Source organism: Rhodospirillales bacterium, assembly GCA_014323865.1.
Taxonomy (GTDB): domain Bacteria; phylum Pseudomonadota; class Alphaproteobacteria; order SP197; family SP197; genus SP197.
The window spans coordinates 132,448-189,513 of record JACONG010000006.1 but is presented as its reverse complement, the minus strand read 5'-3'; the positions used below and the strand labels follow the sequence as shown (position 1 = coordinate 189,513).

57 protein-coding genes and 4 tRNA genes (2 of these 61 cut by a window edge) are annotated in these 57,066 nt (G+C 62.3%); 60 read left to right on the top strand and 1 reads right to left on the bottom strand.

Annotated features, from left to right (window positions below):
* From ribD to GDA49_03510, 9 genes are all read left to right on the top strand, one after another.
* Positions 1-897: the 3' portion of a bifunctional diaminohydroxyphosphoribosylaminopyrimidine deaminase/5-amino-6-(5-phosphoribosylamino)uracil reductase RibD gene (ribD, locus tag GDA49_03550; protein MBC6439487.1), read on the top strand. The gene continues 318 nt to the left of window position 1, outside the view; the window shows 897 of its 1,215 coding nt (coding positions 319-1,215); its start codon lies beyond the left edge, outside the window; the stop codon is at positions 895-897.
* An 11-nt stretch (positions 898-908) separates the two neighbouring features.
* On the top strand, positions 909-1,520 hold the full coding sequence (locus tag GDA49_03545; GenBank protein ID MBC6439486.1) for a riboflavin synthase: 612 nt from the start codon (positions 909-911) through the stop codon (positions 1,518-1,520).
* 7 nt (positions 1,521-1,527) lie between these two features.
* Positions 1,528-1,860: a VOC family protein gene (locus tag GDA49_03540; GenBank protein ID MBC6439485.1), complete on the top strand. Its 333-nt coding sequence runs from the start codon at positions 1,528-1,530 to the stop codon at positions 1,858-1,860.
* 18 nt (positions 1,861-1,878) lie between these two features.
* Positions 1,879-2,319, top strand: coding sequence for a 6,7-dimethyl-8-ribityllumazine synthase (ribH, locus tag GDA49_03535; protein ID MBC6439484.1), 441 nt, complete (start codon positions 1,879-1,881; stop codon positions 2,317-2,319).
* On the top strand, positions 2,316-2,804 hold the full coding sequence (nusB, locus tag GDA49_03530; GenBank protein ID MBC6439483.1) for a transcription antitermination factor NusB: 489 nt from the start codon (positions 2,316-2,318) through the stop codon (positions 2,802-2,804). The genes ribH and nusB overlap by 4 nt, the downstream gene beginning before the upstream one ends.
* Positions 2,737-3,771: a thiamine-phosphate kinase gene (gene thiL / locus GDA49_03525; protein ID MBC6439482.1), complete on the top strand. Its 1,035-nt coding sequence runs from the start codon at positions 2,737-2,739 to the stop codon at positions 3,769-3,771. Before nusB ends, thiL begins: the two co-directional genes overlap by 68 nt.
* 158 nt (positions 3,772-3,929) lie before the next feature.
* Positions 3,930-6,011, top strand: a complete 2,082-nt coding sequence (locus tag GDA49_03520) for a sodium-translocating pyrophosphatase (GenBank protein MBC6439481.1) — start codon at positions 3,930-3,932, stop codon at positions 6,009-6,011.
* An 880-nt stretch (positions 6,012-6,891) separates the two neighbouring features.
* Entirely contained in the window at positions 6,892-7,497 is a 606-nt protein-coding gene (locus GDA49_03515; GenBank protein MBC6439480.1) for a hypothetical protein, read from the top strand.
* Between the two features lie 72 nt (positions 7,498-7,569).
* Positions 7,570-8,322 carry a hypothetical protein gene (locus tag GDA49_03510; protein ID MBC6439479.1) on the top strand — a complete coding sequence of 251 codons (753 nt, stop codon included), beginning with the start codon at positions 7,570-7,572 and terminating at the stop codon, positions 8,320-8,322.
* A 436-nt stretch (positions 8,323-8,758) separates the two neighbouring features.
* Here GDA49_03510 and GDA49_03505 read toward each other — a convergent pair whose 3' ends face one another.
* Positions 8,759-9,256, bottom strand: a complete 498-nt coding sequence (locus GDA49_03505) for an outer membrane protein assembly factor BamE (protein ID MBC6439478.1) — start codon at positions 9,254-9,256, stop codon at positions 8,759-8,761.
* 108 nt (positions 9,257-9,364) lie between these two features.
* Here GDA49_03505 and GDA49_03500 point away from each other — a divergent pair, with 108 nt between their 5' ends.
* The 51 genes from GDA49_03500 to uppS all read left to right on the top strand — a co-directional run.
* The gene (locus GDA49_03500; GenBank protein MBC6439477.1) at positions 9,365-9,913 is read left to right on the top strand and encodes a ubiquinol-cytochrome C chaperone family protein; all 549 of its coding nucleotides are present in this window, start codon (positions 9,365-9,367) and stop codon (positions 9,911-9,913) included.
* A 49-nt stretch (positions 9,914-9,962) separates the two neighbouring features.
* The gene (locus GDA49_03495; GenBank protein MBC6439476.1) at positions 9,963-10,493 is read left to right on the top strand and encodes a DUF177 domain-containing protein; all 531 of its coding nucleotides are present in this window, start codon (positions 9,963-9,965) and stop codon (positions 10,491-10,493) included.
* Between the two features lie 69 nt (positions 10,494-10,562).
* Entirely contained in the window at positions 10,563-10,748 is a 186-nt protein-coding gene (gene rpmF / locus GDA49_03490; GenBank protein MBC6439475.1) for a 50S ribosomal protein L32, read from the top strand.
* 37 nt (positions 10,749-10,785) lie between these two features.
* Positions 10,786-11,835, top strand: a complete 1,050-nt coding sequence (gene plsX, locus GDA49_03485; protein ID MBC6439474.1) for a phosphate acyltransferase PlsX — start codon at positions 10,786-10,788, stop codon at positions 11,833-11,835.
* 5 nt (positions 11,836-11,840) lie between these two features.
* A complete protein-coding gene (locus GDA49_03480; GenBank protein MBC6439473.1) occupies positions 11,841-12,809 on the top strand; it encodes a ketoacyl-ACP synthase III in 969 nt (322 codons plus the stop codon).
* 148 nt (positions 12,810-12,957) lie between these two features.
* Complete coding sequence (locus tag GDA49_03475) at positions 12,958-13,272, top strand: integration host factor subunit alpha (GenBank protein ID MBC6439472.1); 315 nt, start codon at positions 12,958-12,960, stop codon at positions 13,270-13,272.
* Between the two features lie 8 nt (positions 13,273-13,280).
* Positions 13,281-13,724 carry a MerR family transcriptional regulator gene (locus tag GDA49_03470; GenBank protein MBC6439471.1) on the top strand — a complete coding sequence of 148 codons (444 nt, stop codon included), beginning with the start codon at positions 13,281-13,283 and terminating at the stop codon, positions 13,722-13,724.
* Positions 13,725-13,775: 51 nt separating this feature from the next.
* A tRNA-Pro gene (locus GDA49_03465) sits at positions 13,776-13,852 on the top strand.
* Between the two features lie 257 nt (positions 13,853-14,109).
* On the top strand, positions 14,110-15,528 hold the full coding sequence (locus GDA49_03460; protein ID MBC6439470.1) for a deoxyribodipyrimidine photo-lyase: 1,419 nt from the start codon (positions 14,110-14,112) through the stop codon (positions 15,526-15,528).
* A gap of 9 nt (positions 15,529-15,537) precedes the next feature.
* Positions 15,538-16,245, top strand: a complete 708-nt coding sequence (locus GDA49_03455) for a class I SAM-dependent methyltransferase (protein ID MBC6439469.1) — start codon at positions 15,538-15,540, stop codon at positions 16,243-16,245.
* Positions 16,246-16,295: 50 nt separating this feature from the next.
* A complete protein-coding gene (locus GDA49_03450) occupies positions 16,296-17,723 on the top strand; it encodes an NAD(P)H-hydrate dehydratase (protein ID MBC6439468.1) in 1,428 nt (475 codons plus the stop codon).
* Positions 17,720-19,120 (top strand): malonyl-CoA decarboxylase, encoded by a 1,401-nt coding sequence (locus GDA49_03445; protein MBC6439467.1) that lies wholly within the window; start codon positions 17,720-17,722, stop codon positions 19,118-19,120. The genes GDA49_03450 and GDA49_03445 overlap by 4 nt, the downstream gene beginning before the upstream one ends.
* A gap of 78 nt (positions 19,121-19,198) precedes the next feature.
* Positions 19,199-19,283, top strand: a tRNA-Leu gene (locus tag GDA49_03440).
* Between the two features lie 73 nt (positions 19,284-19,356).
* On the top strand, positions 19,357-20,832 hold the full coding sequence (locus GDA49_03435) for a trigger factor (GenBank protein MBC6439466.1): 1,476 nt from the start codon (positions 19,357-19,359) through the stop codon (positions 20,830-20,832).
* Positions 20,833-20,905: 73 nt separating this feature from the next.
* Positions 20,906-21,511, top strand: coding sequence for an ATP-dependent Clp endopeptidase proteolytic subunit ClpP (gene clpP, locus GDA49_03430; GenBank protein MBC6439465.1), 606 nt, complete (start codon positions 20,906-20,908; stop codon positions 21,509-21,511).
* 126 nt (positions 21,512-21,637) lie between these two features.
* The gene (clpX, locus tag GDA49_03425; GenBank protein ID MBC6439464.1) at positions 21,638-22,897 is read left to right on the top strand and encodes an ATP-dependent Clp protease ATP-binding subunit ClpX; all 1,260 of its coding nucleotides are present in this window, start codon (positions 21,638-21,640) and stop codon (positions 22,895-22,897) included.
* A gap of 82 nt (positions 22,898-22,979) precedes the next feature.
* Entirely contained in the window at positions 22,980-25,484 is a 2,505-nt protein-coding gene (gene lon, locus GDA49_03420) for an endopeptidase La (GenBank protein MBC6439463.1), read from the top strand.
* Between the two features lie 203 nt (positions 25,485-25,687).
* Complete coding sequence (locus GDA49_03415; protein ID MBC6439462.1) at positions 25,688-25,960, top strand: HU family DNA-binding protein; 273 nt, start codon at positions 25,688-25,690, stop codon at positions 25,958-25,960.
* Between the two features lie 93 nt (positions 25,961-26,053).
* Positions 26,054-26,126: transfer RNA gene (locus tag GDA49_03410), tRNA-Val, on the top strand.
* A 198-nt stretch (positions 26,127-26,324) separates the two neighbouring features.
* Positions 26,325-26,582 carry a GIY-YIG nuclease family protein gene (locus tag GDA49_03405; protein ID MBC6439461.1) on the top strand — a complete coding sequence of 86 codons (258 nt, stop codon included), beginning with the start codon at positions 26,325-26,327 and terminating at the stop codon, positions 26,580-26,582.
* Positions 26,583-26,643: 61 nt separating this feature from the next.
* Positions 26,644-26,720 (top strand) — tRNA-Asp (locus tag GDA49_03400).
* 148 nt (positions 26,721-26,868) lie between these two features.
* The gene (locus tag GDA49_03395) at positions 26,869-27,234 is read left to right on the top strand and encodes an NADH-quinone oxidoreductase subunit A (protein MBC6439460.1); all 366 of its coding nucleotides are present in this window, start codon (positions 26,869-26,871) and stop codon (positions 27,232-27,234) included.
* Positions 27,225-27,764 (top strand): NADH-quinone oxidoreductase subunit B, encoded by a 540-nt coding sequence (locus GDA49_03390; protein ID MBC6439459.1) that lies wholly within the window; start codon positions 27,225-27,227, stop codon positions 27,762-27,764. Before GDA49_03395 ends, GDA49_03390 begins: the two co-directional genes overlap by 10 nt.
* Before the next feature lie 22 nt (positions 27,765-27,786).
* Entirely contained in the window at positions 27,787-28,416 is a 630-nt protein-coding gene (locus GDA49_03385; protein ID MBC6439458.1) for an NADH-quinone oxidoreductase subunit C, read from the top strand.
* Complete coding sequence (locus GDA49_03380) at positions 28,409-29,587, top strand: NADH-quinone oxidoreductase subunit D (protein MBC6439457.1); 1,179 nt, start codon at positions 28,409-28,411, stop codon at positions 29,585-29,587. The genes GDA49_03385 and GDA49_03380 overlap by 8 nt, the downstream gene beginning before the upstream one ends.
* Positions 29,584-30,195, top strand: coding sequence for an NADH-quinone oxidoreductase subunit NuoE (gene nuoE / locus GDA49_03375; GenBank protein MBC6439456.1), 612 nt, complete (start codon positions 29,584-29,586; stop codon positions 30,193-30,195). Before GDA49_03380 ends, nuoE begins: the two co-directional genes overlap by 4 nt.
* 3 nt (positions 30,196-30,198) lie before the next feature.
* Complete coding sequence (gene nuoF, locus GDA49_03370) at positions 30,199-31,491, top strand: NADH-quinone oxidoreductase subunit NuoF (protein ID MBC6439455.1); 1,293 nt, start codon at positions 30,199-30,201, stop codon at positions 31,489-31,491.
* Between the two features lie 10 nt (positions 31,492-31,501).
* Entirely contained in the window at positions 31,502-33,571 is a 2,070-nt protein-coding gene (locus tag GDA49_03365; GenBank protein ID MBC6439454.1) for an NADH-quinone oxidoreductase subunit G, read from the top strand.
* Between the two features lie 7 nt (positions 33,572-33,578).
* Positions 33,579-34,607: an NADH-quinone oxidoreductase subunit NuoH gene (gene nuoH, locus GDA49_03360; protein MBC6439453.1), complete on the top strand. Its 1,029-nt coding sequence runs from the start codon at positions 33,579-33,581 to the stop codon at positions 34,605-34,607.
* 46 nt (positions 34,608-34,653) lie between these two features.
* On the top strand, positions 34,654-35,142 hold the full coding sequence (gene nuoI / locus GDA49_03355) for an NADH-quinone oxidoreductase subunit NuoI (GenBank protein MBC6439452.1): 489 nt from the start codon (positions 34,654-34,656) through the stop codon (positions 35,140-35,142).
* 19 nt (positions 35,143-35,161) lie between these two features.
* Complete coding sequence (locus tag GDA49_03350) at positions 35,162-35,773, top strand: NADH-quinone oxidoreductase subunit J (protein ID MBC6439451.1); 612 nt, start codon at positions 35,162-35,164, stop codon at positions 35,771-35,773.
* Positions 35,774-36,082 (top strand): NADH-quinone oxidoreductase subunit NuoK, encoded by a 309-nt coding sequence (gene nuoK / locus GDA49_03345; GenBank protein MBC6439450.1) that lies wholly within the window; start codon positions 35,774-35,776, stop codon positions 36,080-36,082. It abuts the gene before it with no gap.
* A 7-nt stretch (positions 36,083-36,089) separates the two neighbouring features.
* Positions 36,090-38,162, top strand: a complete 2,073-nt coding sequence (nuoL, locus tag GDA49_03340) for an NADH-quinone oxidoreductase subunit L (GenBank protein MBC6439449.1) — start codon at positions 36,090-36,092, stop codon at positions 38,160-38,162.
* 12 nt (positions 38,163-38,174) lie between these two features.
* Positions 38,175-39,677 (top strand): NADH-quinone oxidoreductase subunit M, encoded by a 1,503-nt coding sequence (locus tag GDA49_03335; GenBank protein MBC6439448.1) that lies wholly within the window; start codon positions 38,175-38,177, stop codon positions 39,675-39,677.
* 9 nt (positions 39,678-39,686) lie between these two features.
* A complete protein-coding gene (nuoN, locus tag GDA49_03330) occupies positions 39,687-41,165 on the top strand; it encodes an NADH-quinone oxidoreductase subunit NuoN (GenBank protein MBC6439447.1) in 1,479 nt (492 codons plus the stop codon).
* Complete coding sequence (locus GDA49_03325) at positions 41,162-41,914, top strand: biotin--[acetyl-CoA-carboxylase] ligase (protein MBC6439446.1); 753 nt, start codon at positions 41,162-41,164, stop codon at positions 41,912-41,914. The genes nuoN and GDA49_03325 overlap by 4 nt, the downstream gene beginning before the upstream one ends.
* Positions 41,911-42,699, top strand: a complete 789-nt coding sequence (locus GDA49_03320) for a type III pantothenate kinase (protein MBC6439445.1) — start codon at positions 41,911-41,913, stop codon at positions 42,697-42,699. Before GDA49_03325 ends, GDA49_03320 begins: the two co-directional genes overlap by 4 nt.
* A 59-nt stretch (positions 42,700-42,758) precedes the next feature.
* On the top strand, positions 42,759-44,357 hold the full coding sequence (locus GDA49_03315; protein MBC6439444.1) for a ribonuclease J: 1,599 nt from the start codon (positions 42,759-42,761) through the stop codon (positions 44,355-44,357).
* 426 nt (positions 44,358-44,783) lie between these two features.
* Positions 44,784-45,104 (top strand): FkbM family methyltransferase, encoded by a 321-nt coding sequence (locus tag GDA49_03310; GenBank protein ID MBC6439443.1) that lies wholly within the window; start codon positions 44,784-44,786, stop codon positions 45,102-45,104.
* A 160-nt stretch (positions 45,105-45,264) separates the two neighbouring features.
* Entirely contained in the window at positions 45,265-45,669 is a 405-nt protein-coding gene (gene mce / locus GDA49_03305; GenBank protein MBC6439442.1) for a methylmalonyl-CoA epimerase, read from the top strand.
* Positions 45,599-45,946, top strand: coding sequence for a DUF1467 family protein (locus GDA49_03300; protein MBC6439441.1), 348 nt, complete (start codon positions 45,599-45,601; stop codon positions 45,944-45,946). The genes mce and GDA49_03300 overlap by 71 nt, the downstream gene beginning before the upstream one ends.
* A complete protein-coding gene (locus tag GDA49_03295; GenBank protein MBC6439440.1) occupies positions 45,943-46,506 on the top strand; it encodes a DNA-3-methyladenine glycosylase I in 564 nt (187 codons plus the stop codon). Before GDA49_03300 ends, GDA49_03295 begins: the two co-directional genes overlap by 4 nt.
* 124 nt (positions 46,507-46,630) lie before the next feature.
* Positions 46,631-47,953, top strand: a complete 1,323-nt coding sequence (locus GDA49_03290) for a proline--tRNA ligase (GenBank protein MBC6439439.1) — start codon at positions 46,631-46,633, stop codon at positions 47,951-47,953.
* A complete protein-coding gene (locus GDA49_03285) occupies positions 47,950-49,206 on the top strand; it encodes a lipoprotein-releasing ABC transporter permease subunit (GenBank protein ID MBC6439438.1) in 1,257 nt (418 codons plus the stop codon). The genes GDA49_03290 and GDA49_03285 overlap by 4 nt, the downstream gene beginning before the upstream one ends.
* The gene (locus GDA49_03280; protein ID MBC6439437.1) at positions 49,199-49,879 is read left to right on the top strand and encodes an ABC transporter ATP-binding protein; all 681 of its coding nucleotides are present in this window, start codon (positions 49,199-49,201) and stop codon (positions 49,877-49,879) included. Before GDA49_03285 ends, GDA49_03280 begins: the two co-directional genes overlap by 8 nt.
* Before the next feature lie 75 nt (positions 49,880-49,954).
* Positions 49,955-53,455: a DNA polymerase III subunit alpha gene (gene dnaE / locus GDA49_03275; GenBank protein MBC6439436.1), complete on the top strand. Its 3,501-nt coding sequence runs from the start codon at positions 49,955-49,957 to the stop codon at positions 53,453-53,455.
* A gap of 150 nt (positions 53,456-53,605) precedes the next feature.
* Entirely contained in the window at positions 53,606-54,391 is a 786-nt protein-coding gene (gene rpsB / locus GDA49_03270) for a 30S ribosomal protein S2 (protein MBC6439435.1), read from the top strand.
* A 60-nt stretch (positions 54,392-54,451) separates the two neighbouring features.
* Complete coding sequence (locus GDA49_03265; protein MBC6439434.1) at positions 54,452-55,387, top strand: elongation factor Ts; 936 nt, start codon at positions 54,452-54,454, stop codon at positions 55,385-55,387.
* A 113-nt stretch (positions 55,388-55,500) separates the two neighbouring features.
* The gene (locus GDA49_03260; GenBank protein ID MBC6439433.1) at positions 55,501-56,232 is read left to right on the top strand and encodes a UMP kinase; all 732 of its coding nucleotides are present in this window, start codon (positions 55,501-55,503) and stop codon (positions 56,230-56,232) included.
* On the top strand, positions 56,225-56,782 hold the full coding sequence (gene frr / locus GDA49_03255) for a ribosome recycling factor (GenBank protein ID MBC6439432.1): 558 nt from the start codon (positions 56,225-56,227) through the stop codon (positions 56,780-56,782). The genes GDA49_03260 and frr overlap by 8 nt, the downstream gene beginning before the upstream one ends.
* A gap of 9 nt (positions 56,783-56,791) precedes the next feature.
* Positions 56,792-57,066: the beginning of a di-trans,poly-cis-decaprenylcistransferase gene (gene uppS, locus GDA49_03250; GenBank protein ID MBC6439431.1), read on the top strand. The gene runs 463 nt beyond the window's last position; the window shows 275 of its 738 coding nt (coding positions 1-275); it begins with the start codon at positions 56,792-56,794; the stop codon falls past the right edge of the window.

The following is a 57,066-nucleotide window of genomic DNA, read 5'->3' as shown; positions in this document are numbered from 1 at the left end:
TATGTCTCGCTCGAACCCTGCGCCCATCAGGGGCAGACCGGTCCGTGCTGCGATGCGTTGATCGCGGCGGGCATCGCCCGTGTCGTCGTTCCGATGCGTGATCCCGATCCGCGTACAGCGGGCGAGGGTCTTGCCCGGCTGATCGAGGCCGGCGTGGTTGTCGACGAGGGATCCCTGGCCGCCGAGGCCGCCGACATCCATGCCGGCTTCGCGTCCCGCATCGTCCGCGAACGACCGCTTGTCACGGCAAAGATTGCCGCTACGCTCGACGGCCGGGTCGCGACGGCCGGGGGGGACAGCAAGTGGATCACCGGTCCCGAAGCCCGGGCACGAGGTCACCTGCTGCGCGCGAACCACGACGCCGTCATGATCGGCAGCGGTACGGCACTGGCCGACAATCCCGTTCTGACCTGTCGGCTGCCGGGCATGAGCGACCATTCGCCCCTCAGGGTCGTTGTCGACAGCGGGCTTGGTCTGCCGGAACAGTCCGGTCTGGTTCTTTCCGCTCGGGAGACACCGCTCCTGGTCCTGTGCGGCAACGACGTGCCCGCCGAGCAGGAGCAGCGCCTGGCGTCAGCCGGAGTCGAGATCGCCAAGGTGGGGCGAAGGCATGACGGTCGGCTCGACACCGCGCTGATCCTGAGCGAGCTCGGTGGCCGGGGCGTGACCCGTCTTTTGATCGAGGGTGGACCCCGTCTCGTAACATCCTTTCTTGCCGATCACCTCGTCGACAGACTGGCCTGGTTCAGCGCGCCGGCCCTGCTCGGCAACGACGGAACGCCGGCGGTGCGGGCGATGGGGATCGACTCGATTTCGCGGGCCGCATCGTGGCGGGTGCGCCATGCCGACCGTGTCGGCGACGACGGCCTCGTCATGCTCGATGCCGTCAGGGAGTGAGGAGCGGAAGCATGTTCACAGGCATCGTCACCGATCTCGGTACCGTGCGCGCCATTGAGCAGCGCGGCGACGTCCGCTTTGCGATCGAGACCGCCTGCGACCTCGAATCCATTGCAATCGGTGCCTCGATCGCCTGTTCCGGCCCCTGCCTGACGGTCGTCGCCAGGAAGGACCGCGTGTTCTTCGTCGACGTCTCGGCCGAAACCCTGTCGCGCACGACGATCGGGACGTGGCGCGAGGGCACCCGAATCAACCTCGAGAGATCGCTGGCGATGGGCGACGAATTGGGCGGGCATCTGGTCTCCGGCCATGTGGATGCGATCGGCCGCGTGACCTCGGTCGAGCCCGACGGCGATTCGACGCGTTTCTCCTTTCATGCGCCCGTCTCGGTCGCAGCCTTCATTGCAGAGAAGGGCTCGATTGCCATCGACGGTGTCTCGTTGACGGTCAATGGCGTTGACGATGATGCCGATGGCTGCACCTTCGGAGTGAACATCATCCCGCATACGCAGGAGGTGACCACGTTCGGCCGCCTCAAGACCGGCGATCCGGTCAATCTGGAGATCGACATGCTGGCGCGCTACATGGAGCGCATGCTGCAGTCGTGCCACGGGAGGCGCTGAGATGCGCATGGGCCGCATTGTCCTGTTCGTGCGCGATATGGAGAAGGCCGCTGCGTTCTACGGCGACGTCCTGGGTCTCGAGGAGTTGTCCGGCCCGGGGAAGGACTGGCGCGAGTTCGATGCCGGCGGCAGCAACATTGCGCTTCACAGCGGCGGACGCGACAAGGCGCCACCGCGCATGCCCAAGATCGTCTTCGTTTGCGACGATGTCACGGCCGAGCGTGAGACGCTCAACGCCCGCGGTGCCAGGTTCGGCAAGGTAAAGATGGCGGGCGACCTTCATTTGTGTGATGGGAAGGATCCGGAGGGCCATGCCCTCCAGCTTTCCAACCGGCGCTGAGCTCTCAAGGAGTCACCGATGGCCACGACGCCCCATATCCTCATTCTTGAGGCACGCTACTACCAGGACATCACGGACAATCTCGCGCGCGGCGCCATCACCGAGCTCGAGGCCTGGGGTGCGACCTACGAGCGCGTTGAACTTGCCGGCGCGTTCGAGATTCCCGGCGGCATGCGCATGGCGATCGCGACCGGCAAGTACGATGGCTATCTTGCGCTCGGCTGTGTGCTGCGCGGGGAGACGTCGCACTATGGCCACATCTGCAATGAGGTTGCGCGCGGCATAAACGACCTCGCCATGAAGCACATGGCGCCCGTGGGCTTCGGCGTTCTGACCTGCGACACCCTTGAGCAAGCCGAAGTGCGCGCGGATCCCGAGCGGAAGAACAAGGGCAAGGAGGCCGCTGTCGCCTGCATCAAGATGGTCGAACTGGCTGCGACCCTGCGCGTGACCGGATGACCGACGCTACGCAGCGTGAGGCGTGGCGGATCGCAACCGTCACGCGGCTCGCCGCCGTTCAGGCTCTCTATCAGATCGACCGTGACGACTCGTCGACCGAAACGGCGTTGTCGTCGGCGACCACCCGCGGAGCCGTTCTGGACGACGAGGGTGCTGCAGCCGAGGTCGATCCCGAGGCGCTGACGGCGATCGTGCGTAGCGTGGCCGGCGATCGGGACAGACGGCTCGACGGCATGATCGACAGCGCGCTGGCGGACGGTTGGTCCGTTTCGCGGCTTGAGTCGCTGATGCGCGCGATCCTGCGTGCGGCGATCCACGAGCTTCTGGACAATCCCAACGTGCCGGCTCGTGTCGTCATCAGCGACTATGTCGATATCGCCCATGCGTTCTATGAGCGTGGTGAGCCCGGCATGATCAATGCCGTGCTCGACCGCCTTGCCCGCCTCCTGCGCGGTCACGAGTTCGAGACGGCGGCCGGTGGATGAATTCGATCTCATCGATCGTCTGATCGCGCCGCTCGCGGTCGCAGACGGAGCCCGGGGGCTCACGGATGACGGCGCGGTTCTGACGCCCACGCCGGGCATGGAACTGGCACTGACGAAGGACCTCCTGACCGAGAACGTGCACTTCCTGGCCGACGATCCGCCGGGCGACGTGGCGCGCAAGCTGCTGCGCACCAACCTGTCCGATCTCGCGGCGATGGGTGCGCGCCCGCTTGGTTATCTCCTGGGGCTGGCCTCCGACGGCCGTCGCGATGATGTCTGGTTTCGCGCCTTTGTGGATGGACTGGCCGACGATCAGGATCGCTACGGCCTCTCACTCCTTGGCGGCGACACGATTTCGACGGCCTCGGGCGTGCTGACCCTGTCGCTGACCGCGATCGGTGAGATTCCCGCCGGGCAGTCTCTGGCGCGTTCGGGCGCACGGCCAGGCGATCACCTCGCCGTCAGTGGCACAATCGGGGATGGTGCATTCGGACTGCTGGTTCGACGGGACGTACTCTCTGGGCTCTCCGACAAAAGCCGTGCGTTTCTCGTCCGGCGTTATCGGCTGCCGGAACCGCGTGTTGCCTTGGGGGCCGCGCTGCTGGGCAGGGCCCATGCCGCGCTTGATGTGTCTGATGGCCTCGTCGCTGACGCCGGACATATGGCCAGACGTTCGGGGCTCGCCATCGAGATCGACCAGGCTGCCGTGCCGCTGTCCTCGGCCGCCCGCGAGGTGATCGATCGCGATCCCTCATGTTGGCCAGCCGCCCTCACAGGTGGCGATGACTACGAACTCTTGATCGCGTTCGATCCCGGCCGTACCGGCGAACTCCGGGACATGGCCGCGCAGAGCGGAACGGATCTGACCATCATCGGACGTTGTCTGGCGGGCAGGGGCATCCGTATCCTGGACGCCGACGGCCTCGAATTGCAGATCGACGGCAGCGGCTGGCGTCACGAGGGCTGATTCCGGGCATTCGCGCCGTTTTTGTGCAATGCAGCAATTGAAATCGGCCAACGCATTTGGCATGTTCGCGCACCTTTTGACGATCGGATTGCAGGGATCGGGCGGATTGTCGCTCGTGGCGCGTCCGGTCCGACCAACTCCGGGGAGTATTCGGAACAATGGATGCATTGTACTTCGCCATCGTCTGCGGCGTGGTGGCCGTTGCCTATGGCATCTACGCCAGTCGCGCGGTGATGGCCGCCAGCGCCGGCAACGAGCGCATGCAGGAGATTGCCGGCGCTGTTCAGGAAGGTGCGCAGGCCTACCTGAATCGCCAGTACATGACGATCGGCATCGCCGGTGTCGTGATTTTCGTCCTGCTCATCATTTTGCTGGGCATTAGCCAGGCGATCGGCTTCGCGATCGGTGCTGTCCTTTCGGGCGCGGCCGGCTACATAGGCATGATCGTGTCGGTTCGTGCCAATGTGCGCACCGCCGAAGCGGCTCGCACGAGTCTCGAGAAGGCGCTGGCGGTGGCCGTGAACGCGGGTTCGGTCACCGGCATTCTGGTCGTCGGCCTCGGCCTTCTGGGCGTCGCTGTCTACTACGTCGTCCTGCTCGGCATGGGCGTCGACCAGCGTGAGATCGTCGAGGCGCTCGTCGCACTGGGCTTCGGCGGCTCGCTGATCTCGATTTTTGCCCGTCTCGGCGGCGGTATCTTCACCAAGGGTGCCGACGTCGGTGCCGACCTCGTCGGTAAGGTCGAGGCTGGTATCCCCGAGGACGACCCCCGCAACCCGGCCGTGATCGCCGACAACGTCGGCGACAACGTCGGTGACTGTGCCGGCATGGCCGCGGATCTCTTCGAGACCTACGCGGTGACCTTCGTGGCGACCATGCTGCTGGGCTCGATCTTCTTCTCGGGCGAAGCGCAGGCGCAGATGATGGTCTTCCCACTGGCTCTTGGCGGCGCCTGCATCCTGGGCACCGTCATCGGCAACTTCTTCATGAAGCTCGGTTCCAACCAGAACATCATGTGGGCGCTCTACAAGGGCTTCATCGCCACAGCGGTGATCTCGGCGATCCTTTTCATTCCGGTAACGGAATGGGTTGTCGGCCTGTCGACGGAGCACAAGGTGGGTGACCTCACCTTCAACGGTTGGGACATGTTCTGGTGTGGCATTCTGGGTTTGGTCATCACCGGCCTGCTGATTGTCATCACAGAGTACTACACCTCGACCGAGTATCGTCCGGTGCGGGTCATCGCCAAGGCGTCGACCACAGGCCACGGCACCAACATCATCCAGGGTCTCGCGCTCTCGATGGAAGCCACCGCGCTTCCGGTGCTGGTCATCGCCGCGGGCATCGTGATCGGCTACCTGGTTGCGGGCCTTTTCGGCATTGCCATCACGGTCACCACCATGCTGGCACTGGCCGGCGTCGTCGTGACGCTCGATGCCTACGGCCCCGTCACCGACAACGCCGGTGGCATCGCCGAGATGGCTGAGCTGCCCGAGGACGTGCGCAAGACGACCGATGCGCTCGACGCCGTCGGCAACACGACCAAGGCCGTCACCAAGGGCTATGCCATCGGTTCGGCCGGCCTTGCCGCCCTGGTGCTCTTTGCAGCTTATGTCGAGGATCTCGAACACTACTTCCCGGATCTTCACGTCGACTTCCACCTGAGCGACCCCTATGTCGTGGTCGGTCTCTTCATCGGCGGTCTGCTGCCCTACCTCTTCGGCTCGCTCGCCATGCAGGCGGTCGGTCGTGCCGCCGGTTCGGTCGTGGAGGAGGTGCGCCGCCAGTTCCGCGAGATCGCCGGCATCATGGAAGGCACCGGCAAGCCCGATTACAGCCGGGCGGTCGACCTGCTGACCCGGGCGGCGATCAGGGAGATGATCATCCCGTCTCTTCTGCCGGTTCTGGCGCCGATCGTTCTCTATGTGATCATCGCCATCATCGCCGGCGAGGTCGCGGCCTTTGCTGCGCTGGGTGCGATGCTTCTGGGCACAATCGTCACGGGTCTCTTCGTGGCGCTCTCGATGACCTCGGGCGGTGGCGCCTGGGACAACGCCAAGAAGTACATTGAGGACGGCAATCACGGCGGCAAGGGCTCTGAAGCCCATCATGCCGCGGTGACCGGCGACACGGTTGGTGATCCCTACAAGGACACGGCGGGTCCGGCCGTGAACCCGATGATCAAGATCATCAACATCGTGGCGCTGCTCATGCTCGCCATGCTGGGTGGCTGGGCCTGAGCGCACCATCCAACGCGACGAAGAACGGGCCGGTCAAGGATGTGCAGACGTTTTTCTTCGGGTTCAGACAAGTTGGATGTCTTCTCTGAGTCAAAATATCATCTCTGGAGGATTTCCCTCTTGATCTGAACCGAACAAGGGGATTCCCCTTCGTTTCACCCCATGATTCTGTACCCGCAGGTGACATGGGAGGGAGATATGGGGCGTTGCTACGGATTGGACCTTCGCCGCCCTGATCGGCTAGGGCGGATCGTGATTGAAAAACTCCATGAGGAGGTTGACCGTGAGCACGTTGTCAAGCGTTATCGCAAGCGTACTTCTGGTTGCAGGTGTTTCCGCTTGGACTCAGGAGAGTACAATGCCCATGCCCACCGACCCCGTACCGGGCACGACCGATCCGGCGAGTGACAGCCTTCAAATCAGACACGGTGCAAGTGGTCCGGCAAGTAATCGGGAAACCGGTCCAAATATAAGAATCACCTCGTCCGTATATCGTCAACAAGTCACCAACTTCAGTATGATCGATACAGCCGTTGATGCTGGCAATCTCGCAGCCCCGCAGGCTCTCCCGGCCGGGAGAGGCAGCTTGACCGGATACATGAGGACGAACTATTTCTCGGGCAAGGGTCTCCGCCGACAATCTCGTTGGCCATCTCGCAGTCGGTGCCGATTTCGCTGCGGGTACGGTCACGACAATTGCAAGCGATTTTCGTCGGTACAGTTCCGGTGATGATCCGAGCCCGAACGGTGGCTGGAAAGGGCGTGGCAGGATTTACGGGGCCCTTTCGGGTAGCGGAACCATCACCCGAACGACAATTGCAAGCAATCTGCAAGGCATTCTCGATGACGGTGGAGACAGGAACGTCCACGTCAATGCTAAATGGCAGGTCAGGTTTACGACAACGACGGTGCAACCCTTGTGCATGGGGACGTTAGGGGAAATTATACCGTAACCGGACATAACCGCAAAGTTGGCGTTATACCGGACATAAATGTCATAAGCATGGGCGATGGTGAGTTTTTCGTCACCGCGAGGAGAAGCATTCGCTCCGGGCCGCCGCTCCTGGACCTCACTACCCGCAATGAGCGACCTGGGGTAAAAGCAACCATCGGTCGGAGGGACTATCTCAAGCAAGTCGACAATTTCGCTTTGATTGGTACAGCCGTCGAATCTGGCCTTCTTGAAGTTCCAAGGGGGAATGTTCGGATTGGAACGGGCACCTTGACGGGTTATATAAAGATGGACTACTTTGCATCGTCAGAAGATGACATTGCACATGACGCCAGAAACTATCTCGTTGGCGGTCTTATAGTGAACGCCAATTTCATTAACCGCAGGGTCACGACATTTGCGAGCAATTTTCGCGAGTTTGTAGACGAAGGCCTTACGAGTTCACTTACCGCGCGGTACGGTGAGGCGAAGAATGGCTGGAACGGTCGTGGCAGGATTCACGGGACCCTTCAGGGTAGCGGAACCACCACTTGAACCAAGATTAACAGCACCCTTGATGGCAATCTCAGTGACGGCAGAATTGGTGACATAACCGTCGATGCCGATATGGCAGGCAGGGTTTACAAGAACGGCAGGGAAAATAAACGGGCTCTGGTGTACGGAAAGGTTAAAGGAACCTACACGCCTGAGACTGAGAACAACCTTATAGGCACAAGACGGGGCGGCGAAATCGTCGATGTTGGTGAAGACCCTCTTCGTATCCGCAACGGTGAGTTTTTCGCCGTCAGGAATAACAACATCACATCCGGTCTGGCCCGCCTCAAAATCCCGTCTGGTGTAGGTTCGACAATCAAACCGTTGCAGCATCTCCAGCAAATCGACAATTTCGATTTCATCTTGACACATCGCCAGGGTCGCGAGCTTCCGCGCGTGCCGGAGTTTCCTTTTTCGCAAGCCACCTTGATGGAATATGTCACGTTGGGCAATCTCTTCCCGGATCGTCCTGTCATCGGCAATCTCACAATCGCTGGCGATTTCAGCCGGCTTGACGGCAGTGACGTATCGGGGACGCTCACGGGTATCGCAGCGTTCCTTCAGCAGTCGCACCAGTTTAACGGCCTCCTGGATGGTACGATTACCCTCACGGAAGGGGATACAAGCATCGACACAAGTGTCATCGGCGGGAGTATGATCGGTATCGCAAGAGATATAGGTCACTTGCTCGGTGGCGCAAGCGAGTCGGATGATGTCAGGGTAATCGTATACGGATCCCTTAGAGGCTTCTCGTCGAGGGGCGAAACTTTCGGTGAGTTCGAAGGCGGGGCGTTCTACGCTATCCAGAACGATTCCCGGAACTGAAATGCAGTAAGGAAGATTTCAGCAGGCGGCATGGCCGCCTGAAATCCTCTGTGTCTACCCGATGCAGAGCGGATTGACGCACCCGGCTGGAACCGCATGAGATTCCGGCCGGGTGCCATCCATTCTGGCATGTCAACATTCTGGCCCGCCTATGTTCTGGCCTGTCAGGGATCGCACAGGCAGGCCACTGCTGCCCGCGCTCCCCGACACCCAACGACGCCCGGCCGCGCATCGACCCCATCGGGATAGCGTTCGGGATAACTTTCTCTGGGCTCAAGGCCCTGCTCCGAAAGGCTGCCGGAGGGACCATCGATGATCTCGACCTCGTGGGTCGATGACCTCCGGGAGGCCATCGCAACGATCATCGATCGCTTCACGCCACGGCACGAACGTCTTCGCCGCCGCAGGATATCGTCCCGATGAAATTGATCCCGCTCTATGTTCCGGGTATCGGGACTGCTAGGCCTTCGGCGTTGAACCGTCCGATGTTGCCGAAGAGCTGTTCGAGCAGGCCAAGCTGCTTGCCGTAGGTCGGTGTTGTGCGGGAAACCGGATCGACGACCAGGCCGTTTTCCAGCGAGAAGTTGGCGATTTCCTGAACGATACCGCTGTCGTCGAAAGCAATGGCGACAACGTTCTGATCGACTATCTCGGGCTCGAAGAAGGCGTACTCTTCCCGCAGTTCCGTGATGTAGAGCCAGGTTTCTGCGCCGAACAGGGTTGTCGTGGAGGGCGTGCCGAGGAATTGGGCAACCTCGAGCCTGTTGTGCACGCCCGGCTCGATGCGCGCAAGCGTGTCGGGATCAGGGACGTAGCCGTGATTGCTGACACGCGGTTCACACGCACTCGTGGCAAGCGTACCGGCCAGCGCGACGCCCAGAAGGGCGCTGCGCCATGCACGACGGCGGTGCCGATCCAATCCCAAGGCCTTCATTGATCCCGTTGATCCACAATCCCAATTAATGCCTGGACGGTGCAGGGACAAGCGCCATGGTGTCAATTCCTGAACCGTCAGAAAACCCGATATCGGATTTATGCGCACATGCTCGGCAAGTTTTTCTCACGTTCGCGGTTCGATGAGACGACCCGCAGACTTCATGACGTGGTCGTGGCGCAGGCGCGCGATCCGATCCTCTATGCAGAGTACGGTGTGCCCGACACGCTCGACGGCCGCTTCGAAATGGTGGTGCTGCATGCGCTTCTTGTGATGCGGCGGTTGCGCACTCTGGGCGAGGAGGGCGAAGAGCTTTCACAGAAGTTGTTCGACTTCATGTTCGTCGATTTCGATCGTGCCCTGCGGGAGATCGGCGTCGGGGACCTCAGCGTCGGACGCCGGATCAAGAAGATGGCGCAGGCCTTCTATGGACGTGCTGCCAACCTGGATGAGGCCTTGGTGGCTGACGACGATGCCGCCCTGTCGGCGTTCCTGGTGCGCAACGCCTACGGCACAGTGAACGGCGCCGAGGAGGCGGCAGGACGTCTGGCGCTCTGTGTTCGCGAGCAGGTCGCGCATCTCGATCCCCAGGAGGCCGGTTCGCTTCTGGCCGGTGATCTGACATTCTCACCCATGAAACGGCTTCAGACGGCCTGACAGGGTGGAGCAGTGGCTGAAGACAGCCGCGAATCCGAAGGAACGGCTCATGACGGATGTGGAATTCTCCCGACCATTCGATGTCTCCAGGTTTGAGGACGGGGACAGCGATTATCTGACGATCGTTGCGGAGGCCGAGGAGCGCGACGTGCTTGCGGTGCGCTTCGATTTGGCGGCTCTGCCATCGCTGAAGGCCGACGTCACGATCGTGCGGTCCGGCCGTCAGGTGGTTGCCGGCGCGGTCATGCACGCGGACGTGGTCCAGACCTGTGTTGTGTCGCTCGATCTGATCGAGATCGCCGTCGACGAACGCTTCGAGGTCGTCTTCGATCCCGATGTGCGCCCGACCGGCGAGTTCGACGAAACGATCGACTTCAATCTCGGGGCTGACGAACCGCCGGAACCGTTGGTGAACGACGCGATCGATCTCGGCGAGATGGTGGCCGAGCACTTCGGGTTGGCTCTCGCCCCCTATCCGCGGAAACCGGGGGCAGAAATCGACCCGCGCTACACGTCAGATGAAGTCGAGGAAAGAAAAAGCCCGTTCGCGGTTCTCAAGGGGCTCAAACAGGATGGTTGAGCGGCTTGTCCGCTCCCGGAAAGCCTGATATAGCCCGCGCAGTCCCAAGACAAATCAGAGGCGCAACCCATGGCGGTTCCGAAGAAGAAAGTGACCCGCTCACGGCGGGATAATCGTCGTTCGCACCACGCACTGGTCGGCGCCTCCGTGAACGAGTGCCCGAACTGCGGCGAGATCAAGCTGCCGCATCACGTGTGCCTGGCCTGCGGCTACTACCGCGACCGTGAGGTCACGGAGCCCAAGGGCAGCATCTGACGCTTCCGCGTCGCCGTTACGGTATCGAGACAGGGTCATGAGCTCCGCCCACGTAATCGCCCTTGATGCGATGGGCGGCGATCGTGCCCCCGACATCGTCGTTGCGGGCGCGAACGCCGCGCGCATCCGTCATCCGGGCACCGAGTTCCGGCTCTTCGGGGTGTCCGAAAAGTTGGAAAAGAAACTGAAGCGCTTTCCCAAGCTCGCTGCGGTCTCGGAGATCGTGCCCGCGGAGACGGTCATTGAGCCCGACATGAAGCCCTCGCAGGCCCTTCGCAAGGGCGGGCAGTCGAGCATGCGCATGGCGATCGACGACGTGAAGGAGGGCAATGCAGCAGGTGTTGTCTCGGCCGGTAACACCGGTGCGCTCATGGCCATGGCCAAGCTTGCCCTGCGCACCCTACCCGGCATCCATCGTCCCGCGATCGCATCAATGTTTCCCACGCAGCGTGGCGAATCGGTCATGCTTGATCTCGGTGCCAACATCGACTGCAACGCCGAGAACCTCGTTCAGTTTGCCGTCATGGGGGCGGCGTTCGCCCGCAGCGTTCAGGGTATCCACAGGCCATCTGTGGGCCTGCTGAACGTCGGCAGCGAGGAGAGCAAGGGTCATCAGGAGATCCGGCGGGCTGCCGAGATCCTGCGTTCCGCGGAGTTGCCCCTGGAGTTCTATGGCTTCGTCGAGGGCAACGACATCACCGAAGGCACGGTCGATGTTGTGGTCGCCGACGGCTTCAGCGGCAACATCGCCCTGAAGACGGCCGAGGGCACCGCCAGCATGTACACCGGCTTCCTGCGGGCCACCTTCCGCCGCTCGGTGTTCTCGAAGCTCGGCTACTGGCTTGCGAAGCCGGCGCTCATCGCTCTCAAGAACCGGGTCGATCCCCGACGTTACAATGGCGGCATGTTCCTCGGTGTGAACGGCGTCGCTGTGAAGAGCCACGGAGGGACCGACGCCATGGGTTATGCCAACGCGATCGGCTTTGCCGTCGACATGCTGGCCGAAGGATTCAACGAAAAGGTCATCCGCGATGTGGAGCTTCTGGGAAGGGTTTCCTGCATGCCGGCCGGGGTCTCGGCCCGGTGACGGTGATCCGCTCGATCATCGCGGGCTGTGGTGCCTATCTGCCGGAACGCTGCGTTCCCAATGCGGAGCTTGCCGCTCGTCTCGACACTTCCGACGAGTGGATCCGAAGCCGGACCGGGATCAGCCAGCGCCATGTCGCGGCCGACGGCGAACTGACCTCCGATCTCGCGACCCAGGCGGCGCGCCGTGCCCTGGACCATGTCGGCCTCACGGACGATGCGATCGATCTGATCGTCGTCGCCACGGCAACGCCCGATCTCACCTTTCCAGCAACGGCGACCCAGGTCCAAGCCAACCTCGGTATCACGCAGGGCTGCGCGTTCGACCTGCAGGCGGTCTGCACCGGTTTCGTCTACGCTCTGGCCGTGGCGGACAACTTCATCCGCGTCGGTCAGTCGAAGGGCGCTCTTGTGATTGGTGCGGAGACCTTCTCGCGCATCCTGGACTGGGAGGACCGTACCACCTGCGTTCTGTTCGGTGACGGCGCAGGGGCCGTGGTGCTGGTGCCGCAGGACGGTGAAGGGACATCTTCCGACCAGGGCATCCTCTCGACGCATCTCCATGCTGATGGGCGCTACAAGGACATGCTCTATGTCGATGGTGGCCCGTCAAAGACCCAGTTTGCCGGTCGCCTCCGCATGGAGGGACAGGATGTCTTCAAGCATGCCGTCGTAAACCTCGCGCAGGCCGTCGACGAGGCGTTGACGGCCAACGGGCTGGAAGGTGCCGATATAGATTGGCTGGTGCCCCATCAGGCCAATCGCCGTATCATTGATGCGACGGCCCGAAAGCTCGGCATGACCGAGGCGAATGTAGTGGTGACCATCGAGCGCCACGCCAACACCTCTGCCGCCTCCATTCCGCTTGCTTTGAGTGAGGCGGTGGGCGACGGACGCATTGAGCGCGGGCAGCTCCTCCTGATCGAAGGTATGGGCGGCGGGTTTACCTGGGGATCCGCCATGGTTCGCTGGTGACTGCGCCGCATTCCTGGTTCTTTACATTAACGAGAGCCCCTGAGAAGTGTTTGGCGTCACCTAAGATATCAGATGCAACCAGTTGATATTGACGGATTTTCTTGTTGCAGTTAGCTTATTGCCTTAAGGCGCTGGGGATACTTCGCCAATGGCGGACAGAACCGTGACTCGTGCAGACCTCACCGAGGCCGTCTATCATGAAGTTGGGCTCTCCCGCAGCGAGTCCGCTCAGCTTGTCGAGTGCGTTCTGGGAGAGATCTCCGAAACCCTCGCGCAGGGTGAGACAGTCAAGATCTCATCCTTCGGAAGCTTCTCCGTTCGTGACAAGGCATCGCGCGTCGGACGCAACCTGAAGACCGGTGAGGAGGTCACGATCTCGTCGCGCCGGGTCCTGGTCTTTCGTGCGTCTCATGTCCTCAAGAATCGCATCAACGACGACCACGCCGAAAGGCGTGAGGACTAAGCCGGACGATGGCGGCCGCGCAGAACGATCAGAGTAACAGCTCCTCGCGCCGTGGAAGCAAGTCGAAGGTCGCTTTTCGCACGATCAGCGAAGTCGCCGAGGAGCTGGATGTCGCCCAGCACGTTTTGCGCTTCTGGGAGACCAGGTTTCATCAGATTCGCCCTCTGAAGCGGGGCGGCGGTCGCCGTTACTATCGCCCCGAGGACATTGCGTTCCTGCGTCAGATCAAGCGCCTGCTCCATACCGACGGCTACACGATCAAGGGCGTGCAGCGCCTGATCCGGCAGGGCGGCGTGACGGCCTTGCAGACCGAGTCCGCCGTGCCGGTGCCGGAGGCCAGGGTCGAGGCGGCTTCGGTGGCCACAGCGCTCGGTGCTGCGGATCGTTCGGTGATCGAAAAGGCGGTCGACGAGCTCGATTCCTGCAAGCGGTTGCTGGCGGCCCGCGTTTGAGATACATCATATCTGATTGGGCTGGAACTGTCGGCCCCAGGGGGGTCAGGACGGAGCGTGGCGCAGCCTGGTAGCGCAACGGTCTGGGGGACCGTAGGTCGCAGGTTCAAATCCTGCCGCTCCGACCACTCTGCCGATGCAGATTTCATTCGTCTTCATTAGTTATTCCTCGCGATCAAGTTAGCGTGCCCGTTCCCGTTTCTTGAGGAGATCCCCTTCTGGGCCGGTACGACATCCGATACGGTGGCCAGGGTGATCGGTCAGCTGACCAACGAAGGCGTTGTGAAGCGTCGCCACGGCACGCTTCACATCATCGACCGCAGGCACATCGAAAAGCTCGCCATGGGCTGCGAAACCGGCTGACCGCGCACGGCAGCAGCGGGCCTTGACCGTTCTCGTGTGGTTTCGTCGGGACCTCAGAGTCGCCGATAACCCGGCACTGACATGGGCTGCGAACACCGGTCGGCCCGTTGTGCCGCTCTACATCCTCGACGATGACGGTCTCGACGTTCCCGGCGGCGCGTCGCGCTGGTGGCTTCACGGCAGTCTCTCGGTACTGGACCAGGCCCTTCGGAGCAAGGGAAGCCGTCTGATCGTCGCACAGGGCGATCCGCGCGCGGTGCTTGAGCGTCTGGTGTCCGAGACGGCTGCCTCGGCGCTGGTCTGGAATCGGCGCTACGAACCGCGCACGATTGCGCAGGATCGTGATATCATGACGTGGGGCAAGGACGCCGGGCTCGAAGTCACGTCGTTCAACGCCGGCCTGCTTCATGAACCTTGGACAATCCAGTCCGGCATCGGTTCGCCGTACCGCGTGTTCACACCCTATTTGAAGGCTTGCCTGGCAAGGGGGCACGATGCGCCGCAGGGCGCGCCCGGCGGACTATCATCACCGGCCTCATGGCCTGTCTCTCTGAATATCGAGACGATGGGGCTTCTCCTCAAGGCATCAGATTGGGCTCAGGGTCTTCGCGCCGCGTGGTCGCCCGGCGAGGCCGAGGCACAGGCTCGGCTGGAGGCGTTCATGGAGCAGGGACTGGCAACTTATGCGCAGGACCGGGACCGTCCCGCCCTTACGGGAACGAGTGGGCTGTCGCCCCACCTTCACTTCGGTGAGATCGGCCCGCGTCAGGTGGCAGCCGCCATCGATCTGATCGAGCCGGGCGAGGGGCCCGCGACCTTCATGAAGGAGTTGCTCTGGCGCGAGTTCAGCCACCATCTCTTGTTCCACAATCCGGAAATGGAAACCGCCAACCTGCGACCGGCATTCGATGCAATGCCTTGGTGCGATGCACCCGACGACCTGCGCCGCTGGCAGCGGGGCGAGACCGGGTATCCGCTGATCGACGCGGGCATGCGGGAGCTCTGGACGACGGGTTGGATGCACAATCGTGTGCGCATGGTCGTGGCGTCGTTCCTCACCAAGCATCTGATGATCGACTGGCGCCTGGGAGCCGACTGGTTCCTCGATACGCTGGTCGACGCCGACGCTGCGAACAACAGCGCGGGCTGGCAATGGGTCGCTGGGTCGGGTGCCGACGCCGCGCCGTACTTCCGCGTCTTCAATCCCGTCGCGCAGTCGCGCCGATTTGACCCTGACGGCGCCTACCTGCGCCGCTGGTTGCCGGAACTGTCCGGTCTTTCCACAAAGGACATCCACGAGCCGTGGGCGATCCCTCACATGGCTCTTGCCAAGGCGGAGATTGCGCTCGGAAAGGACTATCCGCAACCCATGATCGATCATGGCCGGGCACGACAGCGTGCATTGGACATCTATGCGCGGCATATCCAGGGCAAGCGTTGAGCAATGTCCATGAAGGCCGACGTTCAAGGACTGACGACCGACCTCGAAGTCACGGATAGCCTGGTTGCCGTCGCGGGACTACATGTCGTCGACGCCGGCAGCGGTGCCGGCGACCCGGCCCGGGGTCTCGTGGCCCGCGGCACCGAGGTGGTCACCCGGGAGCCCGAGCCCGGTGGTCAGGCGGCGATCAACCGGAACGAGCTGGCTTGCCCTTCCATCGCCTTCCGTCAGACGGGCACCGAGACCATACCCTGCGCGGACGCATCAATGGATGGTGTCTTTTTCGCAAAGTCGTGGCATCACGTTTCCAGGCATCTCACGGCCATGGCGCTGCAGGAGGCGATCCGGGTGCTCAGGCCCGACGCGGAGTTCCTCTACATTCTGGAGTCGGAGTTCGGCGGCAGTCACACGGAGCTGATGTTTCCGTTTCACGACGAGACCAAGGCGCGCAGGTCGGCCAGGCAGGCACCCCGGGACGTTGCCGCGCCACGGTTCGAGGGAGCGCGAGAGATTCGGTTCAACAATCGTCTCGGACACGATAGCCATGAGGGTTTGCGCGAGCGGGTTTGCGGCCAAGCCTACGCCGGTTTCCGACGCGCCGATGTCGATGTGCCGGTGGCTCGCGGGTGTTTCGAACTCGGACGCAATGAGCGTGGCGACGGGTTCGACCACCCCATGCGTGTCGAACTCGACATCGTGCCGCAAAGGCTGAGCTGATGGCGACGGCACCCGCACGCTGCGATCACGCTGTTCTGGACACTGCGCGGATGTATGAGGCCGACTGCCTGACGATCGAGGCGGGAACATCCGGTCACGTGCTCATGGGACGGGCCGGCCAGGCGATCGCCTCGGCAATCATGGAGCGCTGGTCGACCTGCCGCGTCGGTGTTCTCTGCGGACCCGGCAACAACGGTGGAGACGGCTTTGTCGTGGCCCGTTTGCTCACGGAAGCCGGCTGGACCGTGCGCCTCGGTCTGCTGGGCAAGCGGGACGCGCTCAAGGGCGATGCCGCATCAATGGCGGAACTCTGGATGGGCACCGTTGCGATGATCGAGGACGTGCTTGCGGACGATCCCGACCTGATTGTCGACGCGTTGTTCGGTGCAGGGCTGGTGCGCGACGTCGACCCCGGCTTGATCGCTGCCATGGAAGGCGCAGGCTGCCCCATCGTTGCTGTGGACGTTCCGAGCGGCGTCGACGGAAACACCGGAGCGATCCGCGGCGCCTCTCCAACGGCCGACCTCACGGTTACGTTCTGCCGCATGAAACCCGGTCATCTGCTCTATCCGGGTCGGGGCCGCTGCGGTGATGTTGTGGTCGTCGACATCGGCATCAAGAACGAGACCGTGGAGCGCTTGGCGCCGGATGTGTTTCGGAACTGTCCCGACGCCTGGTCGACATCGTGGCCGCGCCCCGACAGCGGCGATCACAAGTACAAGCGCGGCCATCTGCTGGTGGCCGGCGGTGGCATTGCCATGAGCGGTGCGGCACGTCTTGCCGCACGCGCCGGCCTTCGTGTCGGAGCAGGGCTTGTAACCTGCGCGGTGCCGGACTCGGCGCTGCTTGTTTATGCGGCGCAACAGGCAGCTGTCATGACGGCGCCGGCAGCCGATACCGACGCGTTCACGCAATTGATCAGGGAACGGCGCGCCGCGGCGCTTGTGCTCGGACCGGGGCAGGGAGTCCACGATCGCACCCGTGAGTTCGTGCTCACCGGCCTTGAGAGCGGTCTGCCGCTGGTGCTGGATGCCGATGCGTTGACGGTGTTCGCCGACCGTCCGGACGAGCTGTTTGCCCGGCTCCATGCGTTCTGTCTCCTGACGCCCCACGAGGGCGAATTCAAGCGGCTGTTCGCGTGGACCGGTAATCGTCTCGACGATGTCCGTTCGGCTGCGGAGCGTTGTGGTGCGACCGTCTTGCTCAAGGGGCCCGACACCGTCATTGTTGCGCCCGACGGAACTGCGATGATCAACGACAACGCGCCAGCCGATCTCGCGACGGCCGGATCAGGGGATGTGTTGGCAGGCTTTGCCGGCGGTCTGCTGGCGCAGGGCCGGTCACCGTTCGATGCGGCAGCCATGGCCGTCTGGCTTCACGGCGAGACCGGACGTCATTGCGGTGTCGGCCTCATCGCGGAAGATTTGCCGGAGGCCGTGCCCGCCGTTCTGCGTGGTCTGCTTTCGGAGGATACATGACCGGCGGTAACGATGGGTTCTGGGATCGGGCGCTGACCCAGCTCTCCACCGCCTGGCAGGACATCGCCGAAGCCGCGCTGGTTCGCGTGTCCGGATCCGTCAGGCCCGGTCTTCCCGATGAGGCCCGGGAGCGTCTTCGTGAACGCATTCAGGCCTGCATCAAGGGAAAGGGGGGCGAAGCGCTGGCACGCGGTCGGGCGGCTGGGATCGGCCAACACTATCTGGCGCTTGATCGTGACGGTCAGCGCCGTTTTCTGGTCATGCTCGCAGAAGAGTTCGACGTCGATCTCGACGAGGTCGAGCGTGAGGCCTCGGCCCTGCTGCAGGCTGAGGACACTGGCACACAGCGCGCCCTTGCGACCTCGCTGCGCGATGCGACCGAGCCGTCGCGGATGCGGCTCTTCACCCAGTTCAACGGTCTTCCCAACGGCTTGAAGTTCCTCGTCGACATACGGGCCGACGCGCTGGCACATCGTCGAGAGGAACCTATTCTGCTCCGGGTCGCCGACGATCTCCGGCGCCTCCTGTCGGGCTGGTTCGACGTCGGCTTTCTGCAACTCCGCAGTCTGAACTGGGATTCGCCGGCGTCGCTTCTGGAGAAGTTGATTGCGTACGAGGCCGTTCACCGCATCCAGAACTGGAACGACCTCAAGAACCGGTTGGAGAGTGATCGCCGTCTCTTTGCCTTTTTCCATCCGAATATCCCGGATGAGCCGCTCATCTTCGTCGAGGTCGCGCTGGTCGATAACATGGCGGGCAGTGTCCAGCGTCTGCTCGACCCCGATGCGCCCCTGACCGCGCCGACTGAAGCCGAAGCGGCGATTTTCTACTCGATCTCCAACACGCAGCGCGGACTTGCGGGGGTCAGCCTGGGCGATTTCCTCATCAAACGTGTCGTCGACGAGCTGCGTCGCGAGCTGCCGAACCTCAAGACATTCGCGACGCTCTCGCCCATGCCTGGGTTCCGACGCTGGCTCGAGGGCCATCTTGCCGAAGCGCGCCAGCTTGGCTTTGCGCCAGCCGGTCTGGAGTCGGGCATCGCGCCAGAAGCACTTGCGAAGGCGGTCGAATCCGAAGACCGGGAAGCCCTGCGTGCCTGGCGCCAGCAGATCATGGTGCTTGGCGCACGTTACCTCATTGATGAGAAGCGCGGCGATCGCCCGGTCGATGCCGTGGCCCGGTTCCATCTCTCGAACGGTGCCCGGGTCGAGCGGATCAACTGGATGGGTGATCTCTCCGCCAAGGGGCTCGCGGAATCGGCCGGCCTAATGGTCAACTATCTCTACCGGCTCAATGACATCGCCCAGAACCACGAGGCCTTCGTCACGAAGGGCAAGATTCCCGCATCGGCCGATGTTCGTTCGCTGGCGCGGCTTGCGCGACGCGACGAAGCATGACGCTCGCGGTTGCGAGGGGCTGCAATCGAGACTATATGGACCGCCCCAGACTGCAGGCTTGGTCTCGGCCCGAGCGGCGCGGGCGTGGTGGAATTGGTAGACACGCCAGATTTAGGTTCTGGTGACTAACGTCGTGGGGGTTCAAGTCCCTCCGCCCGCACCATGTTCCCTATGTATCCATCGCCGGCCGGGTATTGAGCCCAGGTTCCGACCAACCCCAGACACACGGCACTTCCATGCAGGTTACCGAGACCGCTTCTGACGGCCTGAAACGCGAATACAAGGTTGTTATCGCAGCCGAAGACATGACCAGCCTTATCGACGCACGGCTGAACGAGCTGCAGCGAACGGTGCAGCTCAAGGGTTTTCGTCCGGGCAAGGTGCCCGTCGACCTGCTCAAGCGCCAGTTTGGCCAGGCGGTGATCAGTGAGGTCGTCCAGCAGACACTGCAGGACAGCTCCGGTGAGGTCATAACCCAGCAAGGTGTCAGGCCGGCTGTGCAGCCCAGCATCGAGGACATGTCGTTCGACGAGGGCGCAGACCTCGAATACCTCATGGCCGTCGAGGTGCTGCCCGAGATTGACACGGGCGATTTCTCGGCCTTCGAGCTTGAGAACACGGTCATCAAGGTGACCGACAACGAGGTCGACGAGGCGCTCGAACGCCTGCGTGAGCGCAGCAAGTCGTTCAGGGAGGCCGACGAAGGCCATGTCGTCGAACAGGGCAACACCGTGCGGATCGACTTTGTCGGCCGTATCGACGGCGAGGAGTTCTCCGGTGGCACCGCCGAGGACCATGTCGCCGAGATCGGCACCGGCCAACTCCTGCCCGAGTTCGAGGCGAGCCTGGAGGGCAAGAGAACCGGCGACAGCTACACCGTCGATGTTCCGTTCCCCGACGACTACGATGCCGAGCACCTGGCCGGCAAGACCGCGGCCTTCGACATCACGGTCAAGGAAGTGCGTACGGCTGAAACGCCGGAACTCGATGATGAGTTCGCCAAGGGGCAGGGTGCCGAGAACCTCGACGGCCTGCGCGACCAGATGCGTGAGCGTCTGGCCATGGAGTACAAGCAGGTCAGCCGGAAGCGTGTGAAGCGCGGCCTGCTCGACAAGCTCTCGGACGCCTATTCGTTCGATGTGCCGCCGAGCCTGGTCGACACCGAGTTCGATACGATCTGGACCCAGGTCGAACGTGAGCTCGAGCAACAGGCCAACAGCGCCGGCGAGTCCGGCGATGAAGGCGACAGCGAGCCGGTCAGTGACGAGAAGCGCGAAGCGATGCGCACGGAGTATCGGCGCATCGCCGAACGCCGAGTCCGCCTCGGTCTTCTGCTGAGCGAGATCGGTCGCGCCAACGACATCCAGGTCACGCCCGAAGACATGCAGCAGGCAGTGATCGAGCGTGCCCGCCAGTTCCCCGGTCAGGAAGCCAGGGTCATCCAGTACTATCAGGAGAATCCCCAGGCGATGCAGGAGTTGACAGCGCCCATCCTTGAAGATCGCGTGGTCGACAAAATCTTGACTCAGGTGACGCTGACTGAGCGCACCGTCACGCCGTCGGAGTTCTTCGAGATCGAGAATGCCGAGTTCGCTGGCGATGGCGAGGACGGTGAGATGGCCGAAGCCGAAGACAAGAAAGAGAAGCAACCAGCGAAGAAGGCAACAGCCAAGAAGGCTGTGAAGAAGAAGAATGACGAGAGCGAGGGCTGATCGGCCCAGCGCTCCATAGAAGAAGGCACAGGACCCGCCCATGAGCGACCCGTACGAGATTTACGCCAACACCCTGGTTCCCATGGTCGTGGAGCAGACGGCGCGCGGCGAGCGCGCCTATGATATCTACTCCATGCTTCTGAAGGAGCGGATCATCTTCCTCACAGGTGGTGTGAACGATCATGTGGCGAGCCTGATCTGCGCCCAGCTCCTGTTTCTTGAGGCTGACAATCCGACCAAGGATATCGCGCTTTACGTCAACTCGCCCGGCGGGGCGGTAACGGCGGGGCTCGCGATGTACGACACGATGCAATACATTCGCCCCAACGTGCAGACGCTCTGCATCGGTCAGGCCGCGTCGATGGGTGCGCTTCTGCTGTGCGCCGGTTCCAGGGGACACCGCTTCGCGCTGCCCCAGTCACGGATCATGATCCATCAGCCTTCCGGCGGCGCGCGCGGCCAAGCCTCCGACATCGAGATTCATGCCCGCGAGATCCTTTTTGTCCGCGAACGTCTCAACCAGATCTTTGCGCAGCATACCGGGCAGCCGCTCAAGGTTGTCGAGGAGAGCATGGAACGCGACACGTTCATGACGCCAGATCAAGCCAAGGAGTTCGGTCTTATCGACGAGGTTGTCACCTCCCGTGCCGAGGTCGAGCTCGCGGGCGAGGATTCGTGATAACAGGCGTTGCGTTTTCCACACAGCATGAAACGTATGAATCGTCACAGGACAGCACAGGTTGTGTTGTCTGGATTAGTCTGACTAACATATTGTTGTGACAGGCCCTCATGAGGAACCTGCCGAATGAGTAAGAGCGGCAACTCCAAGAACACTCTCTACTGTTCCTTCTGCGGCAAGAGCCAGCACGAGGTGCGCAAGCTGATCGCGGGACCGACCGTGTTTATCTGCGACGAATGCGTCGAGCTGTGCATGGACATCATCCGCGAGGAGAGTAAGAGCTCGCTCGTCAAGTCGCGCGATGGCGTGCCGACGCCGCGGGAGATCAACCAGGTCCTGATGGACTATGTGATCGGCCAAGATCATGCCAAGCGCATCCTCTCGGTTGCCGTTCACAACCACTACAAGCGCCTGAACAATGGCGGTCGCGGTGATGCGGTCGAACTCGCCAAGTCGAACATCCTGCTGATCGGCCCAACCGGCTGCGGCAAGACGCTGCTGGCCCAGACGCTGGCGCGCATTCTGGATGTTCCGTTCACCATGGCGGACGCCACGACGCTGACCGAGGCCGGCTACGTCGGTGAAGATGTCGAGAACATCATCCTGAAGCTGGTCCAGGCGGCCGACTACAATGTCGAGCGTGCGCAGCGTGGCATCGTCTTCATCGACGAGGTCGACAAGATCGCGCGCAAGTCCGACAACCCCTCGATCACCCGCGACGTGTCGGGCGAGGGGGTGCAGCAGGCGCTGCTCAAGATCATGGAAGGCACCGTCGCGTCGGTGCCGCCGCAGGGCGGGCGCAAGCACCCCCAGCAGGAGTTCCTGCAGGTCGACACGACCAACATCCTGTTTGTCTGCGGCGGTGCGTTCGCAGGCCTTGAGAAGATCATCTCCGATCGCGGCCAGCCGACGTCGATCGGCTTCGGTGCCGACGTGCGCTCTCCGGAGGAGCGTAAGACCGGCGACGTGCTGCGTGAGGTCGAGCCGGAGGATTTGCTGAAGTTCGGCCTGATCCCCGAGTTCGTTGGCCGACTGCCTGTGATCGCAACGCTGGACGATCTCGACGAGGACGCGCTGATCGAGATCCTGGCGGAACCGAAGAACGCGCTGGTCAAGCAGTATCAGAAGCTCTTCGAGATGGAGGGCATCAAGCTCGCCTTCACCGAAGACGCCCTGCGCGCGGTCGCGCGAAAGGCCATTGCGCGCAAGACCGGCGCCCGTGGCCTGCGGTCGATCCTGGAAACGATTCTGCTCGACACCATGTTCGACCTCCCGACCCTGGAAGGCGTCGAGGAAGTCGTCGTGAACCGCGAGGTCGTCGAGCACGGCAGCCAGCCGCTGATGATCTACTCCGATCGTGACGAGGAAATCGCCCCTGCGTCCTGATCGTGGTGTGAATTTCTTCCGAATTGGGGCTTGAACACCATTCGGCCTCTTAAAGTTCGTCTGAATGGCGTGTCAACCCTTGATGTCGCTGTTTCGAACGCCAAATCGACTGGATATATCGGTCCTTAGAAGTGTCGCAACATATTTTGTGGCCGTTTCAAGTCTAAAACTGGAGGCGAATGCCGTGAGTTTGGCCCGAGGTGTCCTTTATGCAGTGCTCCCGCTGCGCGATATCGTTGTTTTCCCGCATATGATCGTCCCGCTCTTCGTCGGGCGCGAGAAATCGGTCAAGGCGTTGGAAGACATCATGAAGGACGACAAGCAGCTTCTGCTCGTTGCCCAGAAGGACGGTTCCCAAGACGATCCCGGTCCTGAGGACATTCATGAGATCGGCACCGTTTCGACGGTGCTGCAGCTGTTGAAGCTGCCGGACGGCACGGTGAAAGTGCTGGTCGAGGGCGGACAGCGAGCCCGGATTGCCGATTTCCATCCGAACGAGGACTTCGTCCAAGTCTACGCCGAGATGCTCGACGACAAGGCCGAAGACGAACGCGAACTGCAGGCCTTGGCTCGCGCCGTGGTCAGCCAGTTCGAAGAGTATGTGAAGCTCAACAAGAAGATTCCGCCCGAGGTGCTGGTCTCGCTCAATCAGATCGAGAACTACGGCAAGCTCGTCGACACCGTGGCGTCGCACCTGACGATCAAGGTGGCCGACAAGCAGGCGCTGCTCGAGGTCAATTCCGTCCTGGAACGGCTGGAGCGGGTCTACGGCCTGATCGAGGGCGAGATCGGCGTGATGCAGGTCGAGAAGCGCATCCGCGGTCGCGTCAAGCGTCAAATGGAGAAGACCCAGCGCGAGTACTATCTGAACGAGCAGATGAAGGCCATTCAGAAGGAGCTCGGCGAGGGCGAGGACGGCCGCGACGAGTCTGGCGAGTACGAAGAAAAGATCAAGAAGACGAAGCTGACCAAGGAGGCGACCGAAAAGGCGCTTGCCGAGGTCAAGAAGCTTCGGACGATGAGTCCGATGTCGGCCGAATCGACGGTCGTACGCAACTACCTCGACTGGATGCTCGGTGTGCCGTGGAAGAAGCGCACCAAGCTCAAGCGCGACATCAGCCACGCCCAGGATCTTCTCAATGCCGACCACTTCGGCCTTGAGAAGGTCAAGGAGCGCATCGTCGAGTACCTCGCGGTGCAAGCGCGCAGCAAGAAGCTGAAGGGCCCGATCCTGTGTCTGGTCGGCCCTCCGGGCGTCGGCAAGACATCACTCGGCAAGTCGGTCGCCAAGGCAACGGGCCGCAACTTCGTGCGCATGTCGCTGGGCGGCGTGCGGGACGAATCCGAGATCCGCGGACATCGACGCACCTACATCGGCTCGATGCCGGGCAAGATCATCCAGGGTATGAAGAAGGCGAAGTCGTCGAACCCGCTCTTCCTGCTCGACGAGATCGACAAGCTGGGCCAGGACTGGCGCGGCGATCCCAGCTCGGCCCTGCTGGAGGTGCTCGACCCCGAACAGAACAGCGCCTTCAACGACCATTATCTTGAGGTCGATTACGATCTTTCGGACGTCATGTTCGTCACGACGGCGAACAAGATCCAGATCCCGCAGCCTCTGCTCGACCGCATGGAGCTGATCAGGATCTCCGGCTACACCGAGGATGAGAAGGTTCGGATTGCCCAGGATCATCTGATCCCCAAGCAGTTCGAGGCCCATGGCCTGAAGGACGACGAGTGGAGCATTTCCGAGGGCGGCTTGCGTGACCTCATCCGCTACCACACCCGTGAGGCGGGCGTGCGCAACCTCGAACGCGAGATCGCAAACCTGCAGCGCAAGGCCGTGAAGGAGATCGTTGCGGGCGAGACCGAGAAGGTCCGTGTCACCTCGCGCAACCTCGACAAATACGCAGGTGTCCGCCGCTTCCGTTATGGCGAGGCCGAGCATGACGACATGGTCGGTGTGACCACGGGTCTCGCCTACACCGAGGTCGGCGGTGAGCTCCTCTCGATCGAGGCGGTTGTCTTGCCGGGCAAGGGAAAGATGACGATCACCGGTAAGCTCGGCGACGTTATGCAGGAGTCGATCCAGGCGGCCAAGAGCTACCTGCGTGCCCGTGCGCCCGAACTAGGCCTGAAGCCGACGATCTTCGATCGCCGCGACATGCACGTTCACGTTCCTGAAGGTGCCACGCCCAAGGACGGCCCGTCGGCCGGTATCGCGATGTTCACCTCGATGCTTTCGTCGCTGACCGGTATCCCGGTGAAGTGTTCGGTCGCGATGACCGGCGAGATCACCCTGCGCGGACGCGTACTTCCGATCGGTGGCCTGAAGGAGAAGCTGCTTGCTGCCCACCGCGACGGCATCAAGACGGTCATGATCCCGAAGGACAACGAGAAGGATCTCCCCGACATTCCCGACAATGTGAAGCGAGGCCTCGACATCATTCCGGTGTCGTCGGTCGACGAGGTGATCAAGATCGCCCTGACCGAAGACCCCGAGCCGATCGAGTGGTCGGATGAGGAGGCCGCCGAACTCGACAAGGTGCCCAACGACGGCAAGGACGCTGAAGTTGTCACGCACTGATCCGGGCGAGTGGATGGCAGCGCTAGTGCATGAATGTGTGTGCGTGACGTTGCAAACATCCACATGACCGCAGAATTCTGCGATTTTCAGCGGTCTTCACGTTGACGTGCTTGTGACCGTGCCAGTAAAATCCGCGGGTTCTGGGGATATCCGTCCAAGTGAACTTCAATCACCAACCACTGATCGCAGGAGGGGGATTTACTGTGAACAAGAATGATATCGTTGCCATTGTTGCTGATTCTGCTGACCTCAGCAAGTCAGAGGCTGCTCGTGCCGTCGACGCCGTTTTCGACTCCATTTCAGGTTCCCTTGCAAAGGGCACGGAAGTGCGTATCGTCGGCTTTGGCACGTTCTCGGTTGCGCACCGCGCTGCGAGTCAGGGCCGCAATCCTCGTACCGGGGAGACCATCAACATCCCGGCTTCGAAGCAGCCCAAGTTCAAGGCTGGCAAGGCGCTAAAGGACTCGGTGAACTAACGCCGGTACACGCCGAATTCGGAACCGCCGGCAGTCAAAGCGACTGTCGGCGGTTTTCGTTTCAGGGACAGCGCGGTTCCGGCTCACACCATAGGGCGGTTAGCTCAGCTGGCAGAGCGACTGGTTTACACCCAGTAGGTCGGCGGTTCGATCCCGTCACCGCCCACCGCCTTCGGCCTCGGGTGGCAAGCTGCACAGCGGATTGTCGCTCGAAGGCATTCAGGGCGTGGAAGCACCTACCGAAGATCCCTTGGAGCGTAGTAGGGAAGCTGGTGAGGTCATATGTTCAAAGTTGATCAAAGTCGTTTGTCAGCGTCAGATCGCCGAACGAGGGGATCATGGGCAAGGGAAGTCAAGCAGTGCGATGTGGTACGTCTACTTCTTGCGTCTCAACAACGACCAGATCTACGTCGGTGCAACAGATGACCTTCGGCAGCGTATGGTGCGGCACGAGAATGAAGAGGGGCCGTCGACCGCCTGCTGCTTGCCATGCACCCTCGCTCCATATGTCGTGGTCGAATCCCGCGAGAGAGCTTTCGCCCTCGGACGTGACTTCAAATCTGGATCGGGCAGGGACCGCGCGAAGAAACAGTTCCTCTCCGACCCCGCCGCTAACACCTGACATTCCCACGCCAATCCGCTTGACAGCATCGGGCTCGGTGCCCTAGACGAGGCGCCCTGTTGGGGGTGTAGCTCAGTTGGTTAGAGTGCTGGCCTGTCACGCCAGAGGTCGCGGGTTCGAGTCCCGTCACTCCCGCCATTTTCCAACAGATTCGATCTTTGTTTGTCCAGTTGCGAGCACGTCGCAACTGGACATCGCGCATTTGCGTAAGCCGCTGACAAGTGGCCGAGATCGCGCTTCACAGCGGCGTGTATGGGCCATATAAGGGGCGCTCAAGGGGCCGAGCATGAACGAATTGCTGCTGGAGTACCTGTCTGTTTTGATCTTCCTGGGGCTCGCCACCGTCATGGCTTGCGTCATGATCGGTGCGTCGTGGCTGATCGGACCGCAGCGGCCCGATCCCGAGAAGCTCTCGGCTTACGAATGCGGTTTCGATGCCTTCGAAGACGCCCGAGGCCGGTTCGACGTGCGCTTCTATCTGGTCTCGATTCTCTTCATCATTTTCGATCTCGAGGTTGCCTTCCTCTTCCCGTGGGCGGTGTCGCTTTCGGAGATCGGACTGTTTGGCTTCTGGTCCATGGTCGTCTTCTTGGGTGTCCTGACCATCGGCTTCATCTATGAGTGGCGTAAGGGAGCGCTCGAATGGGAGTAGACCCCCTGCTGAAAGACATCCCGCCTGGAGCCGATCAGGATGCGCTGATCGCGCGTGTAGGACAGGAGATTGAGGACAAGGGTTTTGTTCTCTCCAATGTCGACAAGCTGGTCAACTGGGCGCGCACCGGCAGCCTGTGGCCGATGACCTTCGGCTTGGCGTGTTGCGGCGTCGAGATGATCCACGCCTACATGAGCCGCTACGATCTCGATCGCTTCGGTGTCATTCCGCGCGCCAGCCCGCGCCAGTCCGACGTCATGATTGTGGCCGGCACGCTGTGCAACAAGATGGCTCCGGCCCTGCGCAAGCTCTACGACCAGATGGCCGAGCCGCGCTGGGTTATTTCTATGGGCTCGTGCGCCAATGGCGGCGGCTACTATCACTATTCTTATTCTGTGGTGCGCGGCTGCGACCGAATCGTCCCGGTCGACATCTACATTCCGGGCTGTCCGCCGACGGCCGAAGCCCTAGTTTACGGCATTCTGCAACTGCAGAAGAAGATCGGCCGCACCGGAAGCATCAAGCGGTAGCGCCGGTCGGGAGAAAAACGTCATGACCGAAGCTCTCCAAGAAATCGGTGGAATTGCGCAGGCGCGCTTTCCCGACTGCGCGGGCGAGATGGTGTTCGACCGCGACCAGGCGACTCTCCATGCCTCGAGCGACGGCCTGCTGGACCTTCTGACCTGGCTGCGTGACGACAGCGATTGCCTGTTCAAGCAGCTGATCGACGTCACGGCGGTGGACTACCCCGAGCGCAAGAAGCGCTTCGACGTGATTTACAACCTGCTCAGTCTACGCAACAACCTGCGGATCCGCGTCAAGGTCGTCATTGGCGAGGAGGAGCCGCTGCCGTCCTGCTTCGCGATCTACAGCGCGGCGTTCTGGCTCGAGCGTGAGATCTGGGACATGTACGGCATCTATTTTGCCGACCATCCCGACCTGCGCCGCATCCTGACCGACTACGGTTTCGAGGGGCATCCCCAGCGCAAGGACTTCCCGCTCACGGGTCATGTCGAGATGCGCTACGACGAGGACGAGAAGCGTGTGATCTACGAGCCCGTCAAGCTCACGCAAGCGTTTAGGAGTTTTGACTATCTATCGCCATGGGAAGGATCTTTTGGCGTTCTTCCTGGAGACGAAAAGGCGTCGGACGAGGCGACGGAGGCCAGGAACGATGGCTGAAGTCGACATCAAGACCACGACCATCAACTTCGGCCCGCAGCATCCTGCAGCGCACGGCGTGCTGCGTCTCGTTCTGGAGATGGACGGCGAGGTCGTGGAACGCGCCGATCCGCACATCGGCCTGCTGCACCGCGGCACCGAGAAGCTGATCGAATACAAGACATACCTGCAGGCGGTACCGTACTTCGACCGGCTCGATTACGTCTCGCCCATGTGTCTCGAGCACAGCTATGCGCTCGCAGTCGAGAAGCTCCTGGGGATCGAGGTCCCGTCGCGTGGCCAGTACGTCCGGGTGCTGTTCTCCGAGATTACCCGCATTCTCAATCATCTTCTCAACGTCACGACCTTCGCGCTCGACGTCGGTGCGGTTACGCCCGCGCTCTGGGCGTTCGAGGAGCGCGAGAAGCTGATGGAGTTCTATGAGGGCGTCTCGGGCGCGCGCATGCATGCGGCCTACTTCCGCCCCGGCGGCGTGGCGCAGGATCTGCCGGCCGGCATGGAGAAGGCGATTGACGATTATGTCGACACGCTGCCCAAGCTGGTCGGTGACATCGAGTACCTGCTCAACGAGAACCGTATCTTCAAGCAGCGCACCGTCGACATCGGCATGGTCACGCTCGACGATGCGATTGACTGGGGCTTCAGCGGTCCGATGCTGCGTTCGGCCGGACTGCCGTGGGACCTGCGCAAGGCGCAGCCCTACGATGCCTACGCCAAGATGGACTTCGACATTCCTACCGGCACCACGGGCGACTGTTTCGAGCGCTACATGTGCCGGCTCGCCGAGATGCGCGAATCCATCAAGATTATCAAACAGTGCATCGCCAACATGCCCTCGGGCCCGGTCAAGACGACCGACCCCAAGGTCGCGCCGCCGTCGCGTGCGGACATGAAGACGTCGATGGAAGCGCTGATTCACCACTTCAAGCTCTATACGGAGGGCTATCACGTCCCCGAGGGTGAAGCCTACGCCGCCGTCGAAGCGCCCAAGGGTGAGTTCGGTGTGTTCATCGTCTCGGACGGCACCAACAAGCCCTATCGCTGCCGCATCCGGGCGCCCGGGTTCCTTCATCTCGCGTCGACCGACTTCCTGTGCAAGGGCCACATGCTGGCCGACGCAGCGGCGATCGTGGGCAGCATGGATATCGTGTTCGGGGAGATCGACCGATGAGTCTCGCACGCGGAAGGCCCTGTGCGACCGATCGTCAGCCTGAGAACTTCGCGTTCTCCGATGAGAACCGCACCAAGGCCGATGCCATGATTGCCAAGTATCCGGCAGGTCGTCAGCAGAGCGCGGTCATGCCGTTGCTCGATCTAGCGCAGCGTCAGGAGAAGTGGGTCTCGATCGCGGCGATGGACGGCATCGCCGACCTCCTCAAGATCCCTGCGATTCGGGTCTACGAGATCGCGACCTTCTACACGATGTACAATCTCGAGCCGGTCGGCGACTACCTAGTGCAACTCTGCACTACCACGCCCTGCATGTTGCGCGACAGCGATGCGATCGTTGAAGCCTGCCGCAGCCACCTCGGTATCGACTTCGAGGAGACCACGGTTGACGGCAAGTTCACGCTGAAGGAGGTCGAGTGCCTCGGCGCCTGCGTGAACGCACCGATGGCGCAGATCAACGATGACTTCTACGAGGATCTCGACGCCGAGAAGATGATTGCGATCCTCGAGGCGCTGGCGAAGGGCGAGAAACCCAAGATCGGCCCGCAGAACGGCCGCCACTCGTCGGAACCGATCTCGGGTGCAATAACCATGCAGGGTGGAGACTGACCGATGTTGCAGGACAAGGATCGCGTCTTCACGAATCTCTACGGCTTCGAGAGCCCCGACTTCGATGCAGCCAAGAGGCGTGGCGACTGGGACGGAACCAAGGACATCATTGCCAAGGGACCGGACTGGATCGTCGATGAGATCAAGAAGTCCGAGCTGCGTGGTCGCGGCGGTGCGGGTTTCCCGTCGGGTCTGAAATGGTCCTTCATGCCCAAGGAGCGACCCGAGGGCCAGCCGGCGTATCTTGTTGTCAATGCCGACGAAAGCGAACCCGGCACCTGCAAGGATCGCGACATCATACGGCATGACCCGCACAAGCTCATCGAAGGTTGTGTGTTGGCCGGTCACGCCATGCGTGCGACAGCGGCCTATATCTATATCCGTGGCGAGTTTTATAACGAGTCCGTGGCGCTGCAGCGGGCGATCGACGAGTCCTACGACGCCGGTCTGATCGGCAAGAACGCTTGCGGCTCCGGCTTCGACTTCGACGTCTACCTGCACCGCGGCGCCGGCGCCTATATCTGCGGCGAGGAGATGGCCCTGCTCGAGAGCCTCGAGGGTAAGAAGGGCCAGCCGCGCCTGAAGCCGCCGTTCCCGGCCCAGTCCGGTCTCTACGCTTGTCCGACCACCGTCACCAATGTCGAGACGGTCGCGGTCTCACCGACCATTCTGCGTCGTGGCGGTGATTGGTTCGCCGGTCTCGGCAAGCCCAGGAACACCGGCACCAAGCTCTTCTGCATCTCCGGCCACGTGAACGAGCCGTGCAACGTGGAAGAGGAGATGGGCATTCCGCTGCGCGAGCTCATCGAGAAGCACGCTGGCGGCGTCCGTGGCGGCTGGGATAACCTGCTCGCCGTCATTCCCGGCGGCTCGTCGGTTGCCTGCATTCCGAAGCCGATCTGCGACGAGATCCCCATGGATTTCGACAGCCTGCGCGAGGTCAAGTCGGGTCTCGGCACAGCCGCTGTCATCGTGATGGACAAGTCGACCGATATCGTTCGCGCGATCTGGCGGCTTTCGAAGTTCTACAAGCACGAAAGCTGCGGCCAGTGCACACCGTGCCGTGAAGGCACCGGTTGGATGATGCGCGTGCTGGGTCGGATGATCGAGGGCAAGGCGAGCATTGAGGAGATCGACATGCTCCAGGAGGTCACGACCCAGGTCGAGGGCCACACCATCTGCGCGTTGGGCGATGCCGCGGCTTGGCCCATCCAAGGACTGATCCGTCACTTCCGTCCGGAGCTCGAGCGCCGCATTGAGGAATACCACGGCGCTTCGGCGATGGCAGCGGAGTAGGGAAGGGGCTATGAGTGACACAGTCAAGGTCACCATCGACGGCGGCGAGCTGGAAGTCGACAAGCGGCTGACGCTGCTGCAGGCCTGTGAAATTGCCGGTGCCGAGGTGCCGCGCTTCTGCTTCCACGACCGCCTGTCGATCGCCGGTAACTGCCGCATGTGCCTGGTCGAGGTCGAGCGTACGCCCAAGCCGGTGGCGTCCTGTGCCCAGCCGTTGATGGACGGCATGGTGGTGCGCACTCGCGGTTCCGTCGCCAGCAAGGCGCAGAAGGGCACGATGGAGTTTCTTCTGATCAACCACCCGCTCGATTGCCCGATCTGCGATCAGGGCGGCGAGTGCGATCTGCAGGACCAAGCCATGGGCTACGGTAAGGGCATAAGCCGTTTCGAGGAGATGAAGCGTTCGGTACAGGAAAAGGATTTCGGCCCACTGGTCAAGACCTACATGACCCGCTGCATCCACTGCACGCGCTGCGTTCGTTTCATGGAAGAGGTGGCCGGTGCGCCGGTGCTGGGCGCGACCGGACGCGGCGAAGACACCGAGATCACGACCTACATCGAGAACGGTATCGCCAGCGAGATGTCAGGCAACATCATCGACCTCTGCCCGGTCGGTGCGCTGACATCAAAGCCCTATGCCTTCGTTGCGCGCCCGTGGGAGCTGCGCAAGACCGAGTCGATTGATGTCATGGATGCCGTCGGGTCCAATATCCGGGTCGATGCGCGCGGCCGCGAGGTCCTGCGCGTGCTGCCCCGATTGCATGAGGACGTCAATGAGGAATGGATCTCCGACAAGACGCGCTTTGCGATCGACGGCCTCACGCGTCGTCGCCTCGATCGACCCTATGTGAAAGCGGACGGCAAACTGGAGGCGGCCGACTGGCAGGCGGCACTTGATGCGGTGTCCCGGCACCTCTCGGGTGGCGACGGTGGCAGGATCGCCGCGATTGCCGGCGACCAGGTTGACTGCGAGACATTGTTCGCAATGAAGTCGCTGCTCGCCGGTCTCGGTTCGCCGCACATGGATTGCCGCCAGGACGGCATGATGATCAATCCCGCGGTGCGCGCCTCCTACCTCTTCAACGCGACGATCGCCGGGATCGAAGCGGCCGACGCCTGCCTCCTGATCGGCTGCAACCCGCGCCATGAAGCCGCGCTCGTCAACGCCCGTCTGCGCAAGCGCTGGCTGATGGGCGGCTTCCCGGCCGCCAATATTGGCCCGTGGCTCAATCTCACCTTCCCGGTCAGCCATCTCGGTGCGGGCCCCGAGAGCCTCAAGCGGCTGGCGGCTGGCGAGGGCGACTTCGCCGCGACACTGAAAGCGGCCGAACGTCCGCTGATCATCGTTGGCGCCGGCGTGCTGGCGCGTGAGGACGGCGCTGCCGTTCTGGGTACCGCGCGAAAACTGGCCGAAGGCTGTGGCGCGGTTGAGGACGGCTGGAACGGCTTTTCGGTCCTGCACACGGCGGCGTCGCGTGTTGGTGGTCTCGATCTCGGTTTCGTGCCGCAAGCCGGTGGCAAGGACACGGCCGGCATCCTTGATGCTGCGGCAGCCGGCGAGATCAACACGGTGTTCCTGCTGGGTGCCGATGAGATCGATACGTCGAAGCTCGGCAACGCCTTTGTCGTCTACATCGGCCATCACGGCGATGCCGGCGCGCATTGTGCTGACGTCATTCTGCCCGGTGCGGCCTACACCGAAAAGGACGCGACCTACGTCAACATGGAAGGTCGGCCGCAGCGTGCGGTCCGCGCCGTCTTCGCACCCGGTGAGGCGCGCGAGGACTGGCGTATCCTTCGTGCGTTGTCGGGCGTGATGGAGGCGCCTCTGCCGTTCGACACGCTCGTGGCGCTGCGCGACCGCATGACCGATACGGTGCCGCATCTCGGTGCGATCGACGAGATTGTGCCCGCCGACTGGCAGGCCTTCGGCGCCGAGGGCGCTATGGGCGATGCCGCCTTCGTCTCGCCGGTCGAGAACTTCTACCGTACCTGCGCAATCAGTCGTGCGTCTGAGACCATGGCGCAGTGCACCGAGGCCTTCGTCTCGCCGCTCGCGGCCATGGCCACGGGGGACTGAGGCCGTGATGTTCCTCGAAACCTGGGTTCTGCCTGCGGTCCTGATCGTGCTCTCAATCCTGGCAATCCTGATTCCGGTCCTGCTGTCGGTCGCCTATCTGACCTATGCCGAGCGCAAGGTGATGGCCGCCATGCAGCTGCGCATGGGGCCGAACGTCGTGGGCCCCTTCGGCCTTCTGCAGCCGATCGCCGATGGTGCGAAACTGTTCCTCAAGGAAACCATCATTCCGACCGGCGCGAACAAGGTCGTCTTTATTCTCGCGCCGATGATCACCTTCATTCTCGCCATGATCGGCTGGGCGGTGATCCCGTTCGGCGAGTTTGAGCACGGCACTTGGGTGCTGGCCGATCTCAACGTCGGCATTCTCTATCTCTTCGCCGTATCGTCGCTCGGCGTCTACGGCATCATCATGGCCGGCTGGGCCTCGAACTCGAAGTACGCCTTCTTGGGCGCTCTGCGCTCGGCTGCGCAGATGGTATCCTACGAAGTCTCGATCGGCTTCGTCCTGGTCGCCGTGCTGGTCTGCGTCGGCTCGCTGAACTTGGCTGATATCGTCCGCGCGCAGGCCGGTTCCGGGTTCTGGAACTGGTACGTCGGGCCGCTCTTCCCAATGGCGGTGATTTTCCTGATCTCGGCGCTGGCTGAGACCAATCGCGCGCCCTTCGACCTGCCCGAAGCCGAATCCGAGCTCGTCTCGGGCTACAACGTCGAATACTCGTCGATGACGTTCGCGCTCTTCTTCCTCGGCGAATACGCGAACATGATCATGCTTTCGGCACTCGGCGTGACCCTCTTCCTCGGGGGCTGGCTGCCGCCGTTCGATGTCATGCCGTTCACTTGGATCCCGGGCCCGATCTGGTTCGTCGTCAAGACCTGCTTCGTGCTCTTCATCTTCTTGTGGGTGCGCGCTACATTCCCGCGCTACCGCTACGATCAGCTCATGCGGCTTGGCTGGAAGGTCTTCCTTCCGCTGTCGCTCGCCGCCGTCGTGGTTGTGGCCAGCGCGCTCGTCGCCTTCGACTGGTTGCCGCGATGAAGAGAGGCATGGTAAGCCCCGCCCGCACCCGGAAAGAGAGCTACTGATGGCGTTCCTGGACCGCACCGCCCGTACGCTGCTGCTTGCCGAGCTCGTTTCCGGCATGGGCAAGACCTTCAGCTACATCTTCAAGCGCCGCGTCACAGTGAACTATCCCTACGAGAAGGGACCGCTGTCGCCACGCTTCCGCGGTGAACATGCGCTGCGTCGTTATCCCAACGGCGAGGAGCGCTGCATCGCTTGCAAGCTGTGCGAGGCAATCTGCCCCGCCCAGGCCATCATGATTGAGGCCGAACCACGCGAGGACGGCAGCCGCCGCACGACGCGTTACGACATCGACATGACCAAGTGTATCTACTGCGGTTTTTGCGAGGAAGCCTGTCCGGTGGACGCGATCGTCGAGGGCCCGAACTTCGAGTTCGCAACCGAGACCCGCGCCGAGTTGTTCTACGACAAGGAGAAACTTCTGGAGAACGGCGAGCGCTGGGAAAAGGAAATCGCCGCACGCCTCGCGGTGGATGCGCCTTACCGGTAAGCGGACGGACAGTCGACCGATGATTCTCCAGACGCTCGCCTTCTACATGTTTGCTGCCGTGTTGCTGGCATCGGCCGTGATGGTGATCTCGGCGCGCAACCCGGTGCATTCGGTGCTCTACCTGATTCTGGCATTCTTCAATGCCGCAGCGCTCTTCGTTTTGATCGGGGCCGAGTTCCTGGCGATGATCCTGGTCGTCGTCTATGTCGGCGCCGTTGCGGTACTGTTCCTATTCGTCGTCATGATGCTCGATATCAACCTGACGGAGCTGCGCCAGGGCTTCCTGCAGTATCTGCCGATTGGTGCGCTGATCGGACTGATCCTGCTGCTGGAGCTTCTTGTCGTCGCCGGCGGCTGGCACTTCGAGCCCGAGTTGGTCGCGGCAGGCCAGACGCCAATTCCACCGATCGCGGAACGCAGCAACACGGCTGCGTTGGGCGATGTGCTCTATACGAAATACACCTTCCTGTTCCAAGGTGCCGGCATCATCCTGTTGATCGCCATGATCGGCGCGATCGTGTTGACCCTGCGCCACCGCGACATCAAACGTCAGCGTATCGGCCACCAGATTGCGCGCCGGCCCGAGGATGTCGTGAAGGTGCGCAACGTCAGGTCGGGGGAGGGTGTCTGAGTGGAGACCGGTCTCGCCCACTACCTGACGGTCGCAGCGATCCTTTTCACGCTGGGCATTCTCGGCATCTTCCTGAACCGGAAGAACGTCATCATCATCCTGATGTCGGTCGAACTCATGCTGCTTGCGGTCAACATCAATCTCGTCGCCTTTTCGGTCGAACTCGGCGACATGGTTGGTCAGGTCTTCGCCATGCTGGTCCTGACCGTTGCCGCGGCCGAGGCCGCCATCGGCCTCGCCATCCTTGTCGCCTACTTCCGCAACCGCGGTTCGATCGCTGTTGAGGATATCAACATGATGAAGGGCTGACAGGACCGTGGAATTCCTTGCTATCGCCACCGTCTTCCTTCCGCTGATCGGCGCGGTCGCCGCCGGTCTGTTAGGCCGTCAGCTCGGCGACAAGGTGGCACCGATCGTGACCTGCGTGCTGCTGATCGCTTCAGCGTTCTCGGCCTGGCTTGTCTTCCTCGAGGTGGTTAGTGCCGGCACGGTGCTGCATCCGAAGCTCTTCACTTGGATCGATGTAGGCTCGTTCGAGGTGGACTGGGCCATCTATGTCGATCAGGTGACGGCGGTGATGCTGATCGTCGTCACCACGGTTTCGGCGATCGTGCACATCTATTCGATCGGCTACATGGAGCACGACCCGCATCGGCCGCGCTTCTTTGCCTATCTCTCGCTCTTCACCTTCGCCATGCTCACGCTGGTGACGGCCGACAACTTCCTCCAGATGTTCTTCGGCTGGGAAGGCGTCGGTGTCTGCAGCTATCTGCTGATCGGCTTCTGGTACAGACGTTCCAGCGCCAATGCCGCCGCGATCAAGGCCTTTCTCGTCAACCGCGTCGGCGATTTCGGGTTCGCTCTTGGGATCATGGGCGTCTTCGTTCTATTCGACACGGTTGTGTTCCAAAGCGTGTTCGATGCCGTGCCGGACAAGGTTGGCGAAGAGATCCACTTCCTCTCCTGGAATGTCGACGCCATCACGGTTCTCTGCCTGTTGCTGTTCATCGGTGCGATGGGCAAGTCGGCACAGGTGCCGCTTCACACTTGGTTGCCAGATGCCATGGAAGGCCCGACCCCGGTCTCCGCGCTGATCCATGCCGCGACGATGGTTACGGCCGGCGTCTTCATGGTCGTTCGGCTGTCGCCGATGTTTGCTTATTCGCCTGATGCCCTGATGGTGGTGACCTTCGTCGGCGCGACCACGGCAATCTTCGCGGCGACAGTAGGCATCGCCCAGAACGACATCAAGCGCGTGATTGCCTATTCGACCTGCAGCCAGCTTGGCTACATGTTCTTCGCCTGCGGTGTCGGAGCCTATCCGGTGGCGCTCTTCCACCTCTTCACCCACGCGTTCTTCAAGGCGTTGCTCTTCCTGTGCTCGGGCTCGGTCATCCACGCCATGCACGACGAGCAGGATATGCGCCGGATGGGCGGGCTGTGGCGCAAGCTGCCGATCACCTACGCCTTCATGTGGATCGGCAGCCTGGCGCTGGCGGGTATCCCGTTGTTTGCGGGTTACTACTCCAAGGATCTGATCATCGAGAGCGCCTACGTAACCGATACCTTCACGGGCCAGTACGCCTTCTGGCTGGGCTGCGGTGCGGCGTTTCTGACGGCGCTCTATTCGTGGCGCCTGATCATCATGACCTTCCACGGCAAGCCGCGCATGACCAAGGAGACCTTCGATCACGCGCATGAGGCGCCGAAGATCATGTGGGTGCCGCTCACCGTTCTGGCGGTCGGCGCCGTGATCGGCGGCTACGGTCTGTTCGGTGGCAAGATGGTCTACCACGGCGGCGGCGAGTTCTTCGGCCCGTCGATCATGATGTACGCCGATGAGCACGCTTTTGCGGCCCATAGTGAGGCCGACGAGTCACACTCTGCGGCCGAAGACAATCACGGCGATGCGCATGGCGAGACGGATGTGACGCACGCCGATGGCCACCACGACGAACTCGACATGCGCAACGCAATAAACAAGGCGCACGAGGAGACACCCTTCTGGGTCAAGGCGATGATCTTCCTCATCGTGCTGTCCGGCATCGCGACGGCCTACGTCTGCTATATGTTCCTGACCCACATTCCGGGCCTGCTCGCGAGCCAGTTCCGGCCGGTCTACAAGTTCCTGCTGAACAAATGGTACTTCGACGAGCTGTTCGACTGGATGCTCGTGCGGCCGGCCAAGCGGCTCGGCTACGATCTCTGGAAGACCGGCGACGGCGAGGTCATCGACGGGCTCGGTCCCGATGGTGTCGCCGCCGCAACGCTCGATATCGCTCGTCGCGCCCAGGTGCTGCAGTCGGGCTACGTCTACCATTACGCCTTCGCCATGCTGATCGGCCTTGTCGTGGTTGCAAGCTGGTTGCTGTTCAAGGTCTGGGGTTAGGGGAGCGCCGCGATGTCGGATTGGCCGCTGCTGTCGCTCGCCATTGTGCTGCCGCTGATCGGCGCAGCCTTTGTCATGCTGATCAAGGGCGACGAGGAAACTGTCGCGCGCAACGCAAAGTATGTCGCGCTCTGGACCTCACTGATTGTGCTAGTCGTGGCGATCTCCATCTGGGCGATGTTCGATCCCACCACGGCGGAGTTCCAGTTTGTCGAGCAGTCACCGTGGATCCCCGCCTATGGCATCCAGTACTACCTCGGCATCGACGGTATCTCGCTCTTCCTGATCGTGCTGTCGGCCTTTCTGACGCCGGTCTGCATTCTCTGTTCGTGGGAAGCGGTCACCGTCCGGGTCAAGGAGTACATGATCGCCTTCCTGGTGATGGAAGCGCTCATGATAGGTGTCTTCTGCGCGCTCGATTTCGTGCTCTTCTACCTCTTCTTCGAGGCCATGCTGATCCCGATGTTCCTGATCATCGGTGTCTGGGGCGGTCCGCGCCGGATTTATTCGGCCTTCAAGTTCTTCCTCTACACGCTGGTCGGCTCGGTTCTGCTCCTAGTCGCAATGCTGACGATGTACTTCGAGGCCGGCACCACCAGCATTCCCGACCTGATGAATGCCGGGTTCGACGAGGACATGCAGCGCTGGCTGTGGCTCGCGATGTTCGCCTCGTTCGCGGTCAAGGTGCCGATGTGGCCCGTTCACACCTGGCTGCCCGACGCACATGTCGAGGCGCCGACCGCCGGCTCTGTGATTCTTGCTGGTGTGCTCCTGAAGATGGGCGGCTACGGCTTCGTGCGCCTCTCGCTGCCGATGCTGCCGGAGGCTTCGGAGTTCTTCACGCCGCTGGTCTTCGCGCTCTCGATCATCGCCATCATCTACACCTCGCTCGTGGCGTTGATGCAGGAGGACATGAAGAAGCTCATCGCCTATTCGTCGGTGGCGCATATGGGTTTCGTGACGCTCGGCATCTTCTCGATGAACCAGCAGGGCATCGAGGGCGGCATCTATCAGATGCTCTCGCATGGTGTCGTCTCGGCCGCGCTTTTCCTCTGCGTCGGTGTCGTCTACGACCGCATCCACAGCCGTGAGATCGCGCGCTACGGCGGGCTCGTGAACCGCATGCCACGCTACGCGTTCATCTTCATGGTGTTTATGCTGGCCTCAGTCGGTTTGCCGGGCACGTCGGGGTTCGTCGGCGAGTTTCTCGTTCTCGTCGGCACCTTCCAGGCCAACACCTGGGTCGCGCTGCTGGCCACCACGGGCATCATTCTCGGCGCCGCATACATGCTCTGGCTCTACCGCCGCGTCGTGTTCGGAGAGTTGGTCCGTGAGGACCTCAAGGCCATCACCGATTGCAACAAGCGCGAGCTGCTCTACTTTGTGCCGCTGACCGCCGCTGTTCTGATTATGGGCTTCTGGCCCGACCCGTTCCTCGATGTCATGCATGTCTCGGTCGAGAACCTCGTCGAGCAGACACAAACGGCCACGGAGCTGGCTCAGGCCGCGGAGTAGGAGGGCGATATGACCGAACTGCTCCTCTCTGATATCACCGCCGTCCTGCCGGAGATCTGGTTCGCGGTTGCGGGCATGGCGCTTCTGATGGTCGGTGTCTTTACCAAGGGCGACAACACGCGCCTGGTGCTGTGGCTCGCCGTGGTGACGATGATCGTCGGCGGGTTCGTGCTGCATGTGCAGGTCGACCACGGCACGCCGTTCGGCGGGCTGGTCGTTATCGACGCCTTCGGCGATTTCATGAAGACCTTGGTCCTGATCGGCTCGGGGCTGGCGCTCATCATGTCGATCGGGTTCATCCGGCGCGAAGGCATGAACCGTTTCGAGTACCCGGTTCTCGTCGTGCTCGCGACGCTGGGCATGTTCGTCATGATCTCGGCGAACGACCTGCTGACACTCTACGTCGGTCTCGAAATGCAGAGCCTGGCACTCTACGTCTGCGCAGCATTCCAGCGTGACAACCTGCGCTCGAGCGAGGCCGGGCTGAAGTACTTCGTGCTCGGCGCCGTCGCCTCCGGCATGCTGCTCTACGGCTGCTCGATGGTCTACGGCTTCACCGGAACGACCTCGTTCGCAATTCTCGCGGAGACGCTGGCAAGCGGCGATCCCAGCATCGGTGCCACTGTCGGCGTGGTGTTCATTGCCGCGGGCCTCGCCTTCAAGGTCTCGGCCGTGCCGTTTCACATGTGGACGCCCGACGTCTACGAGGGTGCGCCGACGCCGGTCACGGCGTTCTTCTCGGTCGCGCCCAAGGTCGCCGCCATGGCGCTCATGCTGCGTGTCATGATGGGGCCGTTCGCCGGGCTCTTCGAGCAGTGGCAGCAGATCGTTTTCCTGCTGGCGGTCGCCTCCATGTTCCTCGGCTCGATCGGTGCGATCGGCCAGCACAACATCAAGCGGCTGATGGCCTACAGCTCCATCGGCCATGTCGGTTTCGCCCTGGTCGGTCTGGCGGCCGGCACCGCCGAAGGCGTCAACGGCGTCGCGATCTATCTCGCAATCTACCTCGTCATGAGCCTTGGGATCTGGGGTTGCATCCTAACCATGCGCCGACACGGCGCGATGGTAGAGGACATCGCCGATCTCGCCGGCTTGTCGCGGACCAACCCGTCGCTCGCCCTGGCCTTTTCCATCTTCATGTTCTCAATGGCCGGCATTCCGCCGCTCGCCGGGTTCTTCGGCAAGTTCTACGTCTTCATGGCGGCGATCAACGAGGGGCTCTACACGCTCGCGGTCGTCGGCGTGCTGACCAGCGTGATCGGTGCGTTCTATTACATCCGCATCGTCAAGATCATGTACTTCGACGAACCGGTCGACGGGTTCGACAAGCCGCTCGGTCGTGAGGTCTGGCCGGTGATCGCCGTGACCGCCGCCGTCACAATGCTCTTCTTCCTCTACACAGGGCCATTGCTCGACAGCGCTGATGCGGCGTCGCAGGCGCTTGTCGCCGGTGGAGGCCAGACCGTTCAGGCTGCGCTGACGCAGTGAACGCTGACAGTGCGACGGGCTTCATGCTCGTCGATCACGACACGGTCACCAGCACCAATGATGAAGCGCTGAGGCTTGCACGCGATGGCGCGCTGGCTTGGACGATCGTGAGGGCCCGATCCCAAAGTGCAGGACGCGGGCGCCGCGGGCGATCGTTCGTTTCGCCGCCAGGGAACTCCTACACCTCGTTCATCGTCAGATCCGAGCGTTCGGCCGAGACGGTCGCGCAACTCGCGCTCGTGGCGGGGCTGGCGGTTGCCGAAGCGCTTGAACATGTAGTACCGACCCTGCCGAAACCCATGTGCAAGTGGCCAAACGACGTACTGGTCGAGGGGCACAAGATCTGCGGCATTCTTGTCGAATCCTCGGTCAAGGGTGTGACCGTCGACGTCGCCATTGTCGGGATCGGCATGAACCTCGTCAGCCATCCCGAAATCGAGGGCGAACGAATCGGCAATGTCCTGCAGCTCAGCGGTATCACGCTTGATCGGGACACCTGGCTCCACGCCCTTGCTGCCGCCCTTCGGCGTCGGGTCGAGGCGTGGGAGGAGCGCGACTTTGCTGCTGTTCGGGATGCGGTGATCAGCCGATCGGCCGGTCTCAATCGTCTGGTTTCAGTCGTGGATTCGAAGACGGTGCGCGGCCGCTTCGTTGGCCTCGACACAGACGGTGCCCTGATCGTCAAGGATGACGGGGGTGTCCACCATCGTTGCGTTTCGGGCTCGCTTGTGCTGGAGGAAGGCCCATGACCAGTAGACTTCTTCTCGCCATTGACCAGGGCAACACCAACACGGTGTTTGCCATCTTCCGGGACGACAATCTCCTTGGGCAGTGGCGCATTGCGACCAAGACCGACCGGACCGCGGACGAGTTCGCGGTCTGGCTTCATCAGCTTCTCGAGCTCGATGGCATCGACGGCGGCAAGATCGAGGATGCCATCATCGCAAGCGTGACGCCGCAGGCGCTCTTCGATCTCAAGACGCTCTGTCGCAAGCATTTCGGCTGCGATCCCGTGGTGGTTGGCGAAAACGCGGAACTCGGCATCCCGCTTCGCATTGATGACCCGCGCGAGGCCGGCGCCGACCGTGTCGTCAACGCGGTCGGTGCCTTCGTGACGTTCGGCGGTCCCCTGGTCGTCATCGACTTCGGCACGGCGACGACCTTCGATGTGATCGACCAGGACGGCGGCTTTGCGGGCGGTGTCTTCGCACCCGGCATCAACCTGGCGCTCGACGCCATGCACCGCATCTCGGCGCGGTTGCCCCGCATCGGCGTCGAAAAGCCGGGCAAGGTGATCGGCACCAACACCGTCGCCTGCATGCAGTCGGGCGTCTATTGGGGGTATGTGAGCCTGATCGAGGGGGTCGTGCAGCGCGTCCGCGCCGAGTACGGCAAGCCCATGCGGGTCGTTGCAACGGGTGGGCTGGCACCGATGTTCGACGCCGCGACCGATGCGATCGACGAGATTGATCCCGACGTTACCGTTCGGGGACTTCTCGAGGTTTGGCGCCGCAGCCGCGCCCGGGACGCCTGATCGTGCCGCTCAACAAGCCTCTGCACTTCCTGCCGCTGGGTGGCGCCGGCGAGATCGGAATGAACCTCAATCTCTATGAGTACGACGGTGCCTGGCTGATGTGCGACCTCGGCCTCACCTTTGCCGGCGACGAACTTCCCGGCATTGACCTTGTCATGCCGGACCTCAGCTACATCGCCAAGCGCAGCGAGAACCTGCTTGGGCTGGTCCTGACCCACGCCCACGAGGATCATCTCGGCGCCGTGCCTTATCTCTGGCCACGCCTGCGTTGTCCCGTCTACGCGACGCCGTTCACGGCGGCCCTTCTGCGCAAGAAGCTCGATCAAGGCGCCGAAGGCATTGAAGGCATGGCGATCACCGAGGTCCCGCTCGGCGGTTCGATCGACCTTGGACCGTTTCGTATTGAGCTCATCAGCCTGACCCACTCGATTCCCGAACCCAACGCGCTGGTCGTCCATACGCCTCATGGTGCCGTCATGCACACGGGCGACTGGAAGCTCGATCCGGCCCCGCTGATCTCCGAGCCGACCGACGAGGATGCGCTCCGGGAGATTGGTGATGACGGCATTCTGGCCATGATCTGCGATTCGACGAATGTCTTCCGGCCCGGCACCTCGGGTTCCGAGGCCGATGTGAGGAAATCCCTGACCGAACTGATCGGAGAGCAGAACCGGCGGGTTGTGGTCACGACCTTCGCCAGCAATCTCGCGCGTCTTCTGACGATCCATGAAGCTGCCACCGCGAACGGACGGAGCTGCGTCGCCGTCGGGCGTTCAATGTGGCGCATTCTCGAATGCGCCTGCGAGACCGGCTACGTGCCGAAGGGGGTACGGTTTCTCGGCGATCGTGACGCCCAAGACCTGCCAGATGACAAGGTGCTCTACATGATGACCGGCTGCCAGGGTGAGCCCAATGCGGCGCTGTCGCGTGTGGCCGATGGCAGCCATCCCACAATCGAGCTCGGCACCGGTGACACTGTGATCTTCTCATCCAAGATCATTCCCGGCAACGAGAAGAATATCTTCGACCTGATCAACCGGCTGACCCGCCTCAACATCGATGTGATCACCGAGAAGGACCGGTTCGTCCACGTCTCCGGCCATCCCAACCGCGACGAGCTTGCACGCATGTACCAGCTCGTCAGGCCACGGATCGCGGTGCCCGTCCATGGCGAACTGCGCCACATGCGGGAGCACGCGGCGCTGGCGCGTTCCTTCCAGGTGCCTGAGGCCGTGACGATCGAGAACGGTGCCATGCTGCTCTTGGCACCCGGTAGGCCCAAGATCGTCGATCACGTCGAGCATGGCCGTGTCGCGTGGAACGGCCGGTGCACCATTCCAGTCGATGGCAACGTCATCAAGGAGCGCCGGCGCCTGATGTTCAACGGGGCGGCGTTTGTCACGCTGGTGATCGACGCCGAGGGTGAGCTGGTCTCCGATCCCGTCGTCAGCGCCCATGGTCTGATTGAGGACGACAAGGACCGTGAGCTGCTCGAGGATCTGATCGACGATGCCATCGACGCGGTCGATGGACTTTCACGACCCAAGCGGCGCGATGACAGCAGCGTCCGGGAGGCAGTCCGGACTGCTGTTCGCCGATTTCTTCGGACGGAGTTCAACCGTCGACCCTTGGTCGACGTTCATCTCATCAGGCTTTAAGACGGCCGACGGCAGGAACAGGCTGCTCCACCGGGCCGGGCTCAACGAGATCTGGCAGGCGCGTGACGGCCCTCTCATTATGAACTGTCAGGATCGCTGCATCGGACGGTCGATCAGCCTGCTTGGCGAGTTGATCCCGGGCGAGCGCAAGGTCTTCTCGTCGCTCGTTCGGCCCGGCGACACAGTGACTGATGTCGGTGCCCAGATGCGCACACACCGTAAGCCTCCCCCGATTTGTCGGTGATGACAGCGTCGTCCATGCCTTCGAACCGCAATGCGTGGTGTACCAGGTTCTGTACGGCAACCTGGCGATCAAAGGTCTTCTGAACCTCTGGGCTTGGCAGAAGGCCGTGGACCATGTAGCTGCCATACTCACCATGCTCCCGTCAGCGACACGTTCGATGCCCCGTCACCCTCGACGGCCACATGGAGGACACACGCTGTACGTCGTCCGGCATAAGGCTGATCAAGATCGACGTCGAAGGCATGGAACTCGCCGTTCTCAAGGGTGCGCAGCGCCTGGTCGACGAGCACCACCCGGTCATCTACGCCGAGAACAATCTGCGCGATAAATCGCTGGCGCTGCTCCAGTGGCTGCTCAATGCCGACTACATGCTCTACTGGTACCTTCCGTTCATGTTCTCGACCACCAATTTCTATGGTGCCGAGGTCAATCCTTTGACCGATCCCGCCGGGAATCCCACCCTTTCGGCCAATATTCTCGCTGCTCCCTTTGGCTCACCGTGACCCGGGCCGACCTGCGTCCTGTCAGGGGTGTCGATGACTGGGAGAAGGAGTTGCCGGCAGCCTGACCGACGGCATGCCGATCAGCGTGGTAAGGCCGACCGCAGTGTTGTAGGAACAGACAGCGTATATGCCCATGCCCCCTAACCCACACGGAAGAACCATGATCGGTCGCTTGAATCACATTGCCATTGTTGTGCCGGAGCTTGCCGCAGCTAGCGCACTCTATCGCGAAACGCTCGGCGCAACCGTCTCGGAGATGGTCGACCAGCCCGAACACGGCGTGACCACGGTGTTCATCGAACTGCCCAACACGAAGATCGAGTTGCTGCATCCGTTGGGCGACGACTCGCCGATCGCGGCGTTCCTGGCAAAGAACCCTTCGGGCGGCATGCACCACGTCTGCTACGAGGTTGACGACATCATTGCGGCACGCGACCAGATTGTCGGCGATGGTGCCCGCGTGATCGGCGACGGCGAGCCGAAGATCGGTGCCCATGGCAAGCCGGTTCTGTTCCTGCATCCGAAGGACTTCTGCGGCACGCTGGTCGAGATTGAGCAGGCATGAATCCGTGTCCGTCTTCGGACTGATCGTCGTCTTCACCATCGTCTGGTGGGTCACGTTCTTTGCGGTGCTTCCCCATGGTGTCCGCCGCAACGAGAACCCCGAGGCCGGCCACGACCCTGGCGCGCCGGTCAACCCGATGCTCTGGGGCAAGGTCGCCGTGACCACGGTGATTGCCATCGTTATCGTGGGAGGTGGCTGGCTGGCTGATGATCAGGGCGTTGTCGACATCGGTGCGTTATTCTTCGGTGAGTCGCTTCGTAGGGGGGAACTGCCATGAGTCAGGCGTACTGCAGCACGGCACCGGGCGATCCGGTTCATGCGTCCTATCACGACACCGAGTACGGCTTTCCCGTCACTGATGAGGACGCGTTGTTCGAGCGGCTGGTTCTCGAGATCAATCAGGCCGGATTGAGCTGGGCCACGATCCTGCGCAAGCGGGACAACCTCCGCGCCGCCTACGCCAATTTCGACGTCTACAAGGTTGCCGTCTTCGGCTCGCTCGACGAGGCACGGTTGCTCTCGGATGCAGGGATCATCCGAAACCGCAAGAAGGTCGAGGCGGCGATCGAGAACGCCCGCCGGATCATCACGCTGCGCCATTCCCACGGCAGCTTCGATACCTGGCTTAAAGCACACCATCCCCGCCCGCACGAGGAATGGACGAAACTTTTCCGCAAGACCTTCGTTTTCACCGGGCCACTGGTCGTCGAGGAGTTCCTGCTGTCGACCGGCTATCTGCCCGGTGCGCATACGGCGCGCTGCCCTGTTTTCGCCCGAGTCATGGGCTCCAATCCGCCCTGGCTTGAAGCCGGGCTCGATCACGTCGAGCGACCCTAGATCCGCCTCGACGGAGAGGGAGCCCGAATGAAACGACGGCGACAGGCCCCTGCCAATCGGCTGTTTCGCGCGGGCCCTAACCACTCTAGGTTGCCCGCCCATTCAACCATGTGATGCCGATCCGATGCGATTATCCCGCTACTTCCTGCCTACGCTCAAGGAGACGCCGGCTGAGGCGCAGATCGTCTCCCATCGCCTGATGCTGCGGTCCGGTCTGATCCGTCAGGCCAGTGCCGGGATCTATTCCTGGCTGCCGCTGGGCTTCCGCGTATTGCGCAAGATCGAGAACATCATCCACGAAGAGATGACCGCGGCTGGTGCGCAGGCCGTCCTGATGCCGACGCTGCAGCTCGCCGACCTGTGGCGCGAAAGCGGGCGTTACGACGCCTATGGCCCCGAGATGCTGCGCATCACCGATCGCCACGACCGCGACATGCTCTACGGACCCACGAACGAGGAGCAGATCACCCAGATTGTGCGCGACGACATCCTCAGCTACCGCGATTTCCCGAAGAACCTCTATCACATCCAGTGGAAGTTCCGGGACGAGATCAGACCGCGCTTTGGTGTGATGCGCGGCCGCGAGTTCCTGATGAAGGACGGCTACAGCTTTGATCTCGACTTCGAGTCGGCCAAACGCTCCTACAACATCATGTTCGTCGCCTATCTACGGACCTATGCGCGCATGGGCATCAAGGCGATCCCGATGAAGGCCGATTCCGGGCCGATCGGGGGGGATCTGAGCCACGAGTTTGTCATCTTGGCCGACACCGGCGAGTCGGCCGTCTATGCTGACCGACGCTTGCTGGAGATGGATTCCCGCGCTGACGACGTCGATTTCGATGCCGACCTGGAGCCGCTGGTCCAGAGCTGGGCATCGCTCTATGCCGCGACCGATGAGAAGCACGACCCCGCCAACTGCCCGGTGTCCGGCGACGACCTGGTCGAGGCGCGCGGCATCGAGGTCGGCCACATCTTCTACTTCGGCACCAAGTACTCCGAACCGCTTGGGTGCGCCGTGACCATGTCCGACGGCGAGCGTCGCCTGATTCACGGCGGCTCGTACGGCATCGGGGTGTCGCGCCTGGCCGGCGCGATCATCGAGGCGAGCCACGACGACGCCGGCATCATCTGGCCCGACGAGGTGGCGCCGTTCGATGTCGGCTTGATCAACCTGAAGTCGGGCGATTCCGATTGCGACGCAGTGGCCGCCGATCTTTACGACAAACTGTGCGCAACGGGCATTGAGGTGCTCTACGACGACCGTGAGGAGCGGGCGGGCGTAAAGTTTGCCGACATGGATCTGATAGGACTGCCCTGGCAGCTCACGGTCGGGCCGAGGGGCGTGAAGGCCGGCACCATAGAACTGAAGCGTCGCGCCAGGGGCGACAAGCAGGAGCTCGGCATGGACGTCGCACTCCAGCGCATCATCGACAAAGACGCGTGATCTCAGCGTTCGAGCGCGCTGTTGCCTTCCGCTACCTGCGCTCCCGGCGTCAGGAAGGTTTCATTTCGGTCACGGCCGGCTTTTCGCTGCTGGGGATCTGCCTCGGGGTCGCAGCGCTGATCATCGTGATGTCGGTGATGAACGGTTTCCGCCACGAGCTCATCGGCCGCATCCTCGGGTTCAACGGCCACATCACGATCATCGGAGCGTCCGATGGCATCGCCGATTACCCGACGTTCGCGGCCGATCTCGAAGCCGTCCCGGACTCGATCCTCGTCATGCCGCTGATCGAGGGGCAGGTGCTGGCAACCTCGCCCTACGGTCAGTCGGGCGTGATTGTGCGCGGTGTTCGGCCCGAAGACCTCCTGCGGCAGAAGCTGGTGGCCGAGAATGTGAAGATCGGTGATGTCGCGGACTTTGGGCAGGAGCCCGGGGTCATTGTGGGCACACGCCTGATGCATCGCCTCGGCCTCAACTACGGCGATCAGATCAATCTGATCTCGCCCCAGGGCGTACCCACGGCTTTCGGCACCATCCCGCGCTCAGTGTCTTATCCGGTGATCGGTGCCTTCGAGGTCGGCATGTTCGAGTTCGACGCGGGCATCATCTACATGCCGCTCGACCAGGCGCAGGTCTACTTCCGCAAGCCTGAGACCGTCACCCAGATTGAGATCATGGTGGCCGAGCCCGAGGACCCCGGCGACGCCCGCGACGCGGCCTTCCAGATCGCGCTGGAGCGCGGCACCCAGGGGCTCAGGATCGCGGACTGGCAGCGTACCAACAGCCACCTCTACGGCGCGCTTCAGGTCGAGCGGAATGTCATGTTCCTGATCCTCACGCTGATCATTCTGGTTGCCGCCTTCAACATCATCTCCAGCCTGATCATGCTGGTGAAGGACAAGAACGGCGACATCGCTATCGTCCGCACCATGGGCGCCTCACGCGGCAGCGTGATGCGCATCTTCCTGCTGACCGGCGCCTGCATCGGCGTCGCCGGCACCATTCTCGGATTCGTGCTCGGGGTACTGTTCTGCATCCACGTTGAGGAGATCAGGCAGTTCGTGCAGTTCGTCCTCGGCGCTCGGCTGTTCCCTGCCGAGATCTATTTCCTATCCCAGTTACCGGCGAAGATCGACTGGACCGAGGTCGCGACCATCGTCGGCCTGGCGCTTGGATTGACGTTCCTGGCCGCGCTCTATCCGGCCTGGCGCGCCGCCCGTGTCGAGCCGGCCGAGGCACTACGTTATGAGTGATGTGGCCCTCGAGTTGCGCAACGTCCGGCGCACCTTCGTTCAGGGCGAGCGCCCCCTTGATGTGCTCAAGGGGGCGTCGATGACGCTGAACAGGGGTGAAATCGTCGCGCTGGTGGGCCCCTCCGGCGCGGGCAAGTCTACATTACTCTATATCGCGGGCCTGCTCGAAGCTGCCGATGGCGGCGAGATCGTGCTGGCCGGTGAGGTGTGTAATGCGCGCAACGACAGCAGCCGCACCGCCCTGCGTCGCCGCTACCTGGGCTTTGTCTATCAGTTCCATCATTTGCTGCCCGAGTTCTCGGCGCTGGAGAACGTCGTCCTGCCGCAGATGATCGCCGGCAAGGGCCGTCGCGCAGCCCGCAAGCGGGCCACCAATCTGCTCGACGGTCTGGGGCTGGCCGACCGGCTCGATCACCGGCCCGCACGGCTGTCGGGCGGCGAACAGCAGCGCGTGGCGATTGCCCGTGCACTGGCCAACGAACCAGACGTCCTGCTGGCCGACGAACCCACCGGCAATCTCGATCCCGAGACCGCCGAGGAGGTTATGGTGCAGCTCACCGGAGAGGTACGGGGCAGGGGGCTCGCCGCGCTCGTGGCGACCCACAACATGCCGCTTGCCGAGCGCATGGACCGCATTGTCCGCATGGAAGATGGCCACCTCATCGAGGTCTGAACCTTATCCACGACATTTACAACGGGCGGTATCCGGCTCGCGTGAGCCCGACCCGATCTTGTGGAATGCTGCGCCATGAGCTTCGTCCACCTCCGTGTCCATTCGCCGTATTCGCTACTCGAAGGGGCCGTGAAGATCCCCAAGCTGGTGGATCTCTGCGCCGAGAACGGCATGCCGGCCATGGCGATCTCGGACACGGGCAACATGTTCGGCGTTCTGGAGTTCTCCGACGCCTGCGCGGGCAAGGGTATTCAGCCGATCATCGGCACGCTGCTCGCAATTCGCTACGACGAGCGCATGTCGCGCGATCCGGAGGAGGCCGAGCGGGTCGTCCTGCTGGCTCAGAACGAAACCGGCTATGCCAATCTACTCGATCTCGTCAGCAAGTCCTTCATCGAGTCCGAACCAGGCGACATCGCCAGCATTCCGATCGACGATCTTGAGGGACGCACGGACGGCCTCATCTGTCTGACCGGAGGCGTGCTGGGACCCATCGCGCGCCGTCTGCTTGAGGGCAGTGCGGTCGAGGCCAAGGCGCTGATCCAACGTTTTTCAGGCCTGTTTGCTGGCCGTCTCTATGTCGAGATCCAGCGGCACGACATGCCCGAGGAACACCAGATCGAGGCGGATCTGATCGATCTGGCCTACCTCCACAATCTGCCGCTCGTTGCGACGAACGACGTTATGTTCACCGATGCCGCCATGCACGAGGCGCACGACGCCCTGATGTGCATTGCCGGCGGCACCACTGTAAATCGCCAGGACCGGCGCCGGGTTTCGCAGCATCACTATTTCAAGACGGCCGAGGAGATGGTCGACCTTTTTGCCGACCTGCCCGAAGCCATCGCCAACACGCTGGTGATCGCGCAGCGCTGTGCCGTGATGTCGCCCAAGCGCAAGCCAATCCTACCGCCCTATCCCTCCGGGAATGGTGCCACCGAAGAGGACGAGTTGCGCCGTCAGGCGGCCGAAGGGCTTCAGGAGCGGCTGGAACGGCATGTCTTCTCCGCCGAGATGGACGAGGACGAGCGTAAACGTGTCGGCGAAGAGTATTGGGAACGGCTCGACTTCGAGCTCGGGATCATCGTGAAGATGGAGTTTCCCGGCTACTTCCTGATCGTTGCCGACTTCATCAAGTGGGCCAAACAGCAGGGCATCCCTGTGGGGCCGGGCCGCGGTTCGGGCGCCGGTTCGGTCGTCGCTTGGGCGCTGACGATCACCGATCTTGATCCGATTCGCTTCGGATTGCTGTTCGAGCGTTTCCTCAATCCCGAACGTGTGTCGATGCCGGACTTCGACGTCGACTTCTGCCAAGACCGACGCGACGAGGTCATCTCCTACGTCCAGGACCGCTATGGCCATGACAAGGTGGCCCAGATCATCACTTTCGGAACGCTCCAGGCCCGCGCGGTGGTGCGTGACGTCGGCCGCGTACTTGAAATGCCCTACGGCCAGGTTGACCGGCTGGCCAAGCTTGTCCCGGTCAACCCGGCCAACCAGATCTCGCTGCAACAGGCGCTCGACAGCGAGGAGTCGTTGCAGGAAGCGCAGTCCGAGCCTGAGGTCGCCCATCTGATCGACACCGCGCTCAAGCTTGAAGGGCTCTATCGCCACGCCAGCACCCACGCCGCGGGTGTGGTCATCGGCGACCGTCCGTTGCAGCAGCTGATCCCGCTCTATCGTGATCCGCGTTCGGAAATGCCGGTCTCGCAATTCCACATGAAAGACGTTGAGAAGGCCGGTCTCATGAAGTTCGACTTCCTGGGCCTCAAGACCCTGACCGTGCTGCAGCGCGCGGTCGAGTTGCTGGCGGAGAATGGGGACAACATCCAACTCGACCAGCTGCCGCTCGACGACCGGGCGACCTTCGATATGCTGGGGCGTGCGGAGACCGTGGGTGTGTTCCAGTTGGAAGGCCAGGGCATGCGCGATGCGCTGCGCCAGCTTTTGCCCGACTCGATCGAGGACATCATCGCGCTGGTTTCGCTCTACCGGCCGGGTCCGATGGAGAACATCCCGCTCTTCTGCAACCGCAAGCACGGCCGCGAGGAGGTTGACTACCTCCATCCCAGGCTCGAGCCTGTGCTAAAGGAGACCTACGGCGTCATCATCTACCAAGAGCAAGTGATGCAGATTGCCCAGATCTTGGCGGGTTACAGCCTGGGCGAAGCCGATCTCCTGCGCAGGGCGATGGGCAAGAAGATCAAGGCCGAGATGGCAGCGCAGCGCGAGCGGTTCGTCTCTGGCGCTGTCGAACGGGGTGTCGACGACCAGAAGGCGAGTTACATCTTTGATCTCGTCGACAAGTTCGCAGGCTACGGCTTCAACAAGAGTCATGCGGCGGCCTATGCCATCGTCGCCTACCAGACGGCGTGGCTGAAGGCGAACCACCCCGTCGAGTTCCTCGCCGCCTCGATGACGCTCGACATGGGCAACACCGACAAGCTCAGCATCTTCAAGCAGGAACTCGACCGGAAGGAGATTCCGCTGCTGCCGCCGGATGTGAACCGCTCCGGCGTCGCCTTCACCGTTGAACGGCCCGAGGGCGTGCCGGCGGCGGTGCGTTATGCTTTGGCGGCGGTCAAGAACGTCGGCGCCCAGGCCATGGAGGACCTTGTCGCCGAACGCCGGGAGAACGGCGCCTTCGAAAACCTTTTCGACTTTGCGGAACGGCTCGACCAGAAGGTCATGATCAAGCGCCAGCTCGAAAACCTGGCCCGCGGCGGCGCTTTCGATGCACTGGAAATGAATCGTGCGCAGGTCATCGAGAACGTCGATCTTCTGGTGCGCTACAATGCGGTGGTGGCCGAAGAGCGCGACAGCCGGCAGGAGAGCCTGTTCGGCGGCGCGAGCGGCAAGCCTGATATATCGCTGCCGGTTCTCGCCGCCACGGAGCCCTGGATTTCCGCCGATGCCCTCAAGGAGGAGTTCGAGGCGATTGGTTTCCATCTGACCGCCCATCCGCTCGAACCCTACCGTGATGCGCTCAATCAGCTCGGCGTTGTCAGTTTTGCCGAAGCCGAGGCGGCGGCCGTCAGCTCCGGCGCCTCAGTCTTCAAGCTCGCCGCCGTGCCCGTCAGTCGGCGGGAACGGTCGAGCGGCAGTGGCAACCGCTTTGCCTTCGCCGTGGTCTCCGATTTCTCCGGCAGCCACGAGATCGTCCTGTTCTTCGAAGTGCTAAGCGCCTCACGCGAGCTACTCGATGCCCAGAGCCCGCTCCTGATCGAGGCGGACGCCCGGGTCGACGGCGAAACCGTGAAGTTCTCCGCCCGCAGGATCGACGCCTTGAATGATGCAGCCGCGCGCACCTGCTCCGGTTTCCAGATCCAGGTGACCGCCGAGGTGAACACCAATCGCTTGCGTCAGATTCTCGAGCGCGCGGAGCGGGGCAGGGGAACAATGACCCTGGTCTTTGATCGTAGCGGGGGCGAGCGTGTGTCGATCGCTCTGCCGGGTCGGTTTGCGCTGTCGCCCGGTCTGAGGGCTCAGATCGAGTCTCTCCCGGGGGTCGAATCGGTCGGGGGTGCGTCGTCGTCGTTATCCGGCGCTGCGCACCGAAGCGCCCATGACGCTTGAAACTGCAGTCGGCGTACTCTAAAGATTCACTCGCAATCTCAAACCCACACGCGGACCACAGGCTCCGGGACGTTCTGCGTCCTCGCCGTCCGGTGCCGGCCTATGCCGGTTCTGTTCGCGGAGGACTAACCGGAGAAGGAGACGACATCAATGGCGATGCCGCAGTTTACTATGCGTCAGCTCTTGGAAGCGGGCGTTCATTTCGGTCACCAGACCCGGCGCTGGAACCCGAAGATGCAGCCGTTCATCTTCGGTGAGCGCAACGACGTTCACATCATTGATCTTCAGCAGACCGTTCCGCTGTTGCGCCACGCGCTGCAGCAGGTGCGCGACGTGGTCGCCGCCGGCGGCCGTGTGTTGTTCGTCGGCACGAAGCGCCAGGCGCAGGAGCCAGTCGCGGATTCCGCGCGACGCTGCGGTCAGTATTTCGTCAACCACCGCTGGCTCGGCGGCATGCTGACGAACTGGAAGACCGTGTCGAACTCGATCCGACGTCTGCGTGAGCTTGAGGAGCGTCTTAGCGAGGACACCACGGGCCTAACCAAGAAGGAAATCCTCCGCATGACGCGCGAGCGTGACAAGCTGGAACGCGCGCTTGGTGGCATCAAGGATATGGCCGGTCTGCCGGATATGCTCTTCATCATCGACACGAACAAGGAAGACATCGCGATTGCCGAAGCGAACAAGCTCGGCATTCCGATCATCGCCATTGTCGACTCGAACAGCGATCCAGAGGGCATCGACTACGTGATCCCCGGCAACGACGACGCCATCCGCGCCGTCTCGCTCTATTGCGATCTGATCTCGGGGGCCGCACTTGATGGCATACAGGCCGAACTGGCCGCCTCGGGGCAGGATCTCGGTGAGCAGGAAGACGTCCAGGAGGCCGCACTGGCCGAACCGGCTGCCGAGGAACAGAAAGCAGCAGGCGACTGACCGCGGTACGGTCGGGCAAAGGTGGGGATGTTTCCAACCCCATAGCGGAGAACAGGAAGTATGGTTGAGATTACAGCAACGATGGTCAAGGAACTGCGCGAGAAGTCAGGCGCGGGCATGATGGATTGCAAGAAGGCGCTGGCCGAAAACAGTGGCGACATGGAAGCCGCCGTCGATTGGCTGCGCACCAAGGGCCTTGCGGCCGCGCAGAAGAAGGCTGGCCGTGTGGCCGCCGACGGCCTCGTCGGCATGGCGATGTCGGCCGACGGCAAGACCGGTGCTGTCGTGGAGGTCAACGCCGAGACAGATTTCGTGGCACGGAACGAGACCTTCCAGGCATTCGTCGGCAGTTGCGCACAACTCTCGCTCAAGGCGAACAGCGATCTCGCGACACTGTCGTGCATGGCCTATCCGGATTCGGACGTCACAGTGCAGGACAAGCTGACCAATCTCGTCGCCACGGTCGGCGAGAACCTGCGGCTTCGCCGCACGGCGTCGCTGTCGGTCAGCAACGGTATGGTCACGGGCTACGTGCACTCGGCCGCGGCGCCGGGCATGGGCAAGATTGCCGTGCTGGTGGCGCTTGAGTCAGAGAGTGACGCCGGCAAGCTCGCCGAGCTTGGCAAGCAGGTCGCCATGCATGTTGCTGCGACCAAGCCCGAGGCCGTTTCGGTCGCCGGTCTCGATCCCGAGCTCATTGAGCGCGAGCGTTCGGTGCTGATCGAGCAGGCGCGCGAGTCGGGCAAGCCGGAGAACATCACCGAGAAGATGGTTGAGGGCAGGATTCGCAAGTATTATCAGGAGGTTGTCCTCACCGAGCAGGTCTTTGTCATCGATGGCGAGACGCAAGTTGGCAAGGTCGTCGAGCAGGCTGCGGGCGACGTCGGCGCGCCGGTTTCGATCGCCGGTTTCGTGCGCTTCGGCTTGGGCGAGGGCATCGAGAAGAAGGAGGAGGATTTTGCGGCCGAGGTCGCCGCGGCGGTGAGCGGTTCCTGAGAACAGGATAGGTCGCCGGAAGGTTATCAACGGCCCGCCTATTGCGAGGCGGGCCGATGTTGTTTGGATTGGTTAGGGCACAACAACGGGAAACCGGGATCGGGGCAGAGCAGATGGCATCGCTGCGTTACAAGCGTGTGCTGGTCAAGGTGTCGGGCGAAGCGCTGATGGGCGAACGGTCCTACGGCGTCGACCCGGCGCAGATGGACCGGATAGCTGCCGACATCACGGCTGCAGCCAGTCTCGGAGCCGAACTCTGCCTTGTGGTCGGCGGCGGCAACATCTTTCGTGGCGTCGCAGGCGCCGCGCAAGGCATGGAGCGCGCGACGGCCGACTACATGGGTATGCTGGCCACCGTCATCAACGCGCTGGCTCTTGAAAGCGCCTTGAAGCAGGCCGGGCTCGAAGCCCGTGTGCAGTCCGCAATCCCGATGCCGACGGTCTGTGAGCCCTATGTCCAGCCGCGTGCCGTCGCCCACCTCGAACGTGGCCGCGCTGTCATCTTCGCCGCTGGTACGGGCAACCCATTTTTCACGACCGACACCGCCGCTGCCCTGCGAGCCGTCGAGATGGGCTGCGATGCCTTCGTGAAAGCCACGCAGGTGGACGGCGTCTACTCCGCCGACCCCAAGACCGATCCCAATGCCGTACGTTATGATTATCTGACCTACACGGAAATCTTGGCACGGAATCTCAGGGTCATGGATGCCGCGGCCATCTCGCTGGCGCGCGACAATGGCCTGCCGGTCTTGGTATTCTCGCTGCACAAACAGGGCGCGCTCGCGGAAGCACTCACCGGAGAGGGCCGTTTCACTCTCATCACCGAAGGAGAAGATCATGGCTGATGCACTCATGCAGGACCTGAAGCGCCGCATGGAAGGCGCGGTGGAGGTTCTCAAGAGCGAATTCGGCGGCCTGCGCACCGGTCGCGCCTCGGTCAGCCTGCTCGACCCCGTCATGGTCGACGCCTACGGCAGCCAGATGCCGGTCAACCAGGTCGGCAGTGTGGCGACTCCCGAAGCACGTCTGTTGACGGTCCAGGTCTGGGACAAGGGCATGGTGAAGGCGGTCGAGAAGGCCATTCGTGATGCCGGCCTCGATCTCAATCCGCAGACCGACGGGCAGCTGATGCGAATCCCGATCCCGATGCTCGACGAGGAGCGCCGCGCCGAGCTCGCGCGCGTTGCGGGCAAGTATGCCGAGCAGGCCAAGGTCGCGATCCGCAACGTCCGGCGCGACGGCATGGATTCGCTCAAGAAGATGGAAAAAGACGGCGAGATCTCGCAGGACCAACAGCACAAGCGGTCCGACGAGGTCCAGAAGCTGACCGATGCCGAGGTCGCCAAGGTCGACGAGGCTCTCGAGGCCAAGCAGGCCGAGATCATGCAGATCTGACAGCAGCTCGTGGTCACCGCTGAGGAAACCAGGCCCGAATCAAGGCCGCTTGATCACGTTGCCATCATCATGGATGGCAATGGACGCTGGGCGCGTCTGCGCGGTCTGCCCCGTACCGCGGGGCACCAGGCGGGGGCGGAAGCGGTTCGGCGCACGCTGCGGGCCTGCATCGACCATGGCATCGGGCACCTCACGCTGTTTGCGTTTTCGTCCGAGAACTGGCGGCGGCCCGAGGCCGAGGTCGACGATCTCATGGGTCTGCTCCGCTTCTATCTGAATAAGGA

Excerpts from the sequence above, each read along its gene's own strand:
- ribH (MBC6439484.1), top strand. The coding sequence starts at position 1,879 with ATGGCCACGACGCCCCATATCCTCATTCTTGAGGCACGCTACTACCAG.
- dnaE (MBC6439436.1), top strand. The coding sequence starts at position 49,955 with ATGAGCTTCGTCCACCTCCGTGTCCATTCGCCGTATTCGCTACTCGAA.
- GDA49_03450 (MBC6439468.1), top strand. The coding sequence starts at position 16,296 with ATGTATGAGGCCGACTGCCTGACGATCGAGGCGGGAACATCCGGTCAC.
- rpsB (MBC6439435.1), top strand. The coding sequence starts at position 53,606 with ATGGCGATGCCGCAGTTTACTATGCGTCAGCTCTTGGAAGCGGGCGTT.
- GDA49_03320 (MBC6439445.1), top strand. The coding sequence starts at position 41,911 with ATGACCAGTAGACTTCTTCTCGCCATTGACCAGGGCAACACCAACACG.
- GDA49_03505 (MBC6439478.1), bottom strand. The coding sequence starts at position 9,256 with ATGAAGGCCTTGGGATTGGATCGGCACCGCCGTCGTGCATGGCGCAGC.
- GDA49_03265 (MBC6439434.1), top strand. The coding sequence starts at position 54,452 with ATGGTTGAGATTACAGCAACGATGGTCAAGGAACTGCGCGAGAAGTCA.
- GDA49_03380 (MBC6439457.1), top strand. The coding sequence starts at position 28,409 with ATGGCTGAAGTCGACATCAAGACCACGACCATCAACTTCGGCCCGCAG.
- nusB (MBC6439483.1), top strand. The coding sequence starts at position 2,316 with ATGACCGACGCTACGCAGCGTGAGGCGTGGCGGATCGCAACCGTCACG.
- nuoF (MBC6439455.1), top strand. The coding sequence starts at position 30,199 with ATGTTGCAGGACAAGGATCGCGTCTTCACGAATCTCTACGGCTTCGAG.
- nuoE (MBC6439456.1), top strand. The coding sequence starts at position 29,584 with ATGAGTCTCGCACGCGGAAGGCCCTGTGCGACCGATCGTCAGCCTGAG.
- GDA49_03510 (MBC6439479.1), top strand. The coding sequence starts at position 7,570 with ATGGCAGGCAGGGTTTACAAGAACGGCAGGGAAAATAAACGGGCTCTG.
- GDA49_03390 (MBC6439459.1), top strand. The coding sequence starts at position 27,225 with ATGGGAGTAGACCCCCTGCTGAAAGACATCCCGCCTGGAGCCGATCAG.
- GDA49_03395 (MBC6439460.1), top strand. The coding sequence starts at position 26,869 with ATGAACGAATTGCTGCTGGAGTACCTGTCTGTTTTGATCTTCCTGGGG.
- frr (MBC6439432.1), top strand. The coding sequence starts at position 56,225 with ATGGCTGATGCACTCATGCAGGACCTGAAGCGCCGCATGGAAGGCGCG.
- rpmF (MBC6439475.1), top strand. The coding sequence starts at position 10,563 with ATGGCGGTTCCGAAGAAGAAAGTGACCCGCTCACGGCGGGATAATCGT.
- GDA49_03455 (MBC6439469.1), top strand. The coding sequence starts at position 15,538 with ATGAAGGCCGACGTTCAAGGACTGACGACCGACCTCGAAGTCACGGAT.
- nuoI (MBC6439452.1), top strand. The coding sequence starts at position 34,654 with ATGGCGTTCCTGGACCGCACCGCCCGTACGCTGCTGCTTGCCGAGCTC.
- GDA49_03495 (MBC6439476.1), top strand. The coding sequence starts at position 9,963 with ATGACGGATGTGGAATTCTCCCGACCATTCGATGTCTCCAGGTTTGAG.
- GDA49_03515 (MBC6439480.1), top strand. The coding sequence starts at position 6,892 with ATGGCAGGTCAGGTTTACGACAACGACGGTGCAACCCTTGTGCATGGG.
- GDA49_03475 (MBC6439472.1), top strand. The coding sequence starts at position 12,958 with ATGGCGGACAGAACCGTGACTCGTGCAGACCTCACCGAGGCCGTCTAT.
- GDA49_03260 (MBC6439433.1), top strand. The coding sequence starts at position 55,501 with ATGGCATCGCTGCGTTACAAGCGTGTGCTGGTCAAGGTGTCGGGCGAA.
- GDA49_03445 (MBC6439467.1), top strand. The coding sequence starts at position 17,720 with ATGACCGGCGGTAACGATGGGTTCTGGGATCGGGCGCTGACCCAGCTC.
- GDA49_03435 (MBC6439466.1), top strand. The coding sequence starts at position 19,357 with ATGCAGGTTACCGAGACCGCTTCTGACGGCCTGAAACGCGAATACAAG.
- GDA49_03385 (MBC6439458.1), top strand. The coding sequence starts at position 27,787 with ATGACCGAAGCTCTCCAAGAAATCGGTGGAATTGCGCAGGCGCGCTTT.
- plsX (MBC6439474.1), top strand. The coding sequence starts at position 10,786 with ATGAGCTCCGCCCACGTAATCGCCCTTGATGCGATGGGCGGCGATCGT.
- GDA49_03405 (MBC6439461.1), top strand. The coding sequence starts at position 26,325 with ATGTGGTACGTCTACTTCTTGCGTCTCAACAACGACCAGATCTACGTC.
- lon (MBC6439463.1), top strand. The coding sequence starts at position 22,980 with ATGTCGCTGTTTCGAACGCCAAATCGACTGGATATATCGGTCCTTAGA.
- nuoN (MBC6439447.1), top strand. The coding sequence starts at position 39,687 with ATGACCGAACTGCTCCTCTCTGATATCACCGCCGTCCTGCCGGAGATC.
- GDA49_03500 (MBC6439477.1), top strand. The coding sequence starts at position 9,365 with ATGCTCGGCAAGTTTTTCTCACGTTCGCGGTTCGATGAGACGACCCGC.
- GDA49_03290 (MBC6439439.1), top strand. The coding sequence starts at position 46,631 with ATGCGATTATCCCGCTACTTCCTGCCTACGCTCAAGGAGACGCCGGCT.
- GDA49_03470 (MBC6439471.1), top strand. The coding sequence starts at position 13,281 with ATGGCGGCCGCGCAGAACGATCAGAGTAACAGCTCCTCGCGCCGTGGA.
- thiL (MBC6439482.1), top strand. The coding sequence starts at position 2,737 with ATGCCGTGCTCGACCGCCTTGCCCGCCTCCTGCGCGGTCACGAGTTCG.
- GDA49_03335 (MBC6439448.1), top strand. The coding sequence starts at position 38,175 with ATGTCGGATTGGCCGCTGCTGTCGCTCGCCATTGTGCTGCCGCTGATC.
- GDA49_03350 (MBC6439451.1), top strand. The coding sequence starts at position 35,162 with ATGATTCTCCAGACGCTCGCCTTCTACATGTTTGCTGCCGTGTTGCTG.
- GDA49_03545 (MBC6439486.1), top strand. The coding sequence starts at position 909 with ATGTTCACAGGCATCGTCACCGATCTCGGTACCGTGCGCGCCATTGAG.
- clpX (MBC6439464.1), top strand. The coding sequence starts at position 21,638 with ATGAGTAAGAGCGGCAACTCCAAGAACACTCTCTACTGTTCCTTCTGC.
- nuoH (MBC6439453.1), top strand. The coding sequence starts at position 33,579 with ATGTTCCTCGAAACCTGGGTTCTGCCTGCGGTCCTGATCGTGCTCTCA.
- mce (MBC6439442.1), top strand. The coding sequence starts at position 45,265 with ATGATCGGTCGCTTGAATCACATTGCCATTGTTGTGCCGGAGCTTGCC.
- GDA49_03310 (MBC6439443.1), top strand. The coding sequence starts at position 44,784 with ATGGAGGACACACGCTGTACGTCGTCCGGCATAAGGCTGATCAAGATC.
- GDA49_03315 (MBC6439444.1), top strand. The coding sequence starts at position 42,759 with ATGAACCTCAATCTCTATGAGTACGACGGTGCCTGGCTGATGTGCGAC.
- GDA49_03295 (MBC6439440.1), top strand. The coding sequence starts at position 45,943 with ATGAGTCAGGCGTACTGCAGCACGGCACCGGGCGATCCGGTTCATGCG.
- GDA49_03520 (MBC6439481.1), top strand. The coding sequence starts at position 3,930 with ATGGATGCATTGTACTTCGCCATCGTCTGCGGCGTGGTGGCCGTTGCC.
- GDA49_03280 (MBC6439437.1), top strand. The coding sequence starts at position 49,199 with ATGAGTGATGTGGCCCTCGAGTTGCGCAACGTCCGGCGCACCTTCGTT.
- GDA49_03540 (MBC6439485.1), top strand. The coding sequence starts at position 1,528 with ATGGGCCGCATTGTCCTGTTCGTGCGCGATATGGAGAAGGCCGCTGCG.
- GDA49_03300 (MBC6439441.1), top strand. The coding sequence starts at position 45,599 with ATGGCAAGCCGGTTCTGTTCCTGCATCCGAAGGACTTCTGCGGCACGC.
- GDA49_03365 (MBC6439454.1), top strand. The coding sequence starts at position 31,502 with ATGAGTGACACAGTCAAGGTCACCATCGACGGCGGCGAGCTGGAAGTC.